The sequence below is a fragment of the Zobellia uliginosa genome (genome assembly GCF_018860745.1).
Taxonomy (GTDB): domain Bacteria; phylum Bacteroidota; class Bacteroidia; order Flavobacteriales; family Flavobacteriaceae; genus Zobellia; species Zobellia uliginosa_B.
In genome coordinates this window covers 288,357-346,027 of the sequence record NZ_JAHKPY010000014.1, presented here as the reverse complement: position 1 = coordinate 346,027, position 57,671 = coordinate 288,357, and the positions used below count along the sequence as shown (strand labels likewise).

At 37.1% G+C, this 57,671-nt stretch carries 36 protein-coding genes and 1 tRNA gene (2 of these 37 cut by a window edge); 22 read left to right on the top strand and 15 right to left on the bottom strand.

Features of this window, described 5'->3' with window-relative positions; genetic code table 11:
* On the top strand, positions 1 to 218 hold the 3' portion of the coding sequence (locus KO521_RS16415) for a hypothetical protein (protein WP_215940997.1). 157 nt of this gene lie to the left of the window's left edge; only the last 218 of its 375 coding nucleotides appear in the window; the start codon falls outside the window, past its left edge; its stop codon occupies positions 216 to 218.
* A 45-nt stretch (positions 219 to 263) separates the two neighbouring features.
* Here KO521_RS16415 and KO521_RS16410 read toward each other — a convergent pair whose 3' ends face one another.
* The 3 genes from KO521_RS16410 to KO521_RS16400 form a co-directional block, all read right to left on the bottom strand.
* A complete protein-coding gene (locus KO521_RS16410) occupies positions 264 to 707 on the bottom strand; it encodes a GNAT family N-acetyltransferase (protein WP_215940996.1) in 444 nt (147 codons plus the stop codon).
* 4 nt (positions 708 to 711) lie between these two features.
* Entirely contained in the window at positions 712 to 1,638 is a 927-nt protein-coding gene (locus KO521_RS16405; protein WP_215940995.1) for a cation diffusion facilitator family transporter, read from the bottom strand.
* A gap of 165 nt (positions 1,639 to 1,803) precedes the next feature.
* On the bottom strand, positions 1,804 to 2,235 hold the full coding sequence (locus KO521_RS16400; protein WP_215940994.1) for an RpiB/LacA/LacB family sugar-phosphate isomerase: 432 nt from the start codon (positions 2,233 to 2,235) through the stop codon (positions 1,804 to 1,806).
* A gap of 652 nt (positions 2,236 to 2,887) precedes the next feature.
* Between KO521_RS16400 and rnr the strand changes: the two genes are divergently transcribed.
* From rnr to KO521_RS16385, 3 genes are all read left to right on the top strand, one after another.
* Positions 2,888 to 5,077, top strand: coding sequence for a ribonuclease R (rnr, locus tag KO521_RS16395; protein WP_215940993.1), 2,190 nt, complete (start codon positions 2,888 to 2,890; stop codon positions 5,075 to 5,077).
* 63 nt (positions 5,078 to 5,140) lie between these two features.
* The gene (locus tag KO521_RS16390) at positions 5,141 to 5,821 is read left to right on the top strand and encodes a head GIN domain-containing protein (protein ID WP_215940992.1); all 681 of its coding nucleotides are present in this window, start codon (positions 5,141 to 5,143) and stop codon (positions 5,819 to 5,821) included.
* 119 nt (positions 5,822 to 5,940) lie between these two features.
* A complete protein-coding gene (locus KO521_RS16385; protein ID WP_215940991.1) occupies positions 5,941 to 6,609 on the top strand; it encodes a LysE family translocator in 669 nt (222 codons plus the stop codon).
* Positions 6,610 to 6,697: 88 nt separating this feature from the next.
* On the opposite strand, the gene KO521_RS16380 is transcribed toward KO521_RS16385, so the two are convergent.
* The 6 genes from KO521_RS16380 to KO521_RS16355 form a co-directional block, all read right to left on the bottom strand.
* Positions 6,698 to 6,768, bottom strand: a tRNA-Cys gene (locus tag KO521_RS16380).
* Between the two features lie 147 nt (positions 6,769 to 6,915).
* Entirely contained in the window at positions 6,916 to 7,278 is a 363-nt protein-coding gene (folB, locus tag KO521_RS16375) for a dihydroneopterin aldolase (RefSeq protein ID WP_215940990.1), read from the bottom strand.
* Positions 7,279 to 7,382: 104 nt separating this feature from the next.
* Positions 7,383 to 8,336 carry a PorP/SprF family type IX secretion system membrane protein gene (locus tag KO521_RS16370; RefSeq protein WP_215940989.1) on the bottom strand — a complete coding sequence of 318 codons (954 nt, stop codon included), beginning with the start codon at positions 8,334 to 8,336 and terminating at the stop codon, positions 7,383 to 7,385.
* Positions 8,337 to 8,367: 31 nt separating this feature from the next.
* Positions 8,368 to 23,007, bottom strand: coding sequence for a T9SS type B sorting domain-containing protein (locus KO521_RS16365; protein WP_215940988.1), 14,640 nt, complete (start codon positions 23,005 to 23,007; stop codon positions 8,368 to 8,370).
* A complete protein-coding gene (locus tag KO521_RS16360; protein ID WP_215940987.1) occupies positions 23,007 to 25,157 on the bottom strand; it encodes a PorP/SprF family type IX secretion system membrane protein in 2,151 nt (716 codons plus the stop codon). Before KO521_RS16360 ends, KO521_RS16365 begins: the two co-directional genes overlap by 1 nt.
* Before the next feature lie 13 nt (positions 25,158 to 25,170).
* Complete coding sequence (locus tag KO521_RS16355) at positions 25,171 to 27,426, bottom strand: gliding motility-associated C-terminal domain-containing protein (RefSeq protein WP_215940986.1); 2,256 nt, start codon at positions 27,424 to 27,426, stop codon at positions 25,171 to 25,173.
* A 220-nt stretch (positions 27,427 to 27,646) separates the two neighbouring features.
* Between KO521_RS16355 and KO521_RS16350 the strand changes: the two genes are divergently transcribed.
* The 4 genes from KO521_RS16350 (at position 27,647) to KO521_RS16335 (ending at position 30,630) form a co-directional block, all read left to right on the top strand.
* On the top strand, positions 27,647 to 29,329 hold the full coding sequence (locus tag KO521_RS16350; protein ID WP_215940985.1) for a glutamine--tRNA ligase/YqeY domain fusion protein: 1,683 nt from the start codon (positions 27,647 to 27,649) through the stop codon (positions 29,327 to 29,329).
* Between the two features lie 408 nt (positions 29,330 to 29,737).
* Positions 29,738 to 30,067: a YtxH domain-containing protein gene (locus KO521_RS16345; RefSeq protein WP_215940984.1), complete on the top strand. Its 330-nt coding sequence runs from the start codon at positions 29,738 to 29,740 to the stop codon at positions 30,065 to 30,067.
* A gap of 3 nt (positions 30,068 to 30,070) precedes the next feature.
* Positions 30,071 to 30,421: a hypothetical protein gene (locus KO521_RS16340; RefSeq protein ID WP_215940983.1), complete on the top strand. Its 351-nt coding sequence runs from the start codon at positions 30,071 to 30,073 to the stop codon at positions 30,419 to 30,421.
* Entirely contained in the window at positions 30,418 to 30,630 is a 213-nt protein-coding gene (locus tag KO521_RS16335) for a DUF6327 family protein (protein WP_215940982.1), read from the top strand. Before KO521_RS16340 ends, KO521_RS16335 begins: the two co-directional genes overlap by 4 nt.
* A gap of 75 nt (positions 30,631 to 30,705) precedes the next feature.
* Here KO521_RS16335 and KO521_RS16330 read toward each other — a convergent pair whose 3' ends face one another.
* Both KO521_RS16330 and gltX read right to left on the bottom strand, forming a co-directional pair.
* On the bottom strand, positions 30,706 to 31,632 hold the full coding sequence (locus KO521_RS16330; protein ID WP_215940981.1) for an SPFH domain-containing protein: 927 nt from the start codon (positions 31,630 to 31,632) through the stop codon (positions 30,706 to 30,708).
* A 155-nt stretch (positions 31,633 to 31,787) separates the two neighbouring features.
* A complete protein-coding gene (gene gltX, locus KO521_RS16325; RefSeq protein ID WP_215940980.1) occupies positions 31,788 to 33,296 on the bottom strand; it encodes a glutamate--tRNA ligase in 1,509 nt (502 codons plus the stop codon).
* A gap of 131 nt (positions 33,297 to 33,427) precedes the next feature.
* On the opposite strand from gltX, the gene KO521_RS16320 reads away from it, so the two are divergent.
* From KO521_RS16320 to KO521_RS16295, 6 genes are all read left to right on the top strand, one after another.
* Positions 33,428 to 36,907: a DUF4175 family protein gene (locus tag KO521_RS16320; protein ID WP_215940979.1), complete on the top strand. Its 3,480-nt coding sequence runs from the start codon at positions 33,428 to 33,430 to the stop codon at positions 36,905 to 36,907.
* Entirely contained in the window at positions 36,900 to 37,319 is a 420-nt protein-coding gene (gene ybeY, locus KO521_RS16315) for an rRNA maturation RNase YbeY (protein ID WP_215940978.1), read from the top strand. Before KO521_RS16320 ends, ybeY begins: the two co-directional genes overlap by 8 nt.
* 73 nt (positions 37,320 to 37,392) lie before the next feature.
* Positions 37,393 to 39,261, top strand: coding sequence for a tRNA uridine-5-carboxymethylaminomethyl(34) synthesis enzyme MnmG (gene mnmG / locus KO521_RS16310; RefSeq protein ID WP_215940977.1), 1,869 nt, complete (start codon positions 37,393 to 37,395; stop codon positions 39,259 to 39,261).
* A gap of 247 nt (positions 39,262 to 39,508) precedes the next feature.
* Positions 39,509 to 40,063, top strand: a complete 555-nt coding sequence (locus KO521_RS16305) for a hypothetical protein (protein ID WP_215940976.1) — start codon at positions 39,509 to 39,511, stop codon at positions 40,061 to 40,063.
* On the top strand, positions 40,041 to 40,871 hold the full coding sequence (locus tag KO521_RS16300) for a class I SAM-dependent methyltransferase (protein WP_215940975.1): 831 nt from the start codon (positions 40,041 to 40,043) through the stop codon (positions 40,869 to 40,871). Before KO521_RS16305 ends, KO521_RS16300 begins: the two co-directional genes overlap by 23 nt.
* Positions 40,872 to 41,246: 375 nt before the next feature.
* Complete coding sequence (locus KO521_RS16295) at positions 41,247 to 41,753, top strand: OmpH family outer membrane protein (protein ID WP_215940974.1); 507 nt, start codon at positions 41,247 to 41,249, stop codon at positions 41,751 to 41,753.
* Between the two features lie 55 nt (positions 41,754 to 41,808).
* On the opposite strand, the gene KO521_RS16290 is transcribed toward KO521_RS16295, so the two are convergent.
* Positions 41,809 to 42,207 carry a DoxX family membrane protein gene (locus tag KO521_RS16290; RefSeq protein ID WP_215940973.1) on the bottom strand — a complete coding sequence of 133 codons (399 nt, stop codon included), beginning with the start codon at positions 42,205 to 42,207 and terminating at the stop codon, positions 41,809 to 41,811.
* A gap of 62 nt (positions 42,208 to 42,269) precedes the next feature.
* On the bottom strand, positions 42,270 to 43,421 hold the full coding sequence (locus tag KO521_RS16285; RefSeq protein ID WP_215940972.1) for an ATP-binding protein: 1,152 nt from the start codon (positions 43,419 to 43,421) through the stop codon (positions 42,270 to 42,272).
* A 141-nt stretch (positions 43,422 to 43,562) separates the two neighbouring features.
* On the opposite strand from KO521_RS16285, the gene KO521_RS16280 reads away from it, so the two are divergent.
* From KO521_RS16280 to KO521_RS16270, 3 genes are all read left to right on the top strand, one after another.
* Complete coding sequence (locus KO521_RS16280; protein ID WP_215940971.1) at positions 43,563 to 44,753, top strand: phosphoglycerate kinase; 1,191 nt, start codon at positions 43,563 to 43,565, stop codon at positions 44,751 to 44,753.
* A gap of 146 nt (positions 44,754 to 44,899) precedes the next feature.
* Positions 44,900 to 46,543 (top strand): LysM peptidoglycan-binding domain-containing protein, encoded by a 1,644-nt coding sequence (locus KO521_RS16275; RefSeq protein WP_215940970.1) that lies wholly within the window; start codon positions 44,900 to 44,902, stop codon positions 46,541 to 46,543.
* A 12-nt stretch (positions 46,544 to 46,555) separates the two neighbouring features.
* A complete protein-coding gene (locus tag KO521_RS16270) occupies positions 46,556 to 47,557 on the top strand; it encodes a DUF4837 family protein (RefSeq protein ID WP_215940969.1) in 1,002 nt (333 codons plus the stop codon).
* Positions 47,558 to 48,048: 491 nt separating this feature from the next.
* Here the strand turns inward: KO521_RS16270 and KO521_RS16265 are convergent, their stop codons facing one another.
* Both KO521_RS16265 and tatA read right to left on the bottom strand, forming a co-directional pair.
* Positions 48,049 to 50,697, bottom strand: coding sequence for an OmpA family protein (locus KO521_RS16265; protein ID WP_252730088.1), 2,649 nt, complete (start codon positions 50,695 to 50,697; stop codon positions 48,049 to 48,051).
* Positions 50,698 to 51,061: 364 nt separating this feature from the next.
* The gene (gene tatA, locus KO521_RS16260; protein ID WP_215940968.1) at positions 51,062 to 51,244 is read right to left on the bottom strand and encodes a twin-arginine translocase TatA/TatE family subunit; all 183 of its coding nucleotides are present in this window, start codon (positions 51,242 to 51,244) and stop codon (positions 51,062 to 51,064) included.
* Between the two features lie 196 nt (positions 51,245 to 51,440).
* Here tatA and KO521_RS16255 point away from each other — a divergent pair, with 196 nt between their 5' ends.
* The 5 genes from KO521_RS16255 to KO521_RS16235 form a co-directional block, all read left to right on the top strand.
* Entirely contained in the window at positions 51,441 to 52,307 is an 867-nt protein-coding gene (locus tag KO521_RS16255; protein ID WP_215940967.1) for a M23 family metallopeptidase, read from the top strand.
* Between the two features lie 71 nt (positions 52,308 to 52,378).
* Positions 52,379 to 53,878 carry a GH3 family domain-containing protein gene (locus KO521_RS16250; protein ID WP_215940966.1) on the top strand — a complete coding sequence of 500 codons (1,500 nt, stop codon included), beginning with the start codon at positions 52,379 to 52,381 and terminating at the stop codon, positions 53,876 to 53,878.
* A gap of 581 nt (positions 53,879 to 54,459) precedes the next feature.
* Complete coding sequence (gene wecB, locus KO521_RS16245; RefSeq protein WP_215940965.1) at positions 54,460 to 55,509, top strand: non-hydrolyzing UDP-N-acetylglucosamine 2-epimerase; 1,050 nt, start codon at positions 54,460 to 54,462, stop codon at positions 55,507 to 55,509.
* 181 nt (positions 55,510 to 55,690) lie between these two features.
* Positions 55,691 to 57,376 (top strand): DUF6909 family protein, encoded by a 1,686-nt coding sequence (locus tag KO521_RS16240; RefSeq protein ID WP_215940964.1) that lies wholly within the window; start codon positions 55,691 to 55,693, stop codon positions 57,374 to 57,376.
* A gap of 4 nt (positions 57,377 to 57,380) precedes the next feature.
* Positions 57,381 to 57,671, top strand: partial view of a hypothetical protein gene (locus tag KO521_RS16235; protein WP_215940963.1) — the beginning only. 717 nt of this gene lie beyond the right edge of the window; 291 of the gene's 1,008 nt are visible here — the first part of the coding sequence; it begins with the start codon at positions 57,381 to 57,383; the stop codon falls past the right edge of the window.

Below are 57,671 nucleotides of genomic sequence, written 5' to 3'. Positions count from 1 at the left end.
ACATAGTTGCGCTTAAAAATGGAAGGAAATATTACTTTGAAATAAGCTTGAAATCTTCCAAGCCAAGACTGTTGAAAACCAAGTGGCTTTTTTTGGATACTTTAAGTAGAATGAACTCTAATAGATTCCGAATCATTACGACCAAAGGCCATTATAAGTTTACGGATAATATGCTAGAGGATATTAATCTTACCAATAAAGAACCTATTCGAATTTAATTTTAAAAAATATTATAAAAACAATAAGGTCCGTAAATACGGACCTTATTGTTTTTTAACCATTCCTATATGTGGTATGCCATCTTCTAAATAACCTTCACCTACTTGATCAAAACCTAGTGTGTGGTAAAAACGTTCTAAATATAACTGAGCAGATACTTTTATAACACTTGTTTTGTAATGTTTTTCTACTGCCTTGATTGACGCTTTCATAATATCTTTTCCGTAGCCGTATTTTCTTTCGGACGCCTTCACCAATACTCTTCCAATACTTGCTTCTTCAAAATAATCACCAGGCTTAAACAATCTAGTGTAAGCAACTATTTCATTATTTTTAGTTCCTATAACATGCAAGGCTTTTTGGTCCTTATCGTCTATATCCTGGTAAACGCATTCTTGCTCTACTATAAAAACCTCCGCTCTAATTCTAAGTATTTGGTAGAGCTCTTCTGTTGTGAGTACTCCAAATGATTTTACCGTTATCTTCATCTTATCAATCTTGTACAATTATTTGCTTACTGTCGCTTTTTCCGTATTCCGGTTGTATAGTAACGTGATTGATACCGAATTTGTGATAAACGACCTCATCTATTTCCTGAAGAATGTTGTCAAACTCAGAAAGCTTGATGTCTTCATTGAAATCTACGTGTGCCTCTAAATGCACCTCATCTTCATTTAATTGCCAAATATGAATATGGTGAATATTCTTGACTCCGTTGATCATACCTACTTCTTCAACAATGCTTTTTACTTGTATGGTATTTGGCGTAAAAAGCATAAGAACGCGCGTTGCATCCTTTAATAAAGCGTATCCTACAAAAATAAGATAGATAGCAATTGCAAAAGTTAGGGCTGCATCTATCCAATATACTTCATAAAACTTCATCAACAAGCCTCCCACCAACACCGCTACGGATGCCAACATATCTGTTAATAAGTGCAAGTATGCCGACCTCATGTTCATATTACTCTTGGAATCTTTCTTAAGCAAGAGCACGCTAAATCCATTGGCAACAATACCTAACAACGAAAGCCAAATAACCACATTAGATTCTATTTGTTGTGGTTCAAAAAAACGTTCAGAGGCCTCTTTTATTAATATAAGCGCTACAACTATTAAGGTTGCTGCATTAATAAATGCAGCTATAATCTCTGCGCGTTTATAACCAAAAGTTCTATTAGTTGAGGCCTCTCTTTTAGATAACAAAGCGGCTATATAACTAATAATCAGCGATAATACATCACTAAAATTATGAAGGGCATCGGAAAGTAATGATAGACTTCCCGAAACGATACCACCTATTACCTGGGCAACTGTAATTAGTATATTTAATAGGATGGATATTATTAAGTTCCTTCCCTTTAAACTGTTATGATTATGACTATGCCCATGTGAATGGTCTTCGTGAGAATGTCCCATCTAATATGGAAAATAATTTTAGGTTATTAAATATTTTCAAATACCTAAAAGCCGCCTAAACAGATACATATACCGGTTGTGAACAACTTATGTTAATTAGTACGAAGTGATCGGGGTCTATTAAACTGCTATAACGCTTATTACTAAAAATAAGGTTTTGATTGCTTATTTACAAGGAATTTTTTCTATTCTTCTTTCGTGTCTACCACCTTCAAATCCGGTGTTTATAAAAGTTTTTACCATCTCTAAAGCTTGTGGTAAGGAAATAAACCTAGCCGGTAAGCTTAGAATATTAGCATCATTATGTTCTCTACTTAATTGAACAATCTCTTTTGTCCAGCATAAAGCGCAGCGTACTAGTTGATGTTTATTAGCTGTCATAGAGGCACCATTACCGCTGCCGCAAATGATAATTCCAAAGTCAACATTGCCTTTATCAACATCTGTAGCTACGGGATGAACAAAATCTGCATAATCTACACTATCCGCTCCATCGGTACCATAATTGTTTACTTCTATATTCATAGACTTAAGTAAACCTACAATGGCTAATTTATAGTCCGTACCTGCGTGATCGTTACCAATAGCTATCTTCATTATATATAGTCTTATTAGAGGCTTTACTATTATTAGCAATTTATGGCGCTATAAAACCTTCTGAAAGTTTACAAAGGTACAAATAGTAGGGCTTCACCACAAGATACATGGCAATCACAACAATAGTTTTATATTAACACTTTAAGATTGTTAATTTGTTATTGTTAAAAGGTATTTATATTGTTAATAACCTTGCAAAAGAAAGTAGATCTTAAATTTTGATTTCTCACCTGAATAGTACTCTACAAAACTAATCTCTAATTGAGAAAATTAGTTTTACCCTTTTTATAATGCGCTATTAAAATGTTATTGAACGTAATTAACATTAAATTTACATTTACTTATTAAATAATTTATGTTGATATCGTTTATTAACCAATATTGATAATTGAGTTACCACCCTGATTTTGTGCTACATTATATCTGTAAAGATTGTCAACAACTTCTTAAAGTAGTTCAGAGCAACTATTTCTACATTATTTTATAAGCCTTATTAACACACTATAATAACCACCATTTTATTTTTTAAAATTTTAAAAGAAAAACAGATTATAATATAGTTGTTGATAACCTTGTTTTTAGATCAAGGATGTTCAATTCCTGAGGTAATGAATTATAATTCGTAATTTACCGTATAAATTAAAGATAGTTAATGTCAAAGAATAAAAAGAAAGCTCGTAACCATAGAAACAACGAGATAACAAAAGGAATCTTTACCGTATTAGAGAAAGATCCCAAAAAGAGTTTCAATTATAAACAAATAGCGGCTAAACTTGGCCTAGATAATACGCAAGACCGGAACCAACTAATTAAAAGGTTAGGGCAATTAAAAGAAAAAAATAGAATTCAGGAAGAAAACAGAGGTAGTTATATGGCTTTGGCTTCCACCAAAAAATATCAAACCGGAACTGTTGATCTTACTGGGCGTGGTAATGCCTATGTAGTCATAGAAGGTATGGAAGATGATGTTTTTGTACATGCTAACAAGGTAAATAAAGCTTTTCACGGAGATACCGTAGAGGTATACATATTTCCAAGGAGAAAAGGGAAAAAACTAGAGGGCGAGATTGCTAATATTCTGGAACGTAAAAAGACGGAATTTGTAGGTATTGTAGATATACAGAAGACATTTGCTTTTGTACGCCCAACAGATTTTAGAATGTATACAGATTTCTTTATCCCAAAGGATAGTATAAATGGGGCCAACGATGGCGATAAGGTTATTGTTAAACTTGAGAGTTGGGACGGTAAGGATGATTCCCCTACCGGAACTATTACGGAAGTTTTAGGAAAACCTGGAGAACATAATACGGAGATTCATGCCATCTTGGCGGAATACGGACTTCCTTATGAATTTCCTACTGAAGTAGAACGCTATGCGGACACACTTGATACTTCCATTAAAGAAGAAGAAATAGCTAAAAGGAGAGATATGCGAGAGGTATTGACCTTTACCATTGATCCTAAAGACGCGAAAGATTTTGATGATGCACTATCTTTTGAAGTGCTAGAAAATGGAAATTATGAAATAGGAATTCATATTGCAGATGTTTCTCATTATTTGGTTCCCGATACTATTTTAGATGATGAAGCTTATGAAAGAGCTACATCGGTCTATTTGGTTGATCGTGTGGTACCTATGCTTCCAGAAGTATTATCCAATAATGCCTGTTCATTACGTCCTAACGAAGAAAAATATACGTTTTCCGCAATTTTTGAGATGGATAAAGATGCCAAGATCAAAAATCAATGGTTTGGTAGAACGGTCATCAATTCAAACGAGCGTTTTGCTTATGAAGAAGCACAACATATTATAGAAACCCAAGAAGGAAGCATTCCTGAGGAAATATCCATTAGGGGAAATGCCTATATCGTTTCGGAAGAGGTAGTAAAAGTTACTTTAGAAATGGATAGATTGGCAAAAATTATGCGTGGTAAACGTATGCAAGACGGCGCTATTTCTTTTGATAAAGTTGAGGTTCGTTTTAATCTGAACGAAAAAAGTGAACCAATTGGGGTTTTCTTTAAAGAATCTAAAGACGCAAATAAACTAATTGAGGAATTTATGCTCTTGGCCAATAGAAAAGTAGCAGAATTTATTGGGAAACAGAAGCCTAAAAAGACTTTTGTTTATAGAATTCACGATAATCCAAATGAAGATAAATTAATAGCGCTTAACAGTATTATATCTAGATTTGGTCACAAGATTGACTTTAAGGATAAAAAATCCATTAGCGCGTCTCTTAATCAGCTTTTAAGTGATGTTAAGGGTAAAAAAGAACAGAACTTAGTAGATACACTTACCATTCGTAGTATGAGTAAGGCTATCTATACGACAGATAATATTGGGCATTATGGTTTAGCGTTCGAATACTATACGCATTTTACCTCTCCCATTAGACGATATCCAGATGTAATGGTACATCGTTTGCTACAACATTATCTAGATGGTGGTGACTCTGCCAAAGAAGAAGTTTACGAGCAAAAATGTAAGCATTCTTCAGACATGGAATATTTGGCTTCTAGTGCGGAACGCGACTCTATAAAATATATGCAGATTAAGTTCATGCAGGACCATCAAGATCAAGAATTTGTTGGTGTTATTAGCGGTGTTACAGAATGGGGCGTATATGTTGAAATCATAGAGAACAAGTGTGAGGGCATGGTTAGGATCAGTGATATAAAAGATGATTATTACACCTTTGATGAAAAGGAATACGCAATAATAGGAGAAAAGACAAAGAAGACTTATCAATTGGGTGACGAAGTTGTGGTTATGGTAAAGAATTCTGATTTAATAAAACGTCATTTAGATTTCTCTTTATTGGGAAAGCATGAGTAATAATTGGTTTTTTTGGAACGGATTTTGTCTTTGAACTATCAAAATAACCTAAAAAGGTACATTATGAAAAAGTTCGTTTTGCTTGTCATTTGTATTCTTGGACTGCAATTTTGTTTTGCCCAAGACGCAAGTATGACACAAGACTTAACCAAATTTTCAGAGGTTAAGGCTTTTGACGGTCTTTCTATTAGGCTTATAAAATCAGATGTGAACAAAGCTGTCATTTCTGGAGAGAATATAGATAAAGTTGCTATTGTTAATAATGATGGTGTACTTAAGATACGTATGCAAATTGGAAAGATTTTCAGTGGCTATCGCACATTTGTGGATATATACTATACAGAAAATCTTGTTGTAATAGACGTTAATGAAGATGCACGTATTACTTCAGAAGAATCTATAAAACAGGAAATTCTTGAGTTAAAAGCACAAGAAGGAGGAGAATTGGTAATTAATGCTGAGGTAGAACAGATGTTGATAAAGACCGTAACCGGTGGAACAATATCTGCCGTAGGTTCTTCTAATTTACAAGATATCGTTATAAATACAGGTGGTATCTATGAGGGCAAAGAATTTAAGACTAAATTTTCTACTATAAATGTAAATGCTGGATCTCGTGCAGAAATTTTTGCATCAGACTATGTAAAAGCTAGTGTAAAAGCTGGTGGAGAAGTATTGGTATATGGTGATCCTAAGAAAATGGATGAGAAGACTGTTTTTGGAGGTACGGTAACACGTATGTAATTGGTTTTATATCCAGTTATAATCTCTTAGCTTTGCATACCAAGCAATACCAAATTGTACTTGAGGTATGTATCTACTGTTTTATCTCAAATTAATAACAGAAATACGCAGAATAACAGATGTGGGAAGACATTCAGGCAGCGGTTCCTTTAGGCTTTTTATTAAGTTTTATGATTGGCCCCGTTTTCTTTGTTCTTTTGGAAACAAGTGCAATAAAAGGCTTTAGAGCGGCAATTGTTTTTGATTTTGGAGTTATTCTGGCAGATGGTGTTTTTCTCGTAGTTGCTTATTTTAGTAGTTTTCAGTTATTAGAAAATTTAAGTAACCAACCAGGACTCTATGTTTTTGGAGGTGTAATTCTTTTGGTTTATGGCATTACCACTATTTTTAAAAAGCCACCTAAACATATAGATAGCGATATTAGAGTCAGTAAAAGTGATTATTTAGGGCTATTCGCTAAAGGTTTTCTTCTCAATTTTATAAACATTGGTGTTCTCGTATTTTGGTTAGGTATCATCATCGTGGTAGGTCCAAGTTTAAATAATGATCCTAATCGCATAGTCGTATTCTTTTCTACTATGGTGGGTGCTTATTTTGTAACTGATATTTTTAAGATTCTACTAGCGAAACAATTGAAGAAAAAGCTAACGGGAAATAGAATATATATGATTAAAAAAGGGCTTGGTATCATTCTTATAATCTGTGGTTTGGTCCTTATTGTCAAAGGTTTTCTTCCTAAAGACCAATTCAATATTGAAGACGGTATTGAGCGAATGGAAAAGTTATAATAGTCATATTGTATATACTATATCTATTTTAAGACTACGTGTACTAGGAAACAAAAAAACCTTCGTAAATCACGAAGGTTTTTTATTGAGGCATCGAGCAGATTCGAACTGCTGTACAAGCTTTTGCAGAGCTCTGCCTAGCCACTCGGCCACGATGCCATTTGCAGGTGCAAAGATAGTTTTTTTGATGGAAATGCTATTTTTACTTTACTTTTTTTTCATATTACCTATTAACTAGGTGAAAGAAAAAAGGTAAGTGTCTGGATTTGCAGTTATTTAGGGTGTAAATTTGAGTTGCTTTGTAATCTATTTTTTTCGTTTTTCTGTTAAAACAATAGTCACTTTTTCTACATCACCCCCTATTGGTGGGTTTATTTTTGAAACCTCTACCGCTGCTTTTTTTACAAGCGCTATTTCTAGAAATATACGATTAATGATACGTTTACCAACATGTTCTAGAAGTTTAGAAGGAATTTTCATTTCCTCCTTTACAATATGGTTAATATGAACATAATCTACCGTTTCAGATAGCTTGTCTGATATTGAAGCCTTGGTTAGATTAGCATTAACAGTTACGTTCACTAAATATTCACTTCCAATAGCGGTTTCTTCAGCTAAACAACCATGGTGGGCATATACCCTTATATTACTAACTTTAACCTTATCCAAAATCAAATATATTTTTGCAAACTTAATCCAAACAGCTGAAATAAGAATATAAAGCTAAGATGTAATTTTGGAAAGTATACCAGTGTTCAAAACAATTACCCTTATTAGTACGTACAACGACAATTACTAAGACCTTGGAACAAATCTACACCTATTGTTACTACATGGGTACCTGTACTATAAGTAAGTATTTCATTAAGAATGATTTGATATGAATAACCAAAATAGAAGTTGTTTTTCTTAAGACCCGCAAACGGTGCAATAAAAAGTGGACTACCTATCTGATCATTCAAAAAACGGTAGTTAACACCGGCGTAGAAATAATCATCAAAATTATACCATCTAAATTTTAGGTTTAAATCCGTTTCGGAACGGCCATCGCTTTCAAACATTTTGAATAAGATAGATGGTTCTATTTCTAAATCACTGTTTTTATTTTTTCTATAACGGTAACCAGTATATACGTAGTAATTTCTTAGCTCATTAGGTTCATCAGCATCAAAAGTAAAGCTACTGGGATCTTTTCCTAAAAGGTTGGAAGCGTTGGCACTAATATAAAATTTACCATACCGGTACAATGCACCTACATCAAAGTTGTGGTTACTGGTCTGACGGTTATTAATAACCCCAGGATCAAGATTAGCATCTACGAATTTATCAACGTCTATTCTAAACTGGTTAAAGTTGTACGAAAGACCAAAGGATAAAAATTCATCATCATATCTATCAAGGGTTAAGTGGTGTGCAAAAGAAAGCCTAGCACCTTGTTGTTTTGTGTAACCGTTCTTATCATTATATAAAAACAGACCAATACCTGATTGTTCACCTAAGCGCATATCTGCAGCTAAAGATTGTGTTTGCGGGGCATCTTTAATACCCACCCATTGGGTAAGACCGTTAAGTCTAATTTTAACATGGTCTCCTATACCAGCATACACTGGGGATAGAACAAACGGGTTATCTGCCAAATATTGAGTAAGTTGTGGCGAATTAAGCTCCTGACCTCTCGCGGTAAAAATGCCGGATAAGACCAGCAAGGTCCAAATGAATTTGCGCATGGTACTGTAGGTTGTAGGTTAAGTATTTTATTTAGCGATATAGGGTAAAGTGTCCAATGAATTCTCTGTCGTCATTCTCACCGTTGAGTTTTATAACGTACCAGTAATCTCCTGATGGGAGCTCTTTATTTAAATAAAGACCGTTCCATCCTGGATCTCCGGCACCCATTCGATACACCTCTCTACCATAACGATCAAATATGATGGTTAGTATCTCTGGGAAGCCTTCTTCATTCTTTGGTTTCCAAGTTTGATTTTCCGCATCTCCGTTAGGGGTAAAGAAATTAGGAATATCAAGGTCAATAAACTCCATAAATATACTGGCCACAGCTTCACAACCGTTTTCATCCGTTACGGTAACTACATATGTGTCAGTGCGATTAATATAGAATGTATTATCAGAACCGTTGTTTATATCACCGAATGTGATGTTATAAGTACCTCTACCACCTGTAATGTTTGCTGTTATCTCGTTAATATTAGTTTGTTCTAACACAATGGTCAAAGGTTGATAATCTTCAATTTCTATATCATATGTTATGATACATCCATTTTCATGAGATATTGATATAAAATGTGTACCAGCAGTCAAGTCTCTAAAGAACGGGTTCAGTTGCATTTCTGCTGGATCTGTAGTATCCACTCCAAAAAGAACTTGGTCCGCAATACTAGTATCTTCCATCACAATACTTATGTAATTATTAGGTGTGTTTCCATTACAACCATATACAGGTTCTACCGACGCATTCAGATTAACACCTGCATCTACCGTTATGGTTATGTTTTCTTCACATCCTTGGGCATCACGTACAAATATGATGTAGTTTCCTTCGGCCAAATCTGTAAACGTTGTTCTATCTTCTACAAAATCGGATTCCGTATGCATTCTAGTACTGTAAACTGGTGTACCACCAGTAATAGTAAGCTCTATGGTTCCGTTTTCCTCGCCTACACAAATTTCTGGCGTTGAGGTTCCTAAAACTTCAATTACAGAAGGCTCATCAATAGTATATTCCAATTCTATAAAACAACCATTCTGATCTTGTGCAATTACCCTATAATCTCCAGGAGCAAGGTCTTCAAATGTATTTTCATCATCAAACTTATTAAGGTTTGGAGATATCGCATATTGATATCCACCAGCACCACCGGATAAAGTAACGGTTATACTTCCGTCCTCTTCTCCATTACAGGTTACGTTGATGACCTCATCTGTATATTCCAAAGCAGTAGGCTCAGAAATAACAACTTCTTGTGCAGTAGTTCTACAATCTTGACTTGTTACATCTACGTAATACGTATCTGCTGGCAAAGAACTAAATGTTCCAATGCTTTGTGGTCCCGCAATACGAGAAGCAACACTTAATGAAGCATCAGTATAAAGCGAATATTGATAGTCTCCTAAACCACCATCTGCCGTAGCATAGATAGTAGCGGTATTATCTCCATTACAGTTAATTACTGCAGCAGTCTCATCTACTGTTAATATTAATGGTTCAATTGGGTCTTCTTCAATAGAATTAGATTGTACAGCCGTACACAAGTTAACAGCATCCCTCACATAATAACGGTAGACACCAGCACTTAACATGCCGCTTAGAGGTAAACTAACGCTGTTCCCGACCATTGATGTCCAACTTGCGTTGTCTGTGCTATATTCATAAGATCCGCTTCCTCCAGTGGCACTTAACTCGAATTCTACGCCTGTTTCACAGGTCAACGGACTTGTTCTAATTAGTGATGCTTCTACTTCCGTAGGATTAACGATTTCAATAATACGTGTTTCTTCAGAACACCCTACTTCATCACTAACGGTAACACTATAGAAACCAGCAGCCAAATTATCAAAGTCACCTGTAGCCTGCCCTACCGAAGTAGTCAACAAGATGCTTCCGGCTATGTCTTCATAAACATTCAATTTGTATTGGTATGTAGGTGTAATATTTCTTGCGCCTACAGTAGTTGAAATACTAGCAGTATTTCCATTAAAACAGGATAAGGTCGTTGCTGTTATATCAGCTACTATATCATCCGGTCTGATTAATGTGATGTTATCCGAGAATACACAAGAGAATGCATCTGTAACAGTTACGTGAAAATCGCCGGCAGATAAGTTTTTGAAAATGAATGCCTCAACATTTGTTTCAGTATATGTAGCAGAAGTAGTCGTATTTTCTAATATAATCGTATATGGACCTTCACCACCTGTTGGGTCTACCAGTATTTCACCTTGATTATTAGTACAAGATACGTTAGCTTCTTCACTAATAATAGCTGTAATTGGAGCACTTGGAGCCAATACGGTTATTACATTAGAATCATCATCACACAATGGTGCGCTTGTTTCCGTAATACCTATGTAATAGCTTCCACCAACAAGATTTGAAATAGTCAATGGCGTAGCAGTATCTCCAGTTCCGCTAAATCCAGCTACAGGGTTATCATCTAAATCATAAACCTGATAACTATACGGTCCGTTATAATTATTTATAACAACACTAAAACTTCCGTCATCTACACCATCATTTAAACATTGTTCGTCCGATAATTTCGTAGCAATTACTTCAATAACATCTGGGTCTGCAATGGCATGAACTGTATTAATAACACAACCTGTATCTAGATTGGTAATACTCACGCTGTAATTACCCACTTCTAATCCTGTAAAAAGCTGAGGATTATTGGTAGATGCAATAGTCTGATTATACATAACATTTATTCCTGTTACCGTATATTCTAAATTAGGTATTGCGCTAGCTGGGCTAACGGTTACACCAACTTCTATTTCACCATTGTTCAATGGAGAACAAGCTGCTTCTTCAGTAGTAGTGACTGTAGCATCACTGATTTCTACAAAAGGAATTACAGTATCAGTAGCTGAAAGAGCAGAACATCCTACATCATCATATACTTGTAATTCGTAAGAACCACCTAGACCATCAGTTTCAAAATAAGTAGGATTAGAACCATCTTGAACAACACTTCCATCACGAATAAATACATAGCGAACGAAAGTACCTGTGCCTCCTGATGCGTTAGTGAATGATACACTGGCGTTGTTTCCGTTATTTCCAATAGTACAACCGTATTCAAGAATAGTTATAGGATCAACGGTGATAACATTCAATTCGGTTATAGTTACATCTGTTGTGATGGTACAGTTATTAGCACCTCTTGCCTCAATAGTGTATGTTATTCCTGCAACAGAACCTTCAAGTCCATCAAAGAAAGCTGAGGTTGCTGTTGAAGAAGTTGCAGCTATTGGGAAGGTAGCCGTACTACCAGGGCCAGTAATAATACTGAAGGTGTATGGTCCTACTCCATTATCGGTTACACTCACTGAAATCGTTCCGTCATCCAAGCCATTACAAGTTACGTTGTTAGAAGAATCTACATTCATAACTGGAATCACGGCTGTTTCTAAACGTTGTGTGATTGTGGTACTACAACCATGATTAGGGTCTAAATCGGTAATTGTAAATATATAATCACCTACTTGGGTAAGGCCTGTAAAAATACCGGTGTTGTTGGTATCATCTACTGTGGCAGGAGCTGATAATGGGTATTGTACATCATATCTGAAGCTTCCAGAACCACCTGTTTGTGAAATGGTAATCTGTCCACCTGGATCCGTAGTAGAACAATCTATAGTTTTAACTACAGAAGCCAATGGTGAAATAGGTTCATGTAAATCAATGCTTGTACTTGTAGTACCTACACAACCCCACTGATCGCTAACAATTACTTGATACTCACCTGCACCTAAACCGTTAAATATAGCAGAGGTTTGTATAGGTCTCATATCTTCAAAAGCAGAAGTACCTGTATTGAATAGCTGTAACTGGTAACTATAGTTGCTACCTTGACCGTTTAGCACGTTGAAAACTTCAATTTCACCTTCTAAGTCCGTACAGTTGGGCTGATTGATTCTCAAATCTGCAGTAATCGGTGTTGGATCAACAAGAATAACATCTGTCAATTGCTCAACACATCCTCTAGAATCCATAACATAAACTTCATAGGTAGCTGCAGTTAGATTCTCTTCCTTCTGGTTTGAAGTATAGTTCGCAGAATCGTTAGTGTCAATAACAGGACCTGCCGCATCAAAAATCAGATACGAATAACCGCCCCATCCACCGGTAACATCGGTAATGGTAATGGTACCGTTGTTACCTGGTACGCAAGTGATATCGGTAAATACCCTATTTGCGCTAATTGGGTCACTAGGACCTGCAATGGTAAATAATTCAGAAGCTACACAAGAAGGATTACTATCTTGGATAACCTCAACGCGGTATTCGCCCGCGCCAATGGCATAAGGTGTAGTGGGACCTACATTGGCCGAGGTTCCGGTTGCCGCAGCAATGATGGTGTCATCACCCGTAGCAGCCGTACCTTGTGAATTATATATTTGCCAAGTGAAACCGTCAGTGTATGGATTGGTAGCATCGCTTATAGTAAAGCTTACAGAACCATTATTTCCATTACATACTACATCTACAGCAGTAGCATCGATTTCAAAAGTATTTGGATCTTCAATTTCAAAAGTAGTTTGTACGAAACATCCGGTATCCGAATTGGTTATGGTTACTTCGTAGTTTCCTACGCCTATTCCAGTAAATGAATTAGTAGGTTGATTTAAGTTACTATATGCATTATCTGTACCAACAACCGAGTATGCAAGTGTTGGAGTTCCAGAAGGTGGAGTTAAATCTACCGCTATTGAAACCATAGCGTCATTACCAGGATTACAACTTACATCAGTATCTATAGTAACTGTAGGATTGCTGATTTCTACAAAAGGAGCAATTGTTTCCGTAGTAGTACCAGAACAACCATTATCGTCATAAACGTTTATGGTATATGCACCACCTAATATATCAGTTTCAATATAAGTTTCATTAGAACCATTTTGAACCACAACATCTGCCTCAACAGCTACTGTATTAGGGTTGTCATTTTTAATGAATTCATAACGAACAAAAGTATTTGAACCTCCTGTAGCACTAGCAACTGAAATACTTGCATCATTTTGGTTATTTGCTGTCGTACATCCAAACTCTATGACCGCGTCCATTATTACAGTAATAGTTAATGGTTCAGCAATTTCAATGGGTGCACTATCGGTCGTACAATTATTTGTGGTTGAATTTCCTCTAAGTGTAACTATATATCCAGCAGCAGTTGTTGTTGGCGCAAGCCCTGTAAATGTTGCTGTAGTATTTGTAAAACTTGTTGGATTGATGCTTGTTGCAGCACCATCCATTGAAGTAATTTCAAAAGTATACGGACCTGTTGCATTATCTATTGCCGATATTGTAATAGTACCATCAGAATCGCCTATACAGGTTACATCTGTTGCTGCAATTGTATTAACAACAGGCTCTATTCTAGTAGGAACATTAATTACAAACTCTCTATTACATGATAAGCTACTTGGTGTGTTGGTATCATAAATGGTAATTGTATAATCTCCAGCAGCAGGTGCTTGGTAATTAAACGGATTCCCAGGAACAACTGTTTGCGTAACTGCTGGGGCTCCAGCAGTATTTGTAATAGAGTACTCGTAGCTTCCTGAACCATCTAAAACTTCAATTGCGATTACTGCATCTGGGGATGCCGTACAATCTAATGTTTTTGTAAGTTCTGCTTTAGCCGATAACACAGGGTGAACAACAAAAGCCGATTGTGAGTTAGTACATCCGTTTCCGTCTATGATATATACATCATAAGAACCATCAGCTACATTTTCGAACAATCCAGCATTATCAAGATATGTTGTTGGTGCAGGGTCTCCCGCAGGCACAATAGCATAACGAATATTACCTGCCGCTGAGTTTCCAACAACTGTAAGGTCAATAGGAGCGTTACAGTTATCTTGGGTAATAGAATCAATAGTAGGGTTTGCAGATAAACTTAGTGTAACGGGTAGGGTTGTAAACGAACAACCATACTGATCATTAATAGTTACCGTATAATCGCCTGAAGGTGAGTTCACCGGAATCTGTATTGGATTACTGTTTGTCCCTGTCACTGCTGTAAAACCAGCAGGTCCTGTTACATCATATGTATAAGGTGCTCCACCACCACCAGTGATATTGTCTACCGTTATTAATCCTGGTAAGTTACATGAGATATCCCGTGTTGCCGTTGCCGTTGCATTTAAAGCATTTAGTTCCTGAAGATAGGTATTTTCACTACCTCCTGTACAAGCGTCAGCATTAGAACCGTCTACCTGAATAACATCAATGTAGTATTCGCCTTCGCCAAGTCCAATTGTGGTTGTTATGGTATTGTTGTAAGGAACATTACCTCCACTGGTCTCAATAGGAGTTCCATTTCCTAATTCATACACCTCCCAGCGCATACTAGGGTATGACGTGGTAGGATTTAAATTAAAGGTGATAGAACCGTTAGCAGCCCCGAAACAACTAGGTGTTATATCAGAAGTTATTTCAATAGGTAAGTTGATTCCAGGAATATCGTTTACGTTTACATTACTTTGTCTTATACAACCAGCACCATCCCTAACATAAAACACATAGGTACGTCCTGGTACTAATAGAGGTACTTCAGGATATTGTGGAGTAGTTGGGTCAATATTTTGAAAAGTGTGTGAGGTTCCACTAGGCAATGGTGCAGTCCACACATTGGGGTTCGACACAAACGTATTAAAGTTAGCAGGATCGTCTGTATAAGTATACTCATATCCTGGAATTGGGTTACCCTCGCTACCCTCTACCGTAACACGAAGGTCATTACAACCTATAATTATTGCTGATAGGGTAATATCCAAATCATCTAATGGAAAAGGAATAATATACCTATCAAAATCTTCTTGACAAATGGTTCCACTTGGTAAAGTAACTCGAATAGAAGGGAACACTTCTGTACCCGATACAGTACCTCTTAATTCATTTGAAAGCTGCCATGAAGCACCACCGTCATTACTATACTCTATAGTTCCTCCTGAAGGGGCAGTTACATTATCAAACTGAAACCCGTATTCATTGGTGTCTGGATCATTACAATTAGCAGGTAAAATAGGAACAATGTCCGCAGTTATTTCTGTGGCATTGTTAATTGTAATGGTTGATGAAGTAACTGTACAGCTGTTCGTATCGGTAACAGTAATTTCATAATCACCTACACCAATACCATTGAAAGTCAATGTATTTGTAGAAATATTGTTATTTGTAGTTCCGTAGTCGATGCCATCTGCAGGACTCAAATCCACTAATTGATACGTAAACGGACCTGTTCCTCCACCTACTGTAGCATCAATTGAACCTAGACCATCAAAACACTCAGGGTCGGTTGCTGTTCCGCTTGCGGTTAGAGTAGCAACTGGAGTTAGAATAATATCTTCTTGAAGGAATGAACATGATGGCGAAGCACCATTATTATCCAACACATACACATCATAACCGGCAGGATTGGCCGTTGCCATTGCACTGGTTACGGTTAAGAAGTTGGTTGTGGTATAAAGACCAGTAGGGTCAGTATTTGCAGGTACAATGGCATAAACCAATGTTCCGTTTCCACCAGTTGCATTTACGGTAATTGAACCATCATTACACGCACTGATATCAACAACCTCTACGGACACTACCAATTGAGGGTCTATTGTAATGGTTTGTTGAACAGCTGTACATCCAAAGGTATCTCTAACATCTATAGTATAGATACCATTTGATAGGTTATCAAAAGTATGAGTTGTTCCGGTAACTGGAGTTGCCGCTACAAACGGACCTCCATCAATACTGAAACTATAGCCTCCGTTACCATCGGTAACATTTATAGCTATTGAACCATCATTGGTACCTGAATAACAAGCTGTAGGTGTAGCATCAAAAGTTGGTACAACAGGAGCGGTTACGGTAATTGGCGTATTTATTGGATCGCTACACAAATTTGTGTCTCTTACCCTTACGATATAATCTCCTGCAGGAACATTTGTAAAAGTAGTTTCTGTTTGATAAGTTGTTATTGTTGTTCCTAAATCATCCTCTAGTTGGTACTCGTACGTTGGAGTTCCTCCTATTGCGCTAGCTGTAATAGTAGCACCTGTATTGTTACAAGTAAACTGTTCTGTAATGCTTGCAGAAGCAACAATAGCATCCGGTTCGGTTAAAGTTTGATTTAACAGTACCGTACAACCAGGGAGACTGGCAACAGCATTATCAACATCTCGTACTTCAATTGAATGTGCTTGTGCGGCAAGACCCGTAATTTGTTCTGCAGCTGTAAAAGGACCAACAAATGCAGCTCCGTTTAGGCTGTATTCAAATCCGCCTGTTCCGTAATTATCGGCATTAATGGTAATAGTTCCTGAACTATCAGCATTACAATCAAGATTTTCAAAAGCGGTAATCGAAGCTTCAAAAGCATGTCCGTCTTCTACAATTTCAGTAATATCAACAGTACAATCACTACCGTAATTTACAACAATGGTATGGCTGCCTAACGCTACATTACTAAATACATTTGGCGCTTGAGCAGTACCTCCATCTATGCTATACGTATACGAAGCATCGTTAGGTAGAACGGTTATGTTTCCTGTTCCATCACAGTTATAAGTAACTGATGTAGAAAGTGTTGGTTCTGTTGGTAATGGAGCAATTATAACATCGGCCAAAGTAAGCTCACATGAAGTAGCATTGGCATCCCTAACCCGAATGCTGTAGGTACCATCGGTTAAACCAGAGAAAGTATGCACTCCTGTTGAAGAAGAAGCGGTCCAAGCAGTTCCGTTAATACTGTATTGATAATTTGTTGAACCACCTGTTGTTGGCGTAACGTCTCCAACGGTAATTTCACCGTCAACAAGACAGGTATAATTTTGTGTAATACTCGCTTCAGCTACCAATTGAGATGGTTCCGTAACAACTACATCCTGAGGCGTAGTTTCACAATTATTGGAATCTCTAACGCGCACAGGATAGGTTCCCGCACTAAGATTAGGGAAACTATTTTCGGTAACATAGGTAGCCCCGTTATCAATACTGTACATGAACGGTGCGTTTCCGCCAGAATCTACAACTATTGAGATTGCCCCGTTTGATTCGCCAAAACAAGTTACAGCGGTTGGCGTAGGTGTAATTGCAATAGGAGCGTCTTGGTTTACGGTAATTGTGTACATGGCAGAACAGTAATCTGCTCCCCCACTATTGTCACGGACATACACATCATAATCTCCTGCAGCCGAAACTGTAACTGGATTATCCGTGCTGAAATCGCCATTAACAACGGCTGTTCCATTGGTTACAACTGCATATACATAGTTGTTGTCTCCACCTGAAGCAGAAATAGTGATATCTGTATCAGTTGCACAGGCTGTAATTGTTGGAGCCGAAGCACTGACTGTTAGTTGAGGGTCAATTGTAATATTTTGCAAAACACCAGTACATCCAAATCCATCTTGAACATTGATGGTATAGGTACCGTTTGAAAGACCGCTAAATGTATGAGTTACAGCATTGGTAGGAGTTGGAACTACCCAAGGGTTTCCGTTTATACTAAAAGTGTAATCTCCATTTCCGTCTGTAACATCTACTTGAATCGTAGCGGTATTTCCACCAGGATAACAGGCGGTAGGCGTAACATTAAAAGTAATCGGGTTGGCAGCAGCAACTGTCAATGCAGTATTAATTGCGTCTTCACAAGTGTTAGCATCTCGTACTTTAACAATATAATCACCGGCCGCTAAACCAGAGAAAACTGTATTTGCTCCGTTGGTTGCATAATCGAACAATCCAACAATGGCGCCTGCATTATCTTCTAATTGATATTCGTATGCTGCAGTACCACCAGTAACGCTAGCTGTTATAGTAGCACCACCATTTGTACAACTTAATTCTGTTGTGACAGAGGCCAAAGCTACAAGCGCATCAGGAGCGTTTATTGTTTGTGTCAGTGTTCTAGAACAGGTGTTTTCATCCGCTTTTCTTACCACCAATGTATGAGAACCAGCACCAAGGTTGGATGGAGATGTTACAGGTGATAAAGTAGAGGCTACGAAAGCGCTTCCATCTATAGAATATTCAAATCCGGCAGCATTAAAATTCTCTACTTCAAAGGTTATTGAACCATCTGATAGACCGTTACAACTTGCATCTGTAGAGCCAGTTATAGCTGCTGTAAATACATTACCGGCAACAACGGTTACAGCCGTTTCTACAGTTTGCTCACAGACTTCAGGTACTTGAAAAACACTAATATCATCAATAGCAACATCATTACCTCCGTTACCTACTTTTTCGGTTCTGATAACAAAATCTAAAGAAGTATTGCTACCAGGGTTTAAGTTAGCTGCAAATTCTATCCAGTTGCTAGCTCCTGTATTTTTGGCAATATCTCCTGTTCGTATAGATGCTACTACAGCATCTGTACTTGGGTTGCGAACTTCAATAGTTAAATCAGGATCCAAACCACTAGCACCATTTTTTAAAAGGTTGATTAACCAAAGGGAAATGCTTAAAGGTTGGTTGGGAATAATATCGTTTATAGCCTTTCTGTATATGATTTGGCCAGGGCTTGGCGTACCTACGTTTATAACTAAATAACGACCTTGAGATGCTTTTGTACCTGATGTATGGTCAATTGGGTTTATCCAAGAACCAAAAGGTCTTTCTATATTGCTTGTTACAGCATATTCATAGTCGTTTACGAAGGCTCCGTTGTCTATTGGAGCACCACTTGGAGTTGTATTATCAAGCTGATTTTCATAAAAATACCCAGATGTATTTGGGTTAGGTATTGTAGAGCCGCTTCCAAAGTCTTCGGTCAATAATAAACTTGGCGTTGGTGGTGTCTGAGATACATAGTTAGTACTTACCGTATATGTACCAGGCCCTACGTTTTCAAAAATATTGCTTGCTGGATCTGGTGAATTTACTACACCATCTAAGGCAAAAGTATAATTGTATGTTAAAATATTTGGAGTTGCAGTAACCGTAGCCAGTCCATCACAATCATAGCTTACTTCTGGTGTAAGCGTTACTTCTGGCTCGTCTGGTACGTCTTCAACAGTAACGGTCATAGGAAATTCACAAGCAGCATCTTTTACGATAACAGTATAATCTCCAGGTGGAAGCGTTGCCGTACTAGAAGCACCATAACTGGCACCACCGTCAAAGCTATATTGGTATGGAGCTGTTCCGCCGGTAACATTCGTTACTCTTACTTCAGCACCATTAGGATCACAAGTAGCATCTCTTGAAACACCAGCAGAGGCGCTTAACGGAAACGGCTCAGTTAAATCTACTGTTTCTGAAAACGTACAACCGGATGAATCCGTTACAAAAACTTCATAAGTACCAGCAATAAGGTTTACGAAATTTGGTGTTCCTTGCGTAGTTGTTCCACCATCAATACTGAATTGATATGGTGCAACACCACCGGTTGTATTAATTGTTATTGCTCCGTCTGAATCACCACTACAGGAAGGTGCGGTTTCATCAATAGAGTCTAGGGTCATTGCCCCGTTATCATTTATTGTTACTTCGTTAGAGAAGGCAAAACAGTTATTAGAATCTACGATTACAAAAACATAATCTCCGTCTTCACCTGCAAAATATTCATCAACATCATCAGCATCTGTATCTCTCCACCCAAAAGTAAATATAGGATCGGTATCATAAGCATCACCTGGAATAGAGGCTACATCGGCATATAAATTGGTTCCGTTTTTACTCCAAATGGCATACGAATAATCAGGATTAGGAAGTCCACCAGCACCTGTAAGAGTTATAGTTCCAGCAGTACAACCAATATTTCTTGTGGTTAATGCCGTTATAGTTGGGTCTGGTGTTCTTGTAACAGTTACATCTTCAGAATAGGCACAACCATCTGCGGTAGAAACTTCTATAATGTAGTCTCCTGCATTTACATTAAAAGAGTGTGTGTTATCCGTATCTGCAGTTTCGTCATCAATTAAGGTTCCATCACTTCTTTTTAGGATATACGCATAGTTGGGCTCTACATTAAGAACGTCAATCTTTATAATTCCTTGAGCATTACAATTAGCTGGTGTGGTAGTTACGTTTACTTGAAAGTCTCTATCTAGTATACCAATGTCTGGAGTACTAAATATACAGGCATCTTCAATAGGGCTTCCAGAAGCATCTAATTGAGTAACGTCAACTCTGTAAGCTCCATTAGTAGAAATATCAAAACTAGGTCCGTTGTTAGCACTAAATGGAACTACAATGGAGTTGTTGGCCACATCTACCAGTTGGTAACCGTAATTGCTACCTAAATTGGTTATGGTGATATTACCATCTGTAGAACAGATGATGTCTCTATCATTATATAGAATATCTAAATTGTTCTGAAAAACATCGAAGTAAAAACGACTAAAACACCCATTGGTATAATTAATAACCAAACGGTATTTTCCTGCTGTATCTGCGTTATAATCGCTTCCTGTAGCCACTTGATTCCACGTACACCCTAAATTCTTATTGGCACAATCATCAGGTGCAGCTGTACAACTTCCTTCATCTAATTTCTCCCAAACTATACTCTGAGCGTCTAGGATATTTAGGGTTATAGCCTGTGTGTCTGCTGTACCACAAAGAAATATTTTAGGTAGTAGATCACCATCAATGCTACATTCAACAATTTCGCCTTGAATATCATTGGTTGGGTCTGCATCACTATTTGTGTTGTTAAAAAAGTCGACCAATGGATTGGTTTGAGTAGTACCATACCTTTCCACAATAATTATTTCTTTGAAACCCTTACAAGGATCAGCAACTATTTTATCCACTATGTAGGTGCCTATCTCGGTTACTTCTAAAGTACTTTGATCGCTATCAGGGTCGCCATCATTTAAAACAGGGTCAGAAGCATCAATTTGTCCATTACCGTTTTCATCGCGTACCCAAATGTAATCGTCAAAATTATCACCTGCATCTAAAACCGCGCTTAGACCACAGAGTTGAACGGTTCTCGTGAAATTACAGTCAGAAAGATCATCTAATAAAAAGTTAGTCGCACCTGGAGTAACAAAACCACAATTATCAAAATCAGATACACTAGGATCATCAGTAATTTGGTTATCGTTTATTCTTCCCTGATAAGTAGAATAAGCCAAATTTTGAATAAGATCGGTACACGCATCAATAAAGTCAAAGCAGTTTTCCGCCACTTGAACACGCATACGTATTTGTCCAGGGGTATCACCTACTTCCACAAATCGGTTCGGAATGAAAAAATCTACCTCTCTGGTTGCTGGGTCATAGGTATATGTTGTACCCGTTGGCATGTCCAGGTTTGCTTCATCTAAACTAACATTGATAGGTAAAATATCTCGAATGGTATAATTTACCGCATCATCATTCCCTGTATTGGTAAAAGTAAGTACGTAATCTAAAATTTGACCAAGGTTAACACCTTGCCCTGTAATATCATTACCTGCAATATCTTCTACCTTTTTTTCAAGAACAATATCTGGTTCAATGATCTCGATATTGAACGAGTTGAAAAACGGATAATACTGATCACCATTAGTCTGAAAGCTAAAGGTAGCAGCAGTTTCACTATTAGGTATAACGGAATTAGTTGGGTTATTTAAGTTAAAGATATCGCTGTCAAAACCCAAGGTGTTTAGACTAAACGGATCCCTATCATTAGCATGAACACCATTTCTTGTAATATTACTATTAAAGAAATTGTTGGAAGGATTTGTACCATTGCTTAAAGTTGTAAAATTTGGTCGGCTAGCAGCTTTAATTCTTAATCTATCTCCTGTAATTCTAAAGTCGCCTTCAAGCGTAGCTGCACCAATATTTGCTGTCACCGGACCTACTGGAATTGTATTAAATCCTGAGTAATTTATATCCACATTACTGGTACCGGTAACTCTAGCAAAACCATCAAAAGTGGTTATGAGTTTACCAGTAAGATTGGGGTTCTCATAAACAATAACTAAAGTCCAACCACCGGCCGCACCACCCGTCATTCTTGATTGTCCATTAAAAATACCGTAACCTTGAGCACTAGGAACGTTAGCTATTGTATAGTCTCCTTCTGGGTTAGCTAATGGAGTTATTAAACTGGTTACATCTGCGTAACAAGCGTAGGGCGCGTTTGCACTGAGAGCTGTGTCAGCTAAACCGTCATATAATATTTCATCCGCGGTAATATCTACATAGGTACCACCGGGAACTTTAAATTTTATCTCATCAATATCATAATCTCTAGGCGTGCCCACTGGGTCAGCAGTATCATCTCTTGGATAGGTTGCGGACCAGTATAGACCTGCATATCTTATAAGATTACAGTCGGCATCTGGAAATGAAAAAGTTGCCGTACTAGAACTAAATGTAGAAGTATCACTATCCACATCTATATACTGCATATTTTTGTAATCGTTGTAGTTTAGGTATCCGCCCGTTTCTGTGTTACGATTACTAGATGGCCAATAATTTCCGTTGGTATTAAGGTTATTATAGGGGTCCTCTGGTTCTGTGGTTGTAGTTCCTCCATCTCTATTAACAATACTGTTTGAAATAAAGGTAAGGTCTCCCTTAATATTGTTCTGGTACCTATAATATTCACCAGGACGATATTCTCTCGTAAATGCTTTATACTCTTGCGAAAATCCTGCAAATGCCAATAAAAATAGAGCGCCCGCAAATATTTTTTTAATGGATTTTGATTTCATTAAGCTAGTAGGTTTGGTTTGACGCGCATAATCCACATTTTATCATTGTACGCATCATTTAGGTTGGTATAGTAGGACAAGAGGGCATTGTTCCAAGATTGGTGTCTTTTTAGATAAACATACCTCCAGTTATTATCTGGGTTTATGAAGTAACTGGCACTTAGCCCGTAGGAATTTAAAAGTTTTACAAAACGATTGGCATTTTTTGGATTTGCAAATACGTTCGCTATAATGTAATAACCAGAACCAATACCATCTATTTTTTGGGTGTTGGGGTTTAACTCATTAGATACCATTTGGTCTTTTACAACAGTGTTGGTACGTAGTACATCTGTATCGTACTTGGCTGATTTTTCTTTAAGCTTATCTACGTTAGAAGCATATGCTTCGTTTGTATATCGGTTGTCAACATCCATAATCCATAGTGGACCGTCGTAAGCTCCGTTCATACCACTGTTATGAGCAGCTACTGCTTCATCCCAAGTATCATAACGTTGTAAATACACATATTTTAAACCATTGTTAGGGTTATCTACATAATTAGAAGAAAAACCTTCGTTGTTAAGCTTGTTCATGAACTTGTCCATATACTGGCCACCTTTATAAACATTGGCTACAACATAATAACCGTCCTCAACATCATCTAAGTTTTTGAATTTTCTACTTTTTACATTGTCTCTATTTGCGTTTTTAGATGTAGAATTAGAAGTATATGTGGGACTTGTATTGGTAATGTTTTTTACTCTATCTTTTACAACATTGGGCCTAGAAGGAGTAGTTGAAGTCTGAGCTAAAGTTGTTTTTCCAACAGTAGCGTTTTGTGAGTCATCCTTAGATGTACTGTTTGGTATTATCGTATTGTTTCCGGAAGCATTATTGGCCACTGCAGGCCGATCATTATTACCCATAAATAACCTTTCCGCACGATCTTCTAAATCTGGTCTTTCGCCACTGGTTTCATTTCTAACCATGCTCATTACCATATTAAAACGACGTTCTAGATCTTTCTGACGGTGTGATTCTAAAGAGTCCTGGCGAAACATTAATTCTTGAATGATAGCATCATTCTCAGCAAGTTTGCGTTTTAGTTCTTCTATTTCCTCATTATCTACAAGATCATTTTTATCTACTTCTTCGTTTTCAACTAGAGAATCTTCATAGTCATCTTCTAGCATTACACGGTCTTCAGTTAAGTTAGGAGTAAATGAGAATGCGAATGAAATTTCATGTGTAACACCAAAGTTATTGAAGTCCGTTCCAAAGCCTTTCTCCATGGTATACCCTAAGGAAAGTCTCTTGTTGATATTGAAACCCGCTCCGGCAGATGCACCATAGAAACTATCGTAACCACCTTGTAACCATCCCAATTTAGGAAGGTCTAAAATAACGGCACCACCGTAGGTCATATTTTGAGATTCTTCATCTTGGCCTGACAATCTGTTTTGACCGTTCATACGAACACGTGCAATAGGCATTAATCTGCTGCCTTCCATGATACCCGCATCATTTTTAAAACGATGGGTATATTGAAGGTGACTGGAATATGTCTTATCGGCAAAGTCAGTTAATGACTCACTTGTCTTTAAATTATAATCAAATAGATTTTCAGCAAAAACACCAAAATCAATATTCCCATAAGAAAGGTTAAAACCGGGTTGAAATGAAAGTACATTACTGTCTTCCGTTCCGGTTAAACTGTAATCGTTAGGATCAATTACATCAATACTATTCTGATCAAGACCGGTACTATAGTAGGCTAGGTTACCACCAAATGTAAAATTACTTTTATCGCTCAATTTGATTCCGTAAGCATAGTTTGCCAAAACGCCAATGTTAGAGACAGCCCCAACACTTTGTGTATAAAGACTAAGTCCTAAACCGCTTTTATCACCTATTCTACCACTGTAACTCAAGAAGTAGGTCTGGTCATTATCTTTAAACTGTACCGATTGGTTTCGGTGTAAAAGATTAATGTAAGACTTGTCTTCCTGAACGGTAGAAAAGGTTGGGTTAATCAGAAACCTATTGAATTTCAATAAATTCTGGGACGCCGGACTATACAACAAAACGGGGTCATCTTCTTGTGCCTGAACGTTTGCAAACGTCAGGGCAGCCAGTAATGCGAATGCAATGTATTTTACAAATTTCATGGTTGGTGTGGGGTTATCTGATAACTGTTACTGTTCCTTGTTTTAATGTTTCGCTGTCATTTTTAATTACATAGTAAAAAACCATGTTTTGCTTGGCGAAACTAATAGAGGACTCTGGCCAGTTATTTTGGTAGTTGGTTGAGTTTAGTACTTCCGTACCTTTTGCGTCATAAATGATAACACGCACATCTGATTTGTTCGAGTATGAATTAGGTATAATCCATTGATCATTTGCGCCATCACCATTAGGTGTTATAACGTTAGGTATATTAAATAAGTCTAGGTATGTTACTGTAATAGGTTTGCTAATTTCACAGTTGTCAATATTTGCAATCAACAAATAATTACCTTCTGTAGTAAACGTTGCTGAAGAAGAACCGCTGATTTCAATATTGTTCGAATCCAACCATCTGTAAGCTGTTCCGCCATTTGCGTTTACGGTTTTAGAACTTCCTTCAGGAAAAATTACGTCGCCGTCAATATCCAAAGTAATAAGGTCTGGGTTTAATGGTGTAATACTGATTTCGTTAGATATCTGAGAACATGTACCTTTTCTAATTACCAAACGATATGTACCTTGTTGGGTTACTGACAAAGAGCTATCGGTAGAATTAATAGCTTCACCATCGCGCTCCCAATCAAAAATTTCAGAGCTTAAATCTGTTGTAGTCGATATGGTTATTATATCAGAAGAACTACAATATACTGTACTTGTGCTGCTAATGGCTAAAGCTTCACTTGCTAATTGCACAGGTAATGCGTTAGAGGTAGATGTCATCCCACTTAAATCTGTGCTTACAGTGTAATTTCCGTTTTCGTCACTATTGGTTAAGCTTATAGATTGTGAAGCTTCACCCGTTACATTTGTTCCATCTTTCTGCCATTGGTATGTAAAAGAAGAAGCAACATCTTCAGTTACATCTACTTCACTTCCATCACCTAAAACCGCGTATATCTTATCAGTTGATAGTGCAATACTTGTACTTGTACAAGATTCATAAGAAGTAGCATAAGCTATTTCTGTTCTAAATGCCGTAGGGGCTACAATCTCTGTATCTTCAGAATTGATAGTAGTAGAAGAACATGTACCTCCAGTTTGAGTAACCGCTGCATGATATGTACCAGCTTGTGTAACGGTTAATGAAGAATTATTAGAACTTGGTATTGGGGTTCCATTTCTGAACCACTCGTATGTTGGCGAGTTGGCATTTGTTGTAATGCTTAAGGTTTGGGGTTGAGAAGGAAGCACTACTAAATTAGCATTGTTGTTTCTCGTAACAGTAAAGGCACCTGCATTGGTAATTGTAACTGCCGCAGATGTTTCCGTACAAACTCCTGCACCTTGAACCCTTACGGTATAGTCTCCAACAAATGCCGGGTCGTTGGTGTTTATAGTATAGGTAAAGCCTCCGGTTTGTGATGCTTGTACTTCAGTTCCATTTTTATACCATGTATATATATAAGTCCCATCTTGTACGTTTGCCTCTAAAGGTGCGGCTGTATCTCCTGCACATAAGGCTGTAGAAGTTGGAGGGGTAATGGCAATTCCTGTGCTTGTACCTGAATTTACTACTATATGATTAGACTCTGTATTAGCAGAACCAGTACAATCGCCGTAATCAATAAAGGCAAAATATTCACCTGTACCATCTGTTAAGATGGAAGGTCCGTTTTCTGATAATTTGGTTCCACTTCTATACCACGAATACTGATAGGTATTTAATTCTGAAGGTGGTATGTTATCAACAGTTAATGTTATTTGTGTACTCCCACAGGCCTGAACGCTACCTGGAGTTGTGCCATCACCATCCGGACTCATATGTAAATTGGTATCAAAGCCTAAAAAGTACATGGAGTATCCTTGTGAATCAGGACTGGTTGAGGCCGGACTAGTACTGCGGACTCTCATCTTGTAATTGGCACCTCTAGTATCTGTAGGAAGATTAAAACTAGTTGTGAATTCGTTGTTACTGTTTTGGTCCGTTACCGTTGACAGTGTAAAAGGGGTTCCAAACGAACCGCTAGGGTCAGACAGTTCCAAAATAAAACTGTTGTCCGAATTAGCTGCGCCTGCCCATTCTATGGTAACGAAGAACTCGTTAAAGTCGGTATCTGCACATGCTCTTGGCCATGCATTAGTTCCTGATAGATTTGGGTTGTCTGCTGGCACGGGTGCCTGAAGAGCAATCTGTGCAGAGATTTGTGAGGTAAGCAGCACTAATAGCGCTGTTAAAATTGTTCGCGGAATGTTAATTCTTTTCTGTCTCATAAGTAGGCGTAGTTTTGGGTTTACTACAGGTTTCAATGTCAGATTTGGGTTATGACAAGTAGAATACATAACAAATATGACCTATTATACACGCGTGGAGAATTTATTGTTGTATCAGGTTATATAATTGTTGTGAAATGCCACTATTTGTATGAATGAAATTTGAAATCTTATCGATTACTGCATTTTACTTACCTTTGTGGCTCTAAAAATGAACCCTATGAGCGAGGCAGTTGAATCCTTGAATTTCATTGAACATATTGTTGAAGACGATCTAAAAAACGGTTACTCTAAAAAGGAATTACGTTTTCGTTTTCCACCAGAGCCAAACGGCTATTTACACATTGGCCATGCAAGCTCCATTTGCCTAAATTTTGGGCTTGGATTACGGTATGATGCACCGGTAAATTTGAGGTTTGATGACACCAATCCTGCTAAGGAAGAACAGGAGTATGTAGACGCTATTAAAAAAGATGTGGAATGGTTGGGATTTAAGTGGGATACCGAAAGGTATGCTTCTGATTATTTCCAACAGTTGTACGATTGGGCCATAGAGTTGATCAAGCAGGGAAAGGCATATGTGGATGAGCAATCTTCCGAGCAGATGGCAGAGCAAAAAGGAACACCTACACAGGCAGGAACGAATAGTCCGTTTAGAGATCGTTCCGTAGATGAGAATTTAGCTATTTTTCAGAAAATGAAAGATGGAGAATTTCAGGAAGGAACGCATGTGTTGAGAGCTAAAATAGATATGGCGTCCTCTAACATGTTGATGCGTGACCCTATTATGTACCGTGTGTTACATAAGGCTCATCACCGCACTAATACCGATTGGTGTATTTATCCCATGTATGATTGGACACATGGTGAGAGTGATTATATAGAACAAGTTTCGCATTCATTCTGTACGTTGGAGTTCGCTATGCACCGCGAATTATATGATTGGTTTTTGGATCAGGTTACAGATGCAAATAAACTTCGGCCTAAACAACGTGAGTTCGCTAGAAGAAACTTAAGTCATACGGTTGTAAGTAAACGCAAGTTATTGCAATTGGTAGAACAGAATGTGGTTACAGGATGGGATGATCCAAGAATGAGTACGTTATCCGGGCTTCGAAGAAGGGGTTATACACCAGAGTCTATTCGTAATTTTGTGGAGACCATAGGTATTGCCAAACGGGATAATCTTATTGACGTATCACTTTTGGAATTCCATTTGCGTGATCATTTAAATAAAATTTCTCCAAGGGTTATGGGTGTTTTAGACCCGGTAAAAGTAGTTATTACTAATTATCCAGAGGGTGAAGTGGAGTGGTTGCAAACTGAAAATAATCCAGAAGATGCATCTGCTGGTAAACGCGAAGTTCCATTTTCTAGAGAGATTTATATAGAGAAAGAAGATTTTAGAGAAGAGGCCAACCGTAAATTTTTTCGTCTTAAATTAGGCGGAGAAGTGAGGCTAAAGTCGGGATTTATCATAAAAGCCGAGAGCTGCACAAAAGATACCGATGGGAATATAATTGAAATTCAATGTACGTATGATCCTAAAAGTAAAAGTGGGAGTGGTACGGAAGAAAGCCTACGTAAAGTAAAAGGAACATTGCATTGGGTATCTGTAGCCCATGCTTTAAAAGCAGAGGTTAGGCTATATGACCGTTTATTTACAGATGAAAGCCCGGATACGCATAAGGATAAGGATTTTATGGAATTTATAAATCCTAATTCCCTAAAAGTGATAACTGGTTATTTAGAACCGAGTTTGGCAACAGCAAAATCAGGTGATCGATTTCAGTTTCAACGTTTGGGATATTTTTGTGTTGATCCAGATTCTAAGGAAGGTAAATTAGTTTTTAACAAAACGGTCGGATTACGAGATACTTGGGCAAAAGTTCAAAACAAGTAACATTAACCATTTACATAAGGAAACTTCTTAAGGACATTTTGTTTTTAAGAAGTTTTTTATGGATAACTTCCAAAATTAACAGTATAGATTATTCTTATTATATTATAAATAACCATAGGTATGTGTTATTAATAATCACTTTGTTTGGCGACTTGTGAGGACAATTAAAATTTGAGCCTATAAATCTATCCACTTATCGATCTTACTGTCGTTAAAAGGCTTGAAAAGCGTTAAATCTTACTTAAATAGATGTAAACGTTAATTTTCGAATCGATTGAGGTCATATTGCAATCTTGTTTAGAGTACATTGCAGAATATATATAAACGACGTTTTACTTTTCTATTTTTTAAGCGAAAAGAAAACGCATTATATTTTAAGTAAAATATTAATTTAAAAAAATAGAGATTATGTCAAATGATAGTGGAAATGTTTTATTGGCGGTTTTAACCGGAGCAATAATTGGAGTAGGGGCAGGAATTCTGTATGCACCGGCTAAAGGTGAAAAAACCAGGAAAAAAATTAAAAAGAACGCTTTGAAGACCAAAGACGATTTAACCCACAGAATCACACAAGCAACTGAGGAACTTACAAAGACTGCTGAGGAGAAAAAGGTTGATTTTGAGATGAAATTGGAAGATACGATTTCAAATATGAGCTACAAGGCTGATGATATCATTATGAGCCTAGAGAATAAATTGGCAGAATTGAAGAAAAAGAATGCGCAATTACAGAAATAATATATGGCTTTTGAAGAACTAAAAGAGAGCATTTCAGAAGCTGAGGCAAGTGCTAAGTCATATATTGATAGTAGCAGGGAGTTTTACAAGCTAAAAGCCTTTAAATTGCTCATGAAGGGTATTACCGGCCTTGCACAAGCCGTTTTTCTAGGCATAGCATTCGTACTTGCCCTTTTGTTTCTTTCAATCGCTGCCGGTTTTTGGATTGGATCAGAAATGGGTAATACTGCTATTGGCTTTTTAGTTGTTGGAGGATTCTATATTCTTATAGGAATATTGGTCTTTGTCTTTCGTAAGTCATTGGTTAAACCTTTAATGGCAAGATTTTCCGAACTTTATTTTGAAGAAATATGATACCAAAGAAATACACTTCCTTTGAACAGATAGACAAAGATTTAAAAGTTCTAAAATTGCAACAGGAAATAGAACGAGAAAATCTAAAAATGCAAGTACAAATAACTAAAAACAGCTTGTATCCTACGAATTTGCTCGGTGGTTTTAGCGGTGTTTTACAAAAACTCACCTTATCTCTTGTAGCGAAGAAGTTAATGAAGAAATTCTAGATTCTATATAGAATATGAAAGGGCCTTAAGATGTAATTCTTAATGCCCTTTTTTTTAACGGTTTCTCAAAGAAATTTATTTTTTCTTCTCTTGCTGTGTCTTTTTCATTGATTCACCAATCATATTACTTGCTGTAAAAGAGGCCACCATGTTATTCAACATATCACTACCGGCTTGAGGTGAATTAGGTAGCAATATCAGATTAGTATTGGTTTCTTCACCAATGGATTGAAGCGTATCATAATGTTGAGTAACCACAATTAGGGCAGAAGCTTCTTGTGAGTTAATACCAACTTTGTTTAAAACCTCAACGGATTCTTCTAATCCGCGAGCAATTTCGCGACGTTGGTCTGCAATACCTTGACCTTGTAATCGCTTACTTTCCGCTTCCGCTTTTGCCTTTTCAACAATAAGGATACGGGCAGCATCACCCTCAAACTGTGCTGCTATTTTTTCACGCTCAGAGGCATTAATACGGTTCATGGCTTCTTTTACCTGAGCATCTGGGTCAATATCCGTTACCAAGGTTTTAATAATGTCATAGCCGTAATCTAACATGGCATCCTGTAGTTCTGACTTAACCGCAATGGCTATATCATCCTTCTTTACAAATACATCATCTAATTTCATTTTTGGAACTTCGGCCCGTACCACATCAAATACATATGAAGTGATTTGCTCATGTGGATATTCTAATTTATAGAAGGCATCATATACCTTTTCCTTAATTACTACATATTGTACGGAAACCTTAAGTTTTACAAAAACATCATCTAAGGTTTTAGTTTCGATTATAACATCCAGTTGCTGAATTTTAAGTCCCATCCTTGCCGAAATGCGCTGTACAAATGGTATTTTAAAGTGAATTCCCGATTGTCTAACACTTGTGAATTTTCCGAATGTTTCTATAAGAACTGCGGTTTGTTGTTTAACTATAAAGACCCCAGAAAGAAACGTCGCAATGACGAAGAAAATGACCGGTATCCAGATAAGATTTCCCATAATTTGTGATTTTTAGTTATGAATTGAATTTACAAAACGTATTGTATATATGTAGTACTTTTCTTGGGTTTGTTACAAGTACTATCAATAAATAAAAAAGGTGCAGAAATTAGAACGAACTAAAATCTGCACCTTTTCAATGGAATAGAGGGTTTCTAAGCCAAATGCAATATTGCTTTTTGAATTCTAGCAATGCTATCTTCTTTGCCGATCATGGCTATAATATCAAATAAATGCGGGCCTTTCATATCACCAACAATCACCAAACGCAATGGTGGCATTACCTTACCAAAGGACAGTTCTTGTTCACCAATCCATTTTTTTACGATAGTTTCAACGTTTTCGGAGGAGAAATCGGAGATTTCTTCAAGTATTGATACCAGATGGTTTAGAATATCTGGCGTACCTTCTTTCCATTGTTTTTTGGCTGCTTTCTCGTTGTACGAGGTAGGAGCAACAAAGAAATAATCAGATAAATCCCAAAAATCTGCTACAAAAACAGCGCGTTCCTTTATTAAAGCAACAACCTTTTCCACGTAGCCTTTTGGTTTTGTAGCTATAGAGATGGACTTCTTTTTTAGTATTTCGGCATATAACTCGCCCAGTTCATCATTAGCCTTATTTTGTAGATACTGTTGATTGTACCATTTGGTTTTGTCCGGATCAAAACGTGCTCCTGACTTGTTTACACGCTCTAGGCTAAAACTATGAACTAATTCTCCTAGACTGAAGATTTCTTTTTCAGTACCTGGATTCCAGCCTAACAGCGCCAAGAAATTAACAACGGCTTCTGGGAAATAACCTGCTTCTCTATATCCTTGGGACTCCTTCCAGCTTAATGGAAACACAGGGAAACCCATTTTTTCTCCATCTCGTTTGCTTAGTTTGCCTTTCCCTACGGGCTTCATAATTAAAGGCAAATGTGCAAATTCAGGTGTGTTCCAGCCAAAAGCATCATATAATTGCTGATGTAATGCCAAGGAAGGAAGCCATTCTTCACCACGAATAACGTGAGTGATTTGCATTAAATGATCATCTACTATGTTAGCTAGGTGGTAGGTTGGCATTCCGTCTCCTTTAAAAAGAACCTTATCGTCCAATACATTGGTATCTATTTCTATAGTACCACGAACAATGTCTTTTAAATGTAGTTTTTTATCGGGTGCGGTCAGGAAGCGTACCACATAGTCTTCACCGGAATCAAGTCGTTTTTGAACTTCTTCAGGGGTTAAAGACAAAGAATTATCCAGTTTTAAACGGTTGTGCCAGTTGTAAATAAAAGTCTTGCCGTTAGCCTCGTGATTTTTTCTGTGGAAATCTAATTGTTCGGCTGTATCAAAAGCGTAGTAGGCTTTACCATTCCTAATTAGTTCTTCTGCGTATTGTTTGTATAAATGTTTGCGTTCGCTTTGCCTGTAGGGTCCGAAATCCCCCTGCAAACCGGGACCTTCATCAAATTTAAGTCCACACCAATTGAGTGCGTTTATGATATATTCTTCAGCACCTTCTACATAGCGGTTTTGATCGGTATCTTCTATTCGTAAAATAAAATCGCCACCGTGTTTTTTGGCGAAAAGATAATTGAATAGGGCGGTGCGGACACCACCAATGTGCAATGGCCCCGTAGGGCTAGGTGCAAAACGTACGCGTACTCTTTGGCTCATGGCGATTTTTTTATGGCGCAAAGGTATAAAAAGCGACCTAGGTCCCAAAGGGATACGAATTAAACCGCGCTATTGTTCGGTTATAGTAAGCTTTAAGTGCTCAGGTGCTTTTTTGCTTATCTTTACGTTCTATGACAGGTTACCGCAATATACTGGGAAAGCTTAACGGTTTCATCAGAAAGTATTATACCAAGATGCTTATAAAAGGCGTCTTGCTTTTTGTAGCATTGGGGTTACTTTTCTTAATTGCGATTTTAGGTATTGAATACCTACTTTGGCTCAATTCTACGGGTCGTTTTATCCTTTTACTGGCATTTCTGGGCATAGAGCTTTATTTGTTGTTTAAATACATCCTTAAGCCCTTGTTCTATCTGTTTAAACTTAAACAAGGGATAAGCAATAGACAAGCATCTTTATTGATAGGTAAACATTTTCCGGAAGTAGGAGATAAGTTATACAATCTTATTGATTTGGGTGAGGATAAAAACCAGTCGGAATTATTGTTGGCCAGTATAGAACAACGAAGCCGGAATATGAGCATAATTCCTTTTACTAAGGCAGTAGATTTTAAGGATAATTTTAAATATTTAAAGTACTTGGCAATACCGGCTCTTATCCTTATGTTGGTTTGGGTTTCGGGAAATTTAAAGTCTTTTTTTGGTTCTGCGGATAGAGTTGTGAATTATAGTATGGCCTATGAGCCTCCTGCTCCTTTTTCTTTTCACTTATTATCTAATGATTTACGTGTTTTGGATTCAAAGGAACATACTGTTGAAGTAACTACGAAAGGAGAGGTTAAACCGGAAACCGTTTTTATCGTAATAGATGGAAAACAGTCTCTTTTACGAGAAGATAACGGTCGGTACTTATACACGTTCACTCCTCCTTTAAAAAACTCAAAATTTTATTTTTTGGCCAATGATGTTAGATCAAGGGATTATCAACTTCAGGTGCTTAAGACTCCAGTTATTGAGGATTTTCAAGTTAAGTTAGACTATCCTAATTACACGGGTAGGGCTTCGGAAACCATTAAAAGTACAGGTAATGCAATTTTTCCGGAGGGCACTAAGGTCACTTGGAATATCAAAGGGGAGAATACCAAAAATGTACGTTTAATCACCAAGGATACCATTCAGGATTTTTTGGTCGATGACGGTGCATTTTCTCTACAGAAACGTGTATATAAAAGTTTGGGATATGAAGTGTCCACATCAAATGATAATGTGGATGACTATGAGAAACTAGCCTATGAATTTACAGTGATTAAAGATGCGTATCCAGCTATCAAGGTCAGACAGGTTTTGGACTCCCTGAATCCCAATTTAGCCTATTACTCGGGAGAGGCCACGGATGATTATAAACTGAAGAGTATAAAACTTGTTTGTTATAGGGATGGTGAACCGGATAAGCGTCAGGTTATACCGCTCAGCACACCATCAGGAAATTTTGAACAATTTTATTATACTTTCCCTTCAGGCCTGGAATTATTAGAGGATAAGCAGTATAGTTTTTATTTTGAGGCAGTAGATAATGATGCCATTCATAATGGTAAATCAACTAAATCCGAAGTGTTTTCCTTGTCATTGTTAGATGAGAGTCAATTGAGAAAGAAGGAATTGGAGGCTCAGCAGTCTATTATCAATAATTTGGATAAGTCGTTAGACCAGTTCAAAGAACAAAAAGAAGACCTAAAGGAGATTAGAAAAGAGCAGAAAGAGAAGAATCAGCTAGATTTTACAGATCAAAATCAAATTAAGGATTTTCTACAAAAGCAACAACAGCAGGAAATTCAAATGGAAGAGTTTAGTAAGCAGCTAAAAGAGAACTTAAACAAATTGGAAAGTAATGATAAGTTTAACGAGCTACTTCAGGAACGTTTAGAGCGTCAAGAATTACGTGCTAAGAAGAATGAAAAATTACTTGATGAGTTAAATAAGATTGCTGATAAAATAGATAAAGAGGAGCTTTCAAAAAGGTTAGAGGAATTGGGAAAGAAACAGCAAAGCAGTGAGCGTAATCTTGAACAGTTGCTAGAATTGACCAAGCGGTATTATGTTACGGAGAAGGTAAATCAGCTAGCTAGGGACTTGGAAAAACTTTCTAACGAACAGGAAAAAGCTGCGGATTCACTAAATACATTGGAGGACACAGATATCCAAGAACAGTTAAACAAGGATTTTGAGGATATAACAAAGGAATTTGATGAGCTTCAGAAGGACAATGAAGATTTAAATAAACCATTAAATATAGATCGAAGCCAAGATAGGGAGTCTGGGGTTAAGGAAGATCAAAATGAAGCTTTAAAAGAGCTTAAAAAGGAACAATCTAAGGATACGGGGGGTGGTGAGAAAAAAGAAAAGTCTGATAAAGCTAAACAAAAACAAAAGTCTGCAGCGCAGAAGATGAAAGAAATGAGTGAACAACTCAGTAAATCTGCTGCTGGGGCGGGAGGGGAATCCACCATAACGGAAGACGCCGAAATGCTTCGGCAAATATTGGATAATTTAATCACCTTCTCTTTTAAGCAAGAATTACTGTACGATAGTCTGGAGGATGTGGATTCAGATAGTCCACAATTTTCAAATGCTATACATAAACAGCAGGAGTTACGTGAGCTTTTTGAGCATGTTGACGATAGTCTGTTTGCTCTTTCTCTAAGAAGAGCTGAGCTTTCTGAATTCGTAAACGAACAGATTACGGAGGTCTATTATAATGTGGACAAAACATTGGAAAGTGTTGCTGAAAACCAAATATACCAAGGTGTATCCTACCAAAAATATGTGCTTAGTGCATCCAATAGTTTATCTGACTTTCTCGCCAATATTTTGGATAATATGGAGCAGAGTATGATGTCCGGTCAAGGAGAGGGACAGGGCGAAGAGGGTGGTTTTCAACTACCGGATATCATTAAGGGACAACAGGAGTTAAAGGAAAAAATGAGCGGTATGGGTAAGCCTGGAAAGGGTAAGCCTGGTAAAGGAGAGTCTGGTGAGGGTAAATCCGGCGAAGGCGAAGGGCAAGGGGAAAAAGGAAAAGGTTCTACATCAGGAGAGGGTAAAAAGGGTAGTGGCGAAAAAGGAGGTAATGAAGGTGGGGATCAAGGAGAAGGTTCAGAAGGAAACAAGGGAAAAGGAAAAGCGGGGCAGAATCAAAACGGTGAATCTGGACCAGGTAATGGACAACCCTCTGAATCGGAGTTGCAGGAAATTTATGAGATTTATAAAGAGCAGCAAATGTTGCGGGGTAAGTTAGAGCAGCAACTCAAGGATATGATGGATGCAGGCGATAAAAAATTGGCTCAGAAGCTTATTAAGCAAATGGAGGATTTTGAGAACGACCTTTTGGAAAATGGGGTTACCCAAAGAAGCCAAACTAAGATAAATAACATTCAGTATGAAATGCTGAAATTAGAAAATGCATCCCTTAAACAAGGGAGGAAGTCTAAAAAAGAGAGTAATACAAATACCAGTCAGTTTCAAAACCCTATTATTACTAAGCCCTCATTCTTAGAGAATTATCGTAACGAAGTAGAGATTTTAAACAGACAAAGCTTACCTTTGCGCCAAAATTTTCAAAACAGGGTAAAAGACTATTTCAAGAACAATGATTGAGTTCCATTATAAAACCGGGTTTTCACTAGAAAACGAAGATAAATATTCAGATTGGTTAAACGCAGTAGTGGAATCAGAAAATGGTGTTCTTAACCAGATAGATTACGTTTTTTGTTCAGATGAAGAGGTTTTGAAAATGAATAAAAAATATTTGAATCACGATACGTATACAGATATTTTAACGTTTGATTATACGGAAGATAATGTCATCGGCGGAGATATATTTATCTCTGTAGATAGAGTAAAAGATAACGCTAAGATATTTAATATCTCGTTGGAAGAAGAAGTTTTGCGTGTTATGGCTCATGGCGTGTTGCACCTTTTTGGTTTTAAGGATAAGACAAAGGAGGAAGTAGTTATAATGAGGCAAAAAGAAAATGAGAAAATTATGATGTTCCACGTGGAACATTAAGGTTGTTTTGCGTTTAGTGCATGGCTGTTTGCCATAATTTTTATTTTGAAATCACAATTTTAGAGGATAAGAGATGTTTGCAGAGGAGTATGATGTTATTGTTGTTGGAGGAGGGCACGCTGGTGCAGAAGCTGCAGCGGCAGCTGGAAATATGGGTTCTAAAACCCTGTTGGTGACCATGAATTTACAGACCATTGGTCAGATGTCCTGTAATCCTGCTATGGGTGGAATTGCTAAAGGACAAATTGTTAGAGAAATTGACGCATTGGGCGGAATGAGCGGTATTATCACGGATAAGTCAGCGATTCAATTTAAAATGCTTAATAAATCGAAGGGCCCTGCAATGTGGAGTCCGCGTGCTCAGAATGACCGTATGCGTTTTGCTGAGGAATGGCGTTTGGCTCTAGAAAATATACCGAATGTAGATTTCTATCAGGAAATGATAAGTGGCTTATTGGTTGAGAACGGTAAAGCCGTAGGAGTTAAAAGCTCTTTAGGTATAGATATTCGATCTAAATCGGTAATTCTTACGAACGGCACCTTTTTAAATGGATTGATTCATATAGGTGAAAAGCAGTTTGGTGGCGGTAGAGCAGGAGAGAAGGCTGCTACCGGAATTACAGAACAATTGCTGGAATTAGGTTTCGAGAGTGGCCGTATGAAAACCGGAACTCCACCAAGGGTTGATGGTCGTTCTTTGAATTATTCAGTTATGATTCCGCAACCTGGCGATGCTATTCCAGAAAAATTTTCATATTTACAGACTCCGGTTTTGACCACTCAACGGGACTGTTTCATGACACATACTAGTGATTTGGTCCATGACGTTTTGCGTGAGGGATTTGATCGCTCGCCAATGTTTAACGGTAGAATCAAAAGTGTGGGACCCCGATATTGTCCGTCAATAGAGGATAAAATCAATCGCTTTGCTGATAAAAATAGTCATCAAATTTTTGTAGAACCGGAAGGTTGGGATACGGTTGAAGTATATGTAAATGGGTTCTCTACTTCCTTGCCTGAGGATGTTCAGTTTAAAGCTTTACGATCTGTTGTAGGTTTTGAAAACGTCAAATTTTTTAGGCCTGGTTATGCTATAGAATATGATTATTTTCCGCCTACACAACTAAAGCATACCTTAGAAACTAAGCTTGTAGATAATCTTTATTTTGCGGGTCAAATTAATGGAACTACAGGTTATGAGGAGGCTGCTTCTCAAGGTTTGATGGCGGGTATTAATGCTCATTTAAAAATTAGCGAGAAAGAGGATTTCGTGCTTCAGAGAGATGAAGCTTATATAGGTGTTTTGATAGATGACTTAATTACAAAGGGTACGGAAGAGCCATATCGCATGTTTACTTCTAGGGCAGAATACCGAACTTTGTTGCGTCAGGATAATGCTGATTTGAGATTAACTCCCAGAGGATTTGATATTGGTTTAGCTAAAAAAGAGCGTTTGATTCGTATGGAAGAAAAGGAGGCTAAGTCCGATTCTTTCGTTAACTTTTTTAAGGAAACTAGTGTTAAACCAGAGGAGATCAATCCAATTTTAGATAGTGTAGATTCCGCATTAGTTAAACAATCCGATAAGATGTTTAAGGTATTTTCTAGACCGAAAGTCACCATGGACCATATGCTACAGTTGGATACGGTTTCAGGTTATGTTGAGGATAATAACCTGGATCGGGAAGTGCTAGAACAGACGGAAATACAGGTTAAGTATTCTGGCTATATTGCCAAAGAAAAGAATAATGCGGACAAACTATTGCGTTTAGAGAATGTAAAAATTCCTGCTAATTTTGATTACTCCAAACTTAAATCCTTGTCATACGAAGCTCGTGAAAAGTTGAATTCTATACAGCCGGTGACCATAGCTCAAGCAGCTAGAGTCAGTGGTGTAAACCCTTCTGACATAAGTGTTCTTTTGGTGTATTTGGGAAGATAGATAACCGGAACGTTCCACGTGGAACATGTCTGTGCCACATTGGTTTTCCTTATGAAAACCATGTAGACATCTGTCTTGCGTGAACTTTTCTCGGCAGCAAGAACCCTTCTAATGTGGTATGTACTCTGTTTTATAATTAAACAGAATAGCTTTTACTTACCTCTAGAATAGAACGAATGGATTGAAATTAAATTGTTTTTGGCTAAGTTTTTGTGATAGTATTTTTTCAATTTAAAAATGCTTGCGAATGAAAGCTTTCCTTCTAGTATTGTGCAGCACGTTAATAGGTCAATCATGTATTCCTTTACGAGTGGCACCATCTATAAAAGACTATAAAATTTCCAAGGGAAAGAAGTTTAAAAGAACCCTTTCCAAACGCACGATGTTTATTTTTGAGGATCATAAAGAAGCTTCTCATTTTTATAATTATATAAACACTAAGTTTCAATTGAATGATGAAAATGTCTATGATGATATTCCATTTTTAATTGACGGCGAGAATTATTTTTTTGCTTTTTATGAGATTGATATACCTACGAAAGTTTTGAACTTAGGACCTACTCTTTTCAGTGCTACCCTAAATGCAGCTTTGAGTTTAGAGGATGATGAAGGATATGTTGGAGGAGACGATGTAATACGAACTGATAATTGGTATTTGGCCATTGAGGTTTATAGTGATAAGGAAAAAGATTGTCTTCATGAAGATTCGTTTTCTAGAGAGCCAGTTTTAAATTATCTTCGAACTCTCAAAAAGGAATATCTTACCACGCACAACTATAATGAAACCGTTTTTAAAAACTAAAGATTTTTCAATTTCTGGAGAAGACTTTGAATTGATTTTGGATGAAGAGTTACAAATGTTGGTGACTACACCTGAGCCCAAAAATCTGCAAAAGTATTACGAAAGTGATGACTACATATCACATACAGATGCTTCAAAATCTGTAGTGGATAAAATGTATCAAGCGGTAAAAAAGTTTAGTCTCTCTCAAAAAGTAGCTTTAATAAATTCTTATGCAAAGAATACTAAAACCTTGTTGGATGTTGGGGCAGGTACCGGAGATTTTTTGTTGCAGGCAAAAAAGAATAATTGGACGGTTACGGGAATAGAGCCAAGTAGTGATGCAAGAGTTCGTTCCAGTGAGAAGAAAATGAATTTGCTTTCCGATATGGAAGAGTTGCCAAACACTAAATTTCAGGTAATAACACTTTGGCACGTTTTGGAGCACTTACCTAATCTTGATGATCAAATCCAAAAAATTGTAGCGAACTTAGAAGATAACGGTACGCTTGTAATAGCAGTTCCTAATTTTAAATCTTTTGATGCAAATTATTATAAAGAGTTTTGGGCAGCTTATGATGTGCCAAGACATCTTTGGCATTTTTCTAAAGAGTCAATAGAAAAAGTATTCGCAAAACAGAATATGAAATTAGTAAAAACAAAACCTATGTGGTTTGATGCTTTTTATGTCTCCTTGCTTTCTGAAAAATATAAAACCGGTAGACAGAATTTTATCAAGGCCTTCGGTGTAGGATTTTGGTCAAATTTTAGGGCAGTGTTCAGCGGACAACCCTCTTCTGTAATCTATATTCTCAAAAAGCATCCATAAGCTCTTTCTGAAGCTTAAAACTTGTTTTAAGCGATTTTAACGATGTTTGAGTGCTTATCTCTTATGTGTGGATGATTTCGTAAAAATTGTCTTTGTACGCCTTTTTGACGACTCCATTTTTTATTATCTTCCTTTATATTCTTGTGTTCTTTGTATAGAAATTCTTTATAGTTGGTCTTTTGGTCAATTTGAGGTTGTTTAAATTAATTTCTTGAATTATTGTTTCTTCCTTCACATTTAAAAATTTGATGACTACAATTAGAAAAGCTTTTCTATTTTTGCGCAACTTGAAAACTAAATTTGACAGAATTTAGGGAAGGGATAATTTTTGAGAAAATTTTGAAAAGCAAAAAGAAGATTAAAATAAACAGAATTATGAAAAATGTAGTAGTGGTATTTTTAATGTTGGTAGCAGTTTCTTGTCAGCAGGAAAAAATTGGATTTGTAGACAACGTAAAGTTGATGGAAGAGTACCAAGAAAAAATAGATGTTGAAGCTAATTTTAAAGTTAAAGCGGACGCTCTAACAAAAAAGAGAGACAGTATTACGCAAGCTTTTCAAGTGGAGGCGCAGGCATTCCAAACTCAAGCTCAGAAGTTATCACAAACAAAAGCCCAAGAACAATATGCTGCAATGCAGCAAAAAGGTCAAATGATCGGTCAACAATTGCAGCAGGAAGACCAACAACTTCAATTGTTAGGTCAAACTGAAATGGACAGCATCATCAGTAAAGTAAAAAAAGAGGTAAAAGCTTACGGCAAAGCAAATGGCTACTCATACATTCTTGGTGGTGGCGATGGTGGCAGCGTATTATATGGCGCAGATAAAAATGACCTTACTGCAGAAATCGTAAAACTATTGAACGACAAGTACAAGAAGTAGAATTAACTTACCATCAGAATAAAAGGGTCAACGGATTTTATCGGTTGACCCTTTTTTAGTTTTGAAGTATGTAAACCAAAAATATAGCGGGCATAAAATATACGGTGATGGTTTTAGCCCCTTCATAGTCCTTGGCCATGCGTTGACCGAACATCAACATTAATAAGGATATGCAGGAAAGTATACTGCCATAAAAGGCAATGGTGTTTTCTCCTATAATCAATAATTGATAAAGTCCTATGGCGCATAGAATTCCTGATGCGGTCTCTATTAAGAGCAATGTGCCCAAGAGAGCGGGAACCAAACTTTCTAATGGAGTGTCTTTAAAATGCTCTTTCAGATAGGAAAGGGTTTCCTTCCAATTAAACACTTTGTCAATGCCACTTTGCATAAAGACGATAATCAGAAAAATTAGGATTAAGAGTTCTGTTGCAGAGTGGAGAAAACTGTCCATGGTCTTTTGGTTTTGCGGTTGGTTGCTATTAAGTTACCAAAAAAAGGACAGCAGATAGCAGGCTAAGCCGCTTTTTTGTGCAAAAGACGCGTCAATTTTATAGAAAGATCCGTAAGAATTATTTTAGAATTACCATTTCGTTCAATATGGTAAATAGCGTCTTCAAGCTCTTTTACAATGGTTAGAATATTGTTTTCATGAATGAAAGGAGCAAATTTGTCTAAGCTAAAGCCATCAGTATGTATGCGCATAAAAGCAAGGTCTTTCGCATTGAAATTGATTAGCATGGCTTGGCGCATTACTGTAACGCAATAATGTAGAAATTTCTTTTGGGTTTCACGACCGGTTTTTGCCACTTCTTCACTCCACATAATTAAATCGGAAATCGCACTCTTATTTCCTTTGGCCTTAAAAGCACTACGGACCCATTGTACGAACCATTTTTCAAAAATCAGATCTTCAGAATCTTCGTTCAATAAATCTAATGCCTTATTGAAATTTCCGTTTGCCTCATGAGCAATTCTTAAAGCCTCTTCTCTTAACGCGCCTTTTTCTACAAGGGCATTTGCCATGGCTTCTTCAGCAAGAGGCGGAAAATGTAAAACTTGACAACGAGAACGAATGGTCTGAATAATTTGCCCCTCGTCTTCGGTTATTAAAAGAAATACTGTTTTGTTAGGTGGTTCTTCAATTAGTTTTAAAAGTTTGTTGGCGGCAGCCGTATTCATTTTTTCGGCCATCCAAATCAACATTACCTTATAACCGCCTTCGTATGATTTTAAGACTAACTTTCTAACAATATCCTGTGCTTCATCTACACCGATCTGACCTTGTTTTTTTTCAATACCGATTAAACGATACCAATCAAAAAGATTACCGTAAGGCTGCTCTTTAACAAATTTTCGCCATTCTTCCATGTAATGGTTACTAACGGCATGGCTCTTTACCTTATCAGAATTAGAGACAGGAAAAGCAAAATGCATATCTGGATGAGCAAGGGAATCAAACTTAAGATTACAAGATTGGTTAGCTCCATTATTCTCCCCATCACGGTTTCCGCAAATAATATATTGGGCGTAAGCGATAGCCATAGGAAGTGTTCCTGAACCCTCTGGCCCTACAAATAATTGGGCATGAGGAACTCTGCCTGCATCAGCACTGCCGGCCAAATGGCTCTTGATATGGGATAGCCCTAAAATGTGGTTGAACAGCATGGTCCAAAGATAACTTTTTTAATATATACGATCCAAGGCGGATAACTTCTTAAATATGGTTAATATCTATAGTCTATCGGTTTTGTACTACCAGTCTAACATCCTTTTTATTACATTTGCGACTCTCTAAAACCGCATAACATGAAAACTATAAACGACTTTAATTTTGAAAATAAGAAAGCTCTCATTCGCGTTGATTTTAACGTGCCTTTGGACGAGGAATTCAATGTTGCTGATGCTACCCGTATCGAAGCGGCAAAACCAACAATCATAAAAGTACTTGAAGACGGCGGCAGCGCTGTTTTAATGAGCCATTTGGGTAGACCAAAAGGACAAAAGAATCCGGACCTATCTTTACAGCATATCTGTAATAAAGTTTCAGATGTTATTGGAGTTACCGTAAAATTCGTGCCTGATTGTGTTGGTGAAGTAGCAGAAAAAGCTGTTGCGGAACTTCAGCCAGGTGAAATATTATTGTTAGAGAACCTAAGGTTCCACGCGGAAGAGGAAAAAGGAGACGAGGCCTTTGCCGAACAACTTTCCAAATTAGGTGATATTTATGTAAATGATGCTTTTGGAACTGCGCACAGGGCTCATGCTTCTACAACTATCATTGCAAGGTTTTTTCCTGATGCAAGATGTTTTGGCCTACTACTTGCAAAAGAAATAGAAGCTATTGATAAGGTAATGCAAACTGGTGAAAAACCAGTTTTGGCTATTTTGGGTGGAGCTAAGGTTTCGTCTAAAATTACAATTATTGAAAACATCTTGGATAAAGTAGATCACCTAATTATTGGAGGGGGTATGACTTATACTTTTATAAAAGCACAAGGTGGCCAAGTAGGCGATTCTATTTGTGAAGATGATAAGATGGACCTGGCAATGGAAATTTTAAAGCAGGCAAAAGAGAAGAATGTAGAAGTGCATATTCCTGTTGATGTTCTTGCGGCAGATGATTTTGCCAATAATGCCAACACACAAATTGTAGATGTAAATAAAATTCCTGACGGTTGGCAAGGTTTAGATGCTGGTCCAAAAACATTGGAAATCTTTAAAGAGGTTATCTTGAAATCGAAAACTATTCTTTGGAACGGTCCTATTGGCGTTTTTGAAATGGAAAGTTTTGCGAAAGGAACTATTGCTTTAGGAAACTATATTGATGAGGCTACGAAAGGTGGTGCTTTTTCACTTGTTGGAGGTGGCGATTCAGTTGCCGCTGTTAAGCAGTTTGGTTTTGAAGATAAGGTAAGTTATGTTTCTACAGGCGGAGGCGCTATGTTAGAAAGTTTAGAGGGTAAAACCTTGCCAGGCATCGCTGCAATAATCGGCTAACAAAGGCGTTATCGATAAACGGAACGTTATGTTTAATCGAATAAAATTTTATTTTTTCAGAAAAAAGTACGATTTTAGTAGGGTTACAGTTCGCTGTAACCCTATATTAATAAAAAGCTATTCGCTCCGCTATATAAGCAGTTTAAATGATAAATAATAGAAAACGTTTCCTCACGATATTTTCAAGTCTTGTTCTGGCCTTGCCTTTGGTGGCCCAGGAACAAGAAAAAGATTCTGTTGCAGGTTCTCCAAACCTAATAGAAGAGATTGTCGCGGATACGTTGGCGATGGATTTGAAAGGTATTGAGCAAATGGAGCAAATGGCTCTTGATAGTGCTAGTATCAATGATAGCCCTATTTCCCTTAAAAAAGACAGTATAGACTTAACGGTAAAGCTTAAAGATTTGCCGGAAGCTGCTAAATATGATAGTCTTTGGATGAAGGAGCTGTATGCTAATGCTTCCCTTTCTGATGAGATGTTTCGTGAAGTGGAGCAGTTGGATTATGATAAAACCTATCCTACTTCACTTCCTACGGATACACTAAAAGCACGTTTAGAAAGGTTAAATCAAAAAACACCCTTCAACATAGCTTACAATCCATCCTTGGAGAACGTGATCAAATCGTTTCTTTTTAGAAAAAGAGATCTGATGGAGCGTATGTTAACAACAAGCCAATTCTATTTCCCGCTTTTTGAGCAGGAATTGGACAATTATGATATTCCTTTAGAAATGAAATATCTTTCTATTGTAGAATCCGCACTGAACCCTCGCGCCCGATCTCAAGTAGGAGCAACAGGGCTTTGGCAATTTATGTATCCTACGGGAAAACAATACAAGCTAAATGTAAGTAGCTATGTTGATGAGCGTAGAGACCCTTTAAAATCTACTGTTGCCGCTTGTCAGTTTTTAGCGAAGCTATATGATATTTATGGCGACTGGGATTTGGCGCTTGCAGCTTATAATTCTGGTCCCGGTAACGTAAACAAGGCTATAAGAAGATCGGGAGGATATAAAAACTATTGGAATATTCGTCGTTACTTACCAAGGGAAACGGCGGGGTATGTTCCAGCATTTTTGGCTACCATGTATCTTTTTGAATATGCCGAGGAACATGGTTTAAGAGGAAAAAAGATAGAAAGACCTTATTTTGAAACGGACACGGTACATGTTAAAGGTCTCATAACTTTTGATCAGGTTTCCGAGTTAACGGGCGTTAGTAAAGAAGAATTAAAAGTTTTAAACCCATCCTATAAACTTTACGTAATACCTTTTATAGACGGGAAAAATAACGCTTTACGCTTACCAAAGCATGCTATTGGAAGCTTTGTTCATAATGAAGGTGCTATCTATGATCATGTAAAAAAAGAGATAGAAAGCAAAGAGGGCCCTTTACCACAATTGGTAAAACAGTCTGAACAGAATAGAATTAGGTATAAAGTTCGTAATGGTGATTTTCTGGGGAAAATCGCAGAAAGATACGGTGTGCGTGTAAGCCAATTGAAACAATGGAACGGTTTGCGCAGTAACAATTTAAGAATAGGCCAACGATTGACTATTTTCCCAAGGAAAACACCTGGTGCTGCCGTTGCATCTACAAGAAAATCTACTGTATCAAAAAGCTTCCCACCGGGTACAAAGACCCATACTGTGCGAAGTGGAGATTCTCTTTGGACCATCTCTAGAAAATATCCAGGAATTTCTGTTGAAAATTTACGACAATGGAACGGTATTAGTGGTAAGAATCTAAAACCGGGCACAAAACTAAAGTTGTGCGAATGTTCATCGTAAATCTATACCAAAATGAAACAAGCTGGAACTCTAATTTTACTCTTCTCCCTAGTATTTTTATCGTGTAAGGATTCTAAGAATCATACCTACCGCCCCTCTTCTATTGGAGCAATAAATTCTATGGTAGTGGTTATTGATAATGAACTTTGGAAAGGTAGTGTTGGTGATAGTATAAGAAGTCATTTTGCCGCACCTGTCGTTGGTATGCCTATGGATGAACCTTTATTCTCTATAGATCAGTTGGCACCTAAGTTTTTTACCGGCTCTATTAGAAATACCCGGTCTATTCTGTATGTTGGAATAGATTCTTTAAACCTTGCTCACATAAAAACCAATATGTATGCTTCTCCGCAACGTGTAGGGGTTATAAAAGGTACAACTAAAGCTGAGGTAATTCAAAATATAGAGGCCAAAGCAGATGAAATAATCACCGCTTTTAAGAATATGGAGATCGAAGCGGCACAGAAACGTTTCAATCGCTCATTGAATAAGGAAACGGTACTACAAGAGAAGTTTGGAATTTCATTAAAAATTCCTTCCATATATAAAGTGGGCAAGCAAGAAGATAATTTTGTCTGGATAGACCGCGAAATACAAAAAGGAACAGCTAATGTAATTGTTTATGATATGCCTGGGGATAGTTTTAATAACCAATCTACATTGGTGAAAGACATAGTAGCAATGCGCGATTCCGTAGGAGCTAAATATATTCCAGGTCCTGATGCTATTGGTAAAATAACGCATATGCGTACCGAACCTGCATTTGCTCCTTATATTTATCCTGTAGAAATTGCCGGGCTTAAGGGGGTTGAGGTAAGAGGGCTTTGGGATATAAAAAATTATCCTATGGCCGGTCCGTTTCTTACCTATATTTTAAATGATAAGAAGAACAATAGAAAGCTGGTGTTAGAAGGGTTCGTATTTGCTCCTGCTACAGAAAAAAGAGATGACCTTTTTGAGTTGGAAGCAATATTGAAAACTTTGCGATTAGATGCCAAGGTGGATAAGAAGTAAGGTATTCAATAGTATAGTTAAACCGCCCATCTTTTTAAGGTTGGCGGTTTTATTTTACCCAAGGCGTATAAGTGGGTGGATTTTAAGTTGATAAGACCCTTGTTTGTTAAGGCAACAGGGATTTGCATGGAATATAGGAGAAGAGTTCTGCAATAGGCCTTAAAACATGTCTTGAAAATTCTTAGAGAGCAATTATTGAACACTACGTAAGAATAATTCATTTAAAGTAACCCTTGGCACTTGTTTAATAGAGGCTTCAACCATTAATTCTAATTCTATTACATTAGGTTGCTCTATAACGTATTCCTTGCTTCAGCAGATATCATTTTAACAATAGAGCCAAATATGTGTTCTAAAGTGATTGTTATTTTAGGAACATGCTTACCCCTACTCTTTTGTTTACTGTAAAATTTCATACAGATGTTACTTAATTAAAATAAAAAAACCGCTGCGTTATATGCAGCGGTTTTGTAAATGAACTTTTTTTGTGTTTACATATTTAGAATAATGAACTCTGATCTTCTGTTTAACAAGTGATCAGCTTCAGAACAAGGTGATGATCCATCACAATCATTTAACAATCTATTTTCTCCGTAACCAGTAGCACTTTCTATACGGCTAGCATCAATACCTTGAGATATAATGTAGTCTCTGGTAGATTTCGCTCTCTTATCGGATAAGTACTCGTTATAAGCCTTGGTTCCACGTGAATCCGTATGTGATTCAACTTTGATTACAATAGTTGGGAATTCTTTCATAACACTAACTAGCTTATCCAACTCCTTGGCTGCGTCAGGCCTAATGTAAGATTTGTCAAAGTTGAAGTAAATCATTTCAGTCTTGATTTTCTTGATGCCATCTTCAATAGCGATCATTTCTTCAAGGCGCTTCATGGCAATATCAACTTTAATAGTATCATTAACAGTAGTCGTTACTAACCTTTCATTGTCTACAAATTTCTCTTGAACAGTTTTTAAAGTGTATTGAGTAGAATCGTTTAAATCTTCGAAAATAAAGCTTCCGTCATCTTCGCTAGCCATCTCTTTAAGCTTAATGCCGTTTTCGTCTAAAAGCTGAACTAAAGTTTGTGGCATGATATCACCAGTTACCATTTCAGTAACTACACCCGCAATAGCATTATTGTTTTCAGGAATTTCTTCTACAATTAAACGCTTAAAAGAGTAAATATCATCATCACCCTTACCACCTTCTCTGTTAGAAGCAAAGTAACCTTGTTGGTTCTCTTCATTAACGATATATGAAAAATCGTCTTTATTGCTATTAACTGGTTGACCCAGGTTTTTAACTTCTGCAAACCCTTCTTCTTCATCAAAAGTACTTTCATAAACATCCAGACCGCCTAGACCGGAAAATCCGTCAGATGAAAAATACATTTTAGTTCCATTAAAGAAAGGAAACATTTCACGTTGTTCCGTGTTGATAGTTGGCCCCAGGTTTCTAGGTGCTGTAAAACCACCGTCTTCCATAACATCCACAACAAAAATATCTGTTTTACCTAGACTGCCTGGCATATCAGAAACAAAGTATAATTGTTTTCCGTCTGGGCTCAAAGCTGGGTGACCTGTAGAATAGTTATCACTATTAAAAGGTACTTCAACAGCTTCCGTCCATTCCGTATCTACTTTGGTAGATTTATAAATCTTAAGGTGATTAACACCTTTATCATCTCTCTTTAATTTTTTCCCGTAATTGTTACGCGTAAAATACATGGTGCTATTATCCGGTGAAAAAGTTACCGATGCTTCATGGTATTTCGTGTTTATCTTTTTAGAAAATTTAAGTGCATTTTTAAGGTCATCAGATTCTTCGTTTACTTTCGCAACATACAAATCTAGATAAGGTTGATCATTCCATTTATACCGTCTGGTACTAAAAAATGAAGAATCCTTTGCAGATGAAAATACAACTTGATTAGAATCTAAAAACATGGGAGCGAAATCAGAATATTCTGTGTTTACAGCCAAGTTCTTTATTTCATAATCTTTCTTAGAATTAAGAATATTGTCCAACGCACTTTCGCTCTCTTGGACGTTACTTGCCAATTCGCCTGCAGGTGCATCTTTCATTTTCTTATTGTAAAGACGCATAAGACGTTTTGATCTTGCGTACTTACCCGTGCCTTTCAAAGAATGAGCATATTTGAATATGTTCTCTGAAGACATCTCTTTCCCGTAGTTGTCGTAAAGAACATTATACCACTCATATGCTTTTTCCATATTTGTGTTGAAGTAGTAAGCATCGGCAGTTTTTTGAATGACGTCTCTAGAGCGGTTCTTGCCTCCTTTTTCTAATGCCTGTTCATAAAGGTCGGCAGCCTCTGAGTACCACATTTTATCAAAATAATGATCAGCGCGCTGTAGTAGTTTTGTTTTGTTAGCAGTTTCAGAGATTGTGGTAATTGGTGTTTTTGTCTCCAACTCTGTTTCCAATTCAGTCTCTATTTCAGTCTCTATTTCAGTTTCAGGAATGGCAGCTGCCACAGTTGGAATAGCAGGTTCTGTTTGTGTAGCTTCCAACACCTCTACTTCTTTTTCTATTGTTGAAAGTTCCGAAACCCCAGAATTTTCCGTTACGGCTTCCAATGGTGCTATACCATTTTGTATAGACTCGGCCTCCTCGTTTAAATCAACTTCCTCTCCCCCTATTGCAACACTATCCTCAATCTCTAATATCCATTTATCATCTGTATAACGATCATCTAGATTTGAAGCGCAAGCATCTACCGCTTCCAAACCAAATGGATAATATGCTAAATACACATAGTTTAAATCATTTTGCGGGTTGAAGATATAGCCTGCAGAGTCAAAGCCTTTTTTGCTTAGTTTCTTAAGAGCTTTATTTAATGTTTTCTCTTTACTGAAAACACCCGATATGATATAGTAACCATTTTCCGTACCCGTAAGACCACTAAAAGTTCTATGCGGAATTTCAAGCCTGTCAGCGGCCTCTTCAAAAGTTTCGTTTATTGAAAAGGTTTCAGCTGCAACTGGGCTAAAGCTGACCGTTTCAGTTTCAGTCTCTGTAGAATTTACAATTTCTTCTGAGTCTATATTTTCAAAGTCTTGGGCAAAACTACCTAGGGACAAAAGAAAAATAAAGGCGGTTATTAGTTTTTTCATGATTGGGATGTTTAAAAAATCGACAGATTTTTAGAAGTTTGGATAGTGGTTTTTAAAAGAGAATTGACGTGCATCAGCAAATAATAGCACTGTATTATACCTTAATACTATTCTTTTGATAACGTAAATTTCGGGTGAAGGTTACGTAACTAATGCTTTTTGTTGTGAAATACGGGTTTATAGAAGTGAATACCGAGAAGAATGATGTTAGCGTAATTATGCCCAAGGAATTTGAGTCTCAGGCGAAGAACAATCTGTACGATATGTCCGACAAATAGAATATACCAAAAAGTATTATTTTGAAGAATAAAAAACCCTTTGATGAAAGTCAAAGGGTTATAGATTATAAAAGCTAGAAAAAAACTTAATCCTTTTTCTCTTCTAATGTATCGTCTTCTTTAGAGGCATCCTTAAATTCTTTGATACCACTTCCAAGTCCACGCATCAATTCGGGAATCTTTTTTCCTCCGAACAATAAAAGAACCACCAAAACTACGATTCCAATTTGCCATGGCCCTATCGCTAAAAATATCTGTAAAGTTGTCATATTTTCATTTTTTGAACAGATTCAAAGATAACAAAAAAGTAACTTGATTAACCTTAAATGTAAATGCAAGCTAATTATTTTAACAGATTTTGGCTGCTTTTCTTAAATGTTGTGATTGCACTACCATGGTATTTGCAAGAATCATTAATTTAGAACATCGGCATAAGAATCCGATTCCATCCATTATATTTGCTGCATGGCGAAAAAAGTCAAAAAAAGAAAGGAAATTAAACGCAAACTGCTTCACAAGTATCGTTTGGTTATTCTTAATGAATCTACTTTTGAAGAGAAAATCTCTTTTAAGTTAAGCCGCCTTAATGTTTTTGTTACCGGCTCATTTTGCATTATTGGACTTATTGCTTTAACAACATTACTTATTGCTTTTACCCCTTTGCGTGAATATATACCCGGTTATTCCAGTACAAAACTCAAAAAGCAAGCAACAGACCTCACCTACAAGACCGATTCATTGGTGGCTTCCTTAAATAATACCAATAAGTATTTAGAGAGCATACGAATGGTGCTGCGCGGTGATGTAGCGTCTCAAGAGATAAATCTTGATTCACTGAGAGAGCAGTTTAAAATAGACCCTTCTAGTGTGGACTTAACGCCTACAAAAGAAGACTCACTCCTGAGGGCTGAGGTTGCTTTAGAGGATAAATACAATCTTTTTGAAAGAAGTGCCACAGCTGCAGAAATTGAGCTTTTTCCTCCATTGAACGGTGAAATATCCAATAGTTACGATGCAGATAACAGGCATTATGCGGTAGATGTCACAGCGCCTAAAGACACGCCTATAAAGGCAGTTGCCAATGGTACTGTTATCTTTTCTGAATGGACTGCAGATACAGGATATGTAATTATTCTTGAACACAAAGATGGGCTGTTGAGCGTTTATAAACACAATGGATCACTGAACAAAAAACAGGGTGACGTGGTAAGGGCTGGCGAAGTAATTGCATCAGTTGGGAATACTGGCGAATTTACAACCGGGCCTCACCTCCACTTTGAGCTGTGGAGTAATGGAAATGCCGTAAACCCGTTGGACTATATTGACTTTTAACCGGCATATTCAATTACTGATTTCAAAAATGGAAATCACACTCTTACTTTAAACCGATATCTGATTTTTCTATGTCAATCAAATCACTAGCAGCCAAAATATTTGCGAAACGTATTGCGAAACAAACTGCAAAATGGAGAGATAATCCCATAGTTGCGCAGGATAAGGTATTTTTACAACTAATTGAAAAAGCTAGCACTACAAAATTTGGGAAGGATCACGAGTTTAAAAAGATACAATCTCATGAGGATTTTATAAAAAGAGTCCCTATTAGAGACTATGAAGCTTTGAAACCATATGTGGAAGAAGTGGTTGCAGGAAAAGAAGATATTCTTTGGCCAGGAAAGCCAATTTATTTTGCAAAAACTTCTGGAACAACCTCTGGGGCAAAGTACATTCCAATTACCGACACTTCTATAAAACACCAGGTAAACGCATCGCGGAATGCTATTTTAAATTACATTGATGAAACGGGAAATGCGGATTTTGTAACCGGTCGGATGATTTTTCTGCAAGGGAGTCCGGAGTTGACTGAAAAAAATGGCGTCAAACTGGGTCGTCTTTCAGGAATATCGGCCCATTACGTACCAAACTATTTACAAAAAAATCGATTGCCAAGCTGGGAAACCAATTGTATTGAAGATTGGGAAACCAAGGTCAATACCATCGTTGATGAGACTATGAATGAGGACATGACCGTTATCGCAGGCATACCCTCTTGGGTACAAATGTATTTTGAAAAATTAGAAGATAGGTCCGGCAAAAAGGTTGGTGATTTGTTCAAGAATTTTCAACTATTTATTTACGGGGGAGTGAACTATGAACCTTACCGCGCCAAATTTGAAGGGTTAATTGGTAGGAAAGTAGATAGTATAGAGCTATTTCCGGCGAGTGAAGGCTTCTTTGCGTATCAAGATTCCCAGAAAGATAATGGAATGCTTCTCTTATTGAATTCGGGAATTTTCTATGAATTTGTGAAGGCGGATGAGTTTTTTGATGAGAATCCAAAGCGCCTAACAATCAGGGACGTAGAGCTTAATGTAAACTACGTAATGATCATCTCTACAGATGCCGGACTGTGGGCGTACAACTTGGGAGATACCGTTCAGTTTATTTCCTTAAGGCCTTATAAAGTAATTGTATCAGGACGTATCAAACATTTTATATCAGCTTTTGGGGAACATGTAATTGCCAAGGAAGTAGAAGAAGCCATGCAATTAGCTGTTAAAGAAACTGGTGCAAGCATTAATGAATTTACAGTAGCACCACAAATTACGCCAAAAGGAAATGAATTGCCTTATCATGAATGGTTTGTAGAGTTTGAAAACCAACCAACAGATATGGATAAATTTATAGGTATTTTAGACAGTTCATTACAAAAGCAAAATAGCTATTATTTTGACTTAATTGAAGGCAAGGTGCTTCAAACTTTAAAAGTAACAAGTATAACTGAAGGCGGTTTTAATGCCTATATGAAATCTATAGGTAAATTGGGCGGTCAGAATAAGGTTCAAAGATTAGCCAATGACCGAAAGGTTGCAGATGGTTTATCTTCTTTCAAAAAGAATTAATACTAATTGGTATTTTGTTATTGTGCCGAACAATTATAAAATCAGTTTAAAAGTATTTCTAAACAAAATTATCATATACCTTAAATATGCAGACCAACAACTTTTTTGCCCATGAAAGCGCAGTAATAGATGATAATTGTGTTATAGGTGCTGGAACCAAAACCTTCAGGTTTGTCACGAAAGCGTTCGGAAATAAAAGTGATAAAATTTATTAGTTACCCCGTCTTACCTAACGTTTCCTCCAATCTCTCAAGATTTGAACGTAGTTTGGAAAAAATACAACTCCAAATACATATACTTCCATAATTTATAGAGATTTTCTCTTGGAAAAGACTTATCATCTAATTAATCAGGGGAATTGACGAAATACATACGATAAAAATGTAAAGAATATTTAGTTTCGAAAACGTTTAAGTAGTCTAGATGAAAAATTTCGCACTTAGCGTAACATCTGGTCATATAGAATTTGAAAAGATAGAAATACAGAGATTTTCACTGATTTTTTAAAATTTATTTAAGGCAAATAATTTTAGACCAGTAGATGTAATTGATGATTACCACCCTTCTTTAAAAAAAATAACATGAAAATAGTAGCTATAATTGGAGCTAGACCCCAATTTATCAAGCATTTCCCTTTTGAATTGGCATGTAAGGATAAAGTTGAGCTTATAACAATACATACCGGTCAGCATTATGATGATAATATGAGCGAAGTATTTTTCACTCAACTTAAAATGAGCACGCCAAACTATACATTACATGTCGGTAGTGGAGCTCATGGTGAGCAGACTGGAAAAATGATGATTGAAATAGAAAAGATTATAAACAGGGCAACACCAGATGGAGTTGTTATTTATGGAGATACAAATTCAACTTTGGCTGGCGCATTGGTTGCATCAAAACTGCACATACCCATATTTCATATTGAAGCAGGCTTAAGAAGTTTTAATAAGAAAATGCCTGAAGAGGTAAATCGTGTATTAACAGATCACATTTCAGATTTATTATTTGTTCCTAGTGCTATTGCTGTGCAAAACTTGAAGAGCGAGGGTATTGAACAAGGTGTGTTTGAGGTGGGTGATATAATGAAGGATTTAGTTCAATACGTAACCAAAAACAATTTGTTGAGCAATCATACACCAAAAGAGAAAAACTATTATTATACCACGATACATAGGCCTTACAATACGGATAATAAAGACAGGCTTGGGTATATTTTAGATGTTCTTAATCACTTGGATAAAAAAGTTATTTTCTCCCTGCATCCTAGAACTAAGAATTTAGCAGCTAGTTATAGGTTAAATTTAGATGACTACTCAAATATCAACTTTATAGAACCACAATCTTATTTTTCTAATTTAGGATACTTACAAGGTTCGGAGGGGCTAATTACCGATAGTGGAGGTATGCAGAAAGAAGCTTTCTGGCTTAAGAAGAAATGCGTTACGATTCGAAAAGAAACAGAGTGGAAAGAAACACTCATCGATGACGCAAATATTCTGTTGTTTGATAATTTATCTACATTACAAGATGAGATTAAAAAAACACCGAAATCATGGAATGACACCTTATATGGTGATGGAAATAGCGCTTCGAAAATGGTAGGTGGTATTTTACAATTTTTGAATTAGGTCGTGCTTTCAGCAGACCTATATTCGATTTCAAAGCTCACTTAGTTGCAAGTTAAGAAAAGAGGCCTCAATAGAGGCCTTTGTTATTTCTAAGAGCTGATCAGAAATTACGCAATTTATCAGGGAAAAATCGCATTCGTACTACTGGAAAAATTATCGTAATTTTGGTTGAAATTTGTTTATGGGCAATACAACCACCACTACTCGAGCTCAAGAATCAACTAATGCTATTGAGCGTTTATATATAACGATGCGACACCTTTTTAACCGGGGTTTTTATAAACCTACAGGTGTATCAGGTGAATCATTGAAGAATGCGCTTTTGCAGTTAAGACCTGAAATTTATGGTTCTATAGCTGAAGAAAAAGCAGAACTTAGCGGACTGATTTATGTTCTGGAACGTCTGCCTAAAGGTATTGAACAATGTCGTTTTATCAATTTAACCTCTGATGAGGGTTATGGTAAATCTCATTTTGATCCAATAGTACCACCCAAACGTCGTAGAAATTGCTATCGTATAGATGAAGAGCAAATGAACATCGAGATTACTCGGGGGCGTTCTGATATTTATGATATTCTTACCCACTTAACTTTTCTTTTTATTGAATCTGAGAAAATCTGTAAAAGGGTATTGATTGAAGATACAGACCGTACTATTAGAGATTGGACGAAGTTAGAAGAAGCTGTAAATAAAGATGAATTGACATTAGCCGAAAGAGAAGTTGCAGTTATCCATACGGCAAATATCCTAGGACGGTCTTTCATTGAAATTATGGCCGTTCATGAGCAATTTTCTACAGAAGAACAACCTGATCGCTTTCTAGAAATAGTATACTGGTTGGGTAAATTGGCAATCGAAGAAGAAATAACCGGAGAGAAAAGAGCTATTACCTTCAGTGCCTTACTTCGGGAACGCCTAGGCCACCACATTCACGGAGAACGTTGGGCAGATACCATAAAGGAAGTTTTAAAGAAAAACGGACTGTTGCATCGTCCCATTCATATCATTAGCGCAAATATGCACAGTGTTATGAATTCACTTTTTGCGAAGAACGCATTAACAAAAGAGTTTTCCGGTGCTGAATCTTTAAAAATATATGAGGCATTAAGTTCTTCTTCAAACGTTGAACTACGGGCAAAAGTAACTAAGATAGCTACCGAGAATGGAATGATTGCAATAGATGATCTTTCGGGTACGAATATAGACGTACAATTATTTGATACGGCTCAGATGGCGGCCAAGGCATGTTGTTACCAACTACCCAAAGAGATGCCAGATGAAGAAAAGCCGGTAATCTTTGTTATGGACTATGCTTTTGGAGAACAGGCATATGAGACTATTGATGAATTTTTAAAACCCTACAAGGTGAAAGGAGATAAATCGGTTTTTTTGGATGTTGCTTCAATTTCAATTATGGGAAAAGCGGGTATACTTGAAGGTGGTAAAGGAGATTTAATGATTCCTTCAGCACATATTTTTGAAGGTACTGCAGATAACTACCCTTTCGAGAACGAATTGTGTGCAGAGGACTTCAAAGGACACGGACTAAAAGTATTTGAGGGAACCATGGTTACCGTTTTAGGGACTTCGCTTCAAAATAAGGACGTTTTGAAGTTTTTTCACCAATCTACATGGAACGTAGTTGGTCTGGAAATGGAAGGAGTTCACTATCAAAAAGCAGTACAGTCCGCTTCTAAAATACGAAAGAGCGTGCGAGAGGATATAAAAGTGCGCTACGCTTATTACGCATCGGATAATCCGTTAGAAACTGGTAGCACCCTAGCTTCAGGAGGTTTGGGTACAACAGGAGTTAAGCCAACATATTTGATTACTGAAAAAATATTAGAACAAATTTTTAATTCATAGTTTAATGTCAGATAACAAACCAACGAACACCAGCTCCTCTGATGAAATTGATTTAGGGCAGTTGTTTAAAATGATATCGAAGGGGTTCAACCGTTTGGGAATAGCCTTCTTGAGTGTATTTGTATATCTCAAAAAAAATGTTTTTATACTAATTGGTCTTATTGTTCTCGGTATAATCATTAGTTTCATTCTAAGCTCTTTGGGCAATAAAAAACTAAAAGCAGAGACCATTGTTCGTCCTAATTTTGACAGTACAGATTACATATATGCTGCTGTTAATGAGATTCAATCTAAT

Bases quoted from the DNA above. Each gene is read 5' to 3' on its own strand.
- KO521_RS16305 (WP_215940976.1), top strand. From the start codon at position 39,509: ATGAAAGCTTTCCTTCTAGTATTGTGCAGCACGTTAATAGGTCAATCA.
- KO521_RS16340 (WP_215940983.1), top strand. From the start codon at position 30,071: ATGGCTTTTGAAGAACTAAAAGAGAGCATTTCAGAAGCTGAGGCAAGT.
- KO521_RS16265 (WP_252730088.1), bottom strand. From the start codon at position 50,697: ATGAAAAAACTAATAACCGCCTTTATTTTTCTTTTGTCCCTAGGTAGT.
- KO521_RS16385 (WP_215940991.1), top strand. From the start codon at position 5,941: ATGTGGGAAGACATTCAGGCAGCGGTTCCTTTAGGCTTTTTATTAAGT.
- KO521_RS16400 (WP_215940994.1), bottom strand. From the start codon at position 2,235: ATGAAGATAGCTATTGGTAACGATCACGCAGGTACGGACTATAAATTA.
- KO521_RS16355 (WP_215940986.1), bottom strand. From the start codon at position 27,426: ATGAGACAGAAAAGAATTAACATTCCGCGAACAATTTTAACAGCGCTA.
- KO521_RS16390 (WP_215940992.1), top strand. From the start codon at position 5,141: ATGAAAAAGTTCGTTTTGCTTGTCATTTGTATTCTTGGACTGCAATTT.
- KO521_RS16275 (WP_215940970.1), top strand. From the start codon at position 44,900: ATGATAAATAATAGAAAACGTTTCCTCACGATATTTTCAAGTCTTGTT.
- KO521_RS16280 (WP_215940971.1), top strand. From the start codon at position 43,563: ATGAAAACTATAAACGACTTTAATTTTGAAAATAAGAAAGCTCTCATT.
- KO521_RS16270 (WP_215940969.1), top strand. From the start codon at position 46,556: ATGAAACAAGCTGGAACTCTAATTTTACTCTTCTCCCTAGTATTTTTA.
- rnr (WP_215940993.1), top strand. From the start codon at position 2,888: ATGTCAAAGAATAAAAAGAAAGCTCGTAACCATAGAAACAACGAGATA.
- KO521_RS16330 (WP_215940981.1), bottom strand. From the start codon at position 31,632: ATGGGAAATCTTATCTGGATACCGGTCATTTTCTTCGTCATTGCGACG.
- wecB (WP_215940965.1), top strand. From the start codon at position 54,460: ATGAAAATAGTAGCTATAATTGGAGCTAGACCCCAATTTATCAAGCAT.
- KO521_RS16405 (WP_215940995.1), bottom strand. From the start codon at position 1,638: ATGGGACATTCTCACGAAGACCATTCACATGGGCATAGTCATAATCAT.
- KO521_RS16300 (WP_215940975.1), top strand. From the start codon at position 40,041: ATGAAACCGTTTTTAAAAACTAAAGATTTTTCAATTTCTGGAGAAGAC.
- ybeY (WP_215940978.1), top strand. From the start codon at position 36,900: ATGATTGAGTTCCATTATAAAACCGGGTTTTCACTAGAAAACGAAGAT.
- gltX (WP_215940980.1), bottom strand. From the start codon at position 33,296: ATGAGCCAAAGAGTACGCGTACGTTTTGCACCTAGCCCTACGGGGCCA.
- KO521_RS16290 (WP_215940973.1), bottom strand. From the start codon at position 42,207: ATGGACAGTTTTCTCCACTCTGCAACAGAACTCTTAATCCTAATTTTT.
- KO521_RS16335 (WP_215940982.1), top strand. From the start codon at position 30,418: ATGATACCAAAGAAATACACTTCCTTTGAACAGATAGACAAAGATTTA.
- KO521_RS16370 (WP_215940989.1), bottom strand. From the start codon at position 8,336: ATGCGCAAATTCATTTGGACCTTGCTGGTCTTATCCGGCATTTTTACC.
- KO521_RS16365 (WP_215940988.1), bottom strand. From the start codon at position 23,007: ATGAAATCAAAATCCATTAAAAAAATATTTGCGGGCGCTCTATTTTTA.
- KO521_RS16320 (WP_215940979.1), top strand. From the start codon at position 33,428: ATGACAGGTTACCGCAATATACTGGGAAAGCTTAACGGTTTCATCAGA.
- KO521_RS16360 (WP_215940987.1), bottom strand. From the start codon at position 25,157: ATGAAATTTGTAAAATACATTGCATTCGCATTACTGGCTGCCCTGACG.
- KO521_RS16345 (WP_215940984.1), top strand. From the start codon at position 29,738: ATGTCAAATGATAGTGGAAATGTTTTATTGGCGGTTTTAACCGGAGCA.
- KO521_RS16350 (WP_215940985.1), top strand. From the start codon at position 27,647: ATGAGCGAGGCAGTTGAATCCTTGAATTTCATTGAACATATTGTTGAA.
- KO521_RS16410 (WP_215940996.1), bottom strand. From the start codon at position 707: ATGAAGATAACGGTAAAATCATTTGGAGTACTCACAACAGAAGAGCTC.
- tatA (WP_215940968.1), bottom strand. From the start codon at position 51,244: ATGACAACTTTACAGATATTTTTAGCGATAGGGCCATGGCAAATTGGA.
- KO521_RS16285 (WP_215940972.1), bottom strand. From the start codon at position 43,421: ATGCTGTTCAACCACATTTTAGGGCTATCCCATATCAAGAGCCATTTG.
- KO521_RS16250 (WP_215940966.1), top strand. From the start codon at position 52,379: ATGTCAATCAAATCACTAGCAGCCAAAATATTTGCGAAACGTATTGCG.
- KO521_RS16240 (WP_215940964.1), top strand. From the start codon at position 55,691: ATGGGCAATACAACCACCACTACTCGAGCTCAAGAATCAACTAATGCT.
- mnmG (WP_215940977.1), top strand. From the start codon at position 37,393: ATGTTTGCAGAGGAGTATGATGTTATTGTTGTTGGAGGAGGGCACGCT.
- KO521_RS16295 (WP_215940974.1), top strand. From the start codon at position 41,247: ATGAAAAATGTAGTAGTGGTATTTTTAATGTTGGTAGCAGTTTCTTGT.
- KO521_RS16255 (WP_215940967.1), top strand. From the start codon at position 51,441: ATGGCGAAAAAAGTCAAAAAAAGAAAGGAAATTAAACGCAAACTGCTT.